The sequence below is a fragment of the Acinetobacter sp. AR_0276 genome (genome assembly GCF_003000705.1).
Classification (GTDB): domain Bacteria; phylum Pseudomonadota; class Gammaproteobacteria; order Pseudomonadales; family Moraxellaceae; genus Acinetobacter; species Acinetobacter nosocomialis.
Window position 1 is genome coordinate 1499108 of the sequence record NZ_PSQO01000004.1, and the last position, 57671, is coordinate 1556778.

Here is a 57671-nt window from a genome sequence, read left to right on the forward strand (position 1 = left end):
TCATGGATGTATTGGCTAACATGGACAGCAACGTTAGGGACCGAGTTTACCGCCGCTGCCCTACTCATGCAGGAATGGTTTCCGCAAATTTCAATGTGGATCTGGACACTTATTTTTGCAGTGACGATTTTTGGACTAAATATTAGTTCAACTCGAGTATTTGCTGAATCTGAGTTCTGGTTAGCGCTTGTTAAGGTTGTTACCGTTATTGCCTTTATTGTGCTTGGGTTATTAGCCATTTTTGGTTTAATTCCTTTTCATGGTGCTCAAACTGCTCCTCTGTTTAGTAATTTAACAGCCCAAGGCTGGTTCCCACACGGTTTCCTCCCTATCTTTACTACCATGCTGATTGTGAATTTTGCGTTCTCTGGGACAGAACTAATTGGTGTGGCTGCTGGTGAAACTAAAGATCCTGCACAAAACGTCCCTAAAGCGATTAATGCTGCAATCTGGCGCCTTCTTATTTTCTTTGTCGGCACCATTATTGTGATCAGTGCATTACTCCCTTTCCAGCTTGCAGGCTTAAGCAGTGAAAGTGTAAGTAGCAGTCCTTTCGTTACTGTATTTAATTACATTGGTATTCCATATGCAGATGATATCATTCGTTTTGTAATTATTACTGCACTGCTCTCAGCCGCCAATTCAGGTTTATATGCCGCTTCACGCATGATGTGGTCTTTATCAGAACAAAAGCTTCTTCCAAGTGTATTTGCCAAGCTTTCAAAAAGTGGGACACCTATTGTTGCTTTAGTAGTCACCATGTTTGGCGCAATCCCAGGTTTGTTATCGGAACAGTTTGCACCTGAAACCATCTTTAAAAACTTACTCGGCGTTGCAGCTTTCACCATGGTTATTGTCTGGATGAGTATCTGTTTAAGTCAGTTCAATTTCCGTAGACACTGGTACCGAGCTGGACATACGGTTAAAGATTTAAAATATGCTGCACCATTATTTCCTATTGTCCCAATTTTAGGTTTTCTATTCTGCTTTATTACCTGTTTAAGTATGGCAGCGGACCCTCAAATGCGAGCAGGTTTTGTAGGTTGCTTAATTTTTACGGCTTTATGCTATATCAGTTATTTTATTTTTTATCGCCATAAGACCTAAGTACTTGTAATTAAAAAGTGTAGCAAAAAGCTACACTTTTTTTTGTTTAGATACTGGCTTTATAGAATCTACCGTTGTAGATTAAAATTTATATTAAAAACAATTCCTTGTATACAATGAAAATTATATTTATCCATGGGATGAATCAACAAAATTACACAGCACATCGTTTAAAAGAGCACTGGCTAAGAGTCTTTAAACTGGGCTTAAAACAATTGCACTGTAGAGTTAATTTAAGAGATTTACATATACACATGCCTTTTTATGGCGATTTAATGACGAAATATCAACTCTCTAATCAATTAGATTTAAACACCTTACTTCCAAAATCCTTTAACTTTCATTTGCCTATCCATTTACACTCACAAGCCAACACACCTAAGGAACATACTCCTTTTGTGCCACATCTTCCTCTTTCCCCCGATCAACCCGCAGAAAGCTTATCAGAACGTTTATATCTGACTTCACAGTTAGTAAAAGATCGCGTTCTTAAAGAAATGGTGGTTCTTTTAAATAATTTTCCTAAATTACATGAGAGCTTAATTCAACAATTCTTGATTGAAACTTACATGTACTTATCTAATCCTGATTTTATGTACGAAGTTCATCAAAGAATTTTAAAACAAATGCATGATGATGAAGATTGTATTGTAGTCGCCCACTCTTTAGGTTCCGTAATCGCATTTCACTTGTTATCAGACCCGGCTTATCACTTTTCAGTACAACGCTTTGTTACCTTAGCTTCACCACTTTCTTTTCGGGTGATCCAAAGTAAACTCCCTATTCCAATTGAACGACCAAAATGCCTCAATGGCGATTGGTATAATTTCTACTCAAAAGATGATTTTTTAACAGCTTTCCCATTAAGTGAAGCACCTTTTAATTTCACTCCACCAATTATCAATCAAGAAATTTTTACTTTTGCGAACCAACCCCATGAAATTGTAGGGTACTTACAACACCATGCAGTCATCAAAGCAATTATTGAACCTTTTCAATAAAAATTAGCCATAAATGCCTATATTTTCTATAATTTGAGTTATTTTTAAGCGCTTGAATGTTTTTTTTAATATTTCTTTAGAAAACTATTTGACACTTTTATTAAATCGACCTAATATACGCCCACCTCTGAAACGTCCCTATCGTCTAGAGGCCTAGGACATCGCCCTTTCACGGCGGTAACCGGGGTTCGAATCCCCGTAGGGACGCCAATATTTTTCAGATGTATGCCTCATATAAGTCCCTATCGTCTAGAGGCCTAGGACATCGCCCTTTCACGGCGGTAACCGGGGTTCGAATCCCCGTAGGGACGCCAAATTCTAAAAAGCCACTGCATGAAGACAGTGGCTTTTTTCTTATCTACGCAATAAAAAAGCTGATCATCAATCAGCTTCTCATTTATGTAATTTAATTCGCAATTCCAACTTGGACTTCAAGACGACCTGATTGAACCCGTAGTCCTTTTATTTCGAATTGATCTACCAGTTGCTGCACAAGCTCCCGGCTTTCCCTCAAAATATTGAGTCCCGGTAAAATACTAAAGTCTGTCAAGCTTAAAAGTTTTTCTACCATCCATGAACGGTTGTTAATGAAATCAATAAACCCTGCCTGTTCAAGGTCAATAAACCACATACGGTGACCATCACGTTGAATACCCGGAATATCACGAATCAAATGATTAATCAGTGATGGTATAGGCAACATGTTAATGACTTCGAAACCTACTCGGCCGATACGACGGACTGCCCAATTCGACAATGTTCCACCATGTCGAATTTGTACATCTAGGCTTTCATCCATTTGACGTAAACGTAAGAATTTTTCTTGCCCAATACGGCATTCCAATACCCGAAAATCTAAACTCAGCCGATATAGGAAACGGTGATAGTGCCCATCGATTTCAACCTGAAACCGATCATTGCCACATTGAACTTTAATATCATCAATTTCTGAACGATCTATACGTTTACGAATTTGACTGTTTAACAACATCTCAGGTAAATATAAATTCAGCGTACTTTTCCCCAGAAAAGTACGAGCCATAATTAAGGCAACCTGACGTGCAGTTTCACTCGTTTCAGACACCATATCTCTAACAGTTCCTGCTGCCAGATTGGTCATGCCAACGACCCCACGCTTTGTGTGAGTTGTTACATGATCTAAAGCATCTAAGGCTGCATCTGCAACCTCTGCAAGATTACGTGTCGTATCACTAGCAAATCCGACGGCATCATGAGCATGTTGCAAGGTCTTATGCAGCAAACGGCGTGAGAATGACAGTTTTATAGGGTCAGGGTTCCCTGAAACTGTTGATGTCGTTATAGGCTCCGACTTATTGTCATCTTCTTGACCCAAGTCCCTCTCCTTTTTATATTTCTTTCGCATCCCATTAATCAGCTTTTCAGCTCATTTCCAGTGTTGAACACACTTGGTTTTTATCTAGATTAGCATGCTCTACGGTACTATTTTAACTTTTATGTGTACGCATAAATCATCATTTTTTCATATATGCTTGTTTCAAAAAAGTATTTTTATATCTAACTTTTATATCACTTTTTAAAAGCCCTACAATTTTTTTCCTTTCTTTGCATTTCCGTTAGAATAGATTCAAATTTAATGTGGAGCTGTCATGCAATATCGTTGCCCTCAATGTCAAAGTGTTAAAATTATGCCAGTAAGCCAAGGTGTTAACAGTGCCAAACCTGTTGTGCCTAAGAGCTTAGTGATTTTAGTTCCTGCCATTTTTGTACTATTACTCTTGGTTGTAATTAGTATTTTTATGTGGATTTTTGGCAATGGTGCAGGCACTTCTCTACAAATTGCAACGGTCGTTGTTTTTGTTGTGACTCTAGGGGCGGGTTTTATGTTCTGGCGTGATTTGCCGGACTTTAAATTGTCTATGCAAGCATTTATGCAGTCACAAAAACATTGGAAATGTCGTGACTGCAATCACGAATGGGAAATTTAAAAAAAGTATTCACATCAGCTTAGTGCTGATGTGAATGTTCTTTATCAGTCTCATCATGTTCATGTGAAGCATGTTGAGCGATATGCTGACAATTGATCTCGGCATCATCTTCAATTTGCAATGTCACTTCGCCAATACCATGCTCATGAGAAAGCATTTCAACAGCATCTTGATAGAGCTTAGTACGGTCAGCTTCAGGCGCAAATAAGTGCACAGTTAAATGAATGTTTTTAGAAGTAATCGCCCATACCTTGAGTTGGTGAATACTTTCAACACCATTTAAAGACAATAAATCTGCACGTAACTTTTCGATATCGACTTCTTCAGGTACGCCTTCGAGCAAAATATTAATACTTTGTTTCAGTAAAACCCAAGTTCTTGGTAATACCCAAAAACCAATCAATACCGCAATAATCGTATCGACCCAGTACCAGTTGGTGAAGTAAATCACAACTGCACCAATAATAACGCCAACCGAGCCTAGTGCATCACTCAACACCTCTAAATAAGCACCTTTCACGTTTAAGCTGTTATTGGCACTCGACATGAGGATTTTCATTGAGATAAGGTTAATCACTAAACCAATGGTTGCCACAATGAGCATGCCCACACTTTGAATTTCAGGCGGCTTAGAGAAGCGAATATAAGCTTCATATAAAATATAAATTGCCACTACGAAAAGCATGAGCGCATTAAATAATGCAGCCAAAATTTCAAAGCGCTGATAACCAAAAGTACGTTTATTATCGGCTGGACGCTTCGCAATCTGAATTGCAATCAGAGCAATTGCCAGAGCAGCGGCATCGGTAAACATATGCGCAGCGTCTGAGAGTAATGCCAAACTTTGTGTAATTAATCCAGCAACGACCTCAACAATTAAAAATGTTGAAGTTAGTGCTAAAGCAATCATTAATTTCTTAGCATTACCTTCAGTCACTACAGCATGACTATGATCATGACCATGTTGTCCACCCATTTTGCGGACTCCTTATTATTTATCTTTATGGTGAGGTAAAGATAACGATGGAAACATCACTACCTTTACCTCTTTCAAACACTTTTTTGAATTGACGCTGTCATCAAAAAAGATATCTCAAAACGATGACATTATGAATGCTCAGCGCTTTTCGCTTTGCTTTCATTCATCCATCGATAAATGACCGGTAATAAAACCAAAGTTAATATCGTAGATGAAATAATGCCACCGATTACGACCGTTGCCAAAGGTCGTTGCACTTCGGCTCCAGTTCCTGTTGCCAAAGCCATCGGAATAAAACCAAGTGAAGCAACAAATGCTGTCATTAATACTGGACGTAATCGTAATACCGCTCCTTTCCAGGTTGCCGCATGAACATCTAAAGTTGTTCTCAGCTCTTTAATAAACGTGAGCATGACCAAACCATTTAATACTGCAACACCCGATAAAGCGATAAAACCGACTCCAGCAGACATCGAAAGTGGTATATCTCTCAGCCATAAAGCCACTAATCCGCCAGATAAAGCGAAAGGAACTCCACTAAATACCAGTAAGCTGTCTTTAAAATTGCTGAATACAGCCATGAGCAACACAAAGATCATGATGAGCGCCATCGGCACGACGATTTGCATTCTTGCTGTAGCAGAAGCAAGATTCTCAAACTGTCCTCCATAGCCTAACCAGTAACCGCTAGGTAGCTTTTGCTGTGCCAGTTTGCTTTGCATCTCTTGTACAAAAGACCCAAGATCACGGTCACGCACATTTGCTGTCACAATGACACGGCGCTTACCATTTTCACGACTTACTTGAGCAAGGCCTAGAATATTCTCAACCTTAGCGACGTCTTGTAACTGAATCAGACCGCCATTTGGTAAGCGAATCGGTAACTGAGCTAATTGCTGAGGCGTACGCATGTTTTCCTGCAAACGAATCACAAAATCGAAACGTCTATCTCCCTGTAAAATTTGCCCTACACTCTGCCCTCCAATACTGGCAGCCACGATATCTTGAATAGATTTGACTGATAGACCGTATTGGGCAGCCAATGCATGATCAACATCTACATTTAGTAATGGCAAACCGTCAGTCTGTTCAACTTTGACTTCACTGGCACCCGGAATGCTACGTAGCTGTTGAGCTATTTTTTCCGCTTCCTGATTGAGAACCTGCATATCGTCCCCAAAAATTTTCACCCCAATATCACTACGTACACCTGAAATAAGCTCATTAAAACGTAGTTCAATCGGTTGTGAAAATTCACTGTTATTACCAGGAATCTGGTTCACGAACTGCAGCATTCTGGCACGCAGTTCATCTATCGTTTCTTTAGGGTTTGTCCATTGATCGTGTGGTTTTAATAAAACAATACCATCGGAAATATTAGGAGGCATGACATCTGTAGCAACCTCGGCTGTTCCTGTTCTTGCAAAAATGGCTTTAATTTCGGGAAAAGCTTTCAATAACTGCTTTTCCACATTCTCCTGAATCTTAAGCGACTCTTCTATGCCAGTGCTCGGTGCACGCATGAGTTGCAGTGCAAAATCACCTTCACTTAACTGAGGTGCGAACTCACTACCCACTCGTGTTGCAATTGCACTTGTCAAAATCAAGATGCTGACCGCTGCTGTGACAACAACATATCGGAAGGCATAAGCCTTATCGAGTAAGCCTGCATAACCTTTTTTCAAGGTCATCATCCAGCGGCTTTCTTTTTCCTTCACCTCACCCGTAACAAACAAAGCAACAGCTGCCGGCACAAAGGTCACAGATAAAATAATTGCTCCCAATAACGCTAAAACGACGGTCATTGCCATAGGATGGAACATTTTTGCTTCTACGCCTGCTAAAGCAAAAATTGGTAAGTACACGACCATAATGATGATCTGACCAAATATTAATGGACGTCGTGCTTGTTTAGCGGCTAGAAAGACCTCTGTAAAGCGTTCTGAACGTGTTAGTAAGCGACCTTTTAAATGCTGCGCTTCAGCTAAACGCCGAATACAGTTTTCAACAATAACAACTGCTCCATCGACAATGATCCCGAAGTCTAAAGCTCCCAAACTCATCAGGTTGGCACTGATTTTTTGTTCTGCCATGCCCGTTAAGGTAAAAAGCATTGCCAATGGAATAATACAAGCAGTGATTAAAGCGGCACGAAAGTTTCCTAAAAAAATGAACAGGATAACGATGACTAGAATCGCTCCTTCAATCAAATTTTTAGCTACTGTTTTAATTGCTTTATCTACGAGGCTACTACGATCATAGACTGTTTCAATCACCACACCCTGAGGGAGTGATCTTTGGATTTCCTGAACTTTTTGATCAATCGCTTTGGCAATCGTTTTACTGTTTTCACCCATCATCATCATGGCGATACCTAAAACAGTTTCCTGTCCATTATAGGTAGCACCACCAGTACGCAAATCATGACCAATCGATACTGAGGCCACATCAGCAACCCGTATAGGCAAACCGTTTTTCGTGGCGACCGTAACGTTCTGGATATCTTGTATCGACATCAGCATACCCGGAACACGAACTGTGAGTTGCTGACCATTCTCTTCAATAAATCCGGCACCGCGGTTTTCATTGTTATTTTGAAGCGCATCCTGTAAGTCGGTGAGTGGAATCTGCAACTGCTGTAACCGCGTCAGATCTGGTGAAACCACATAGGTTTTGTTGTATCCACCAATGCTATTAACCTCGGCTACCCCTTGTACACGTTGTAACTGGGGCCGAATAATCCAGTCTTGAATTTCACGCAGATCCATTGCGCTATAGGCTGAACCATCTGCTTTTTTAGCATTAGGTTCCGCTTTTACCACCCATTGATAAATCTCACCAAGTCCAGTTGAAATTGGAGACATTTGTGGATCAATACTATCGGGTAAAGCACTCTTAGCTTCTTGTAAACGTTGATTAATTAACTGTCTTGCCCAGTAAATGTCAGTACCATCCTTAAAGATAATCGTGACCTGAGAAAGACCATATCTGGAAATTGAACGAGTCTGTTCCAGATTTGGAATGCCGGACATGGCATTTTCAATCGGATAAGTAATCCTTTGCTCAACTTCCGGTGCTGTAAAACCATTAGCCTGACTATTGATTTGTACCTGTACGTTGGTGATATCTGGCACGGCATCAATTGAAAGTTTCTGGTAGCTATAAATTCCGACACCAATCCAAGCAATGACAAACATCATGACCCAAATGGCGTTATTAATTGAAAACTGAATGATCCGATCAAACAAACCTTCAGCCGCTGGCAAATCAGGTTTATTAATGTCCATGCTCAGCCTCCCCTTTTTCAAGTTCGGACTTGAGCAAGAAACTACCTTGAGTCACATATTGCTGCTTTTCAGTAATTCCGGATTTAACCTCAACCCATTGCGCATCTGAAGAATAATTGCCTAACTCCACAGTAACTGGAGCGAAATGAATTTTGTCCTTCTCCGGTTTTGCAACAAAGACAACATTCTTTCCATCAATCTGTTGTATCGCCGTCTTATTAACCCGTAATACAGTCGCTGCATTATTTTGTTTGAGTAATACATTGACCATTAAATTAGGGCGTAATTCTTTTGAAGGTGTCAGCACTTTGGCACGAACCTGTAAACGACCAGTTTGACTATCCGCTTCTGACGTTAAACTTTGTACCTGTGCTTTAAAAATATTGTTCGTTTGTAGCGATTTAAATTCAATTTCCTGATTAGGCTGAATATTGGTATTTGTACTTGGCAATACAAACTCAACCCATAGCTGATCTAGGCGATCAATAACAAATAACTGTTTTTCAGGGCCAATTTGCTCACCAATAACAATATCTTTACTGCTGATTACACCGCTTAAAGGTGCAGTTAAAACATATCGACCTTTACTTGAGCGAGTCGCTCCTAAGGCACTTAAACGGCTATTTGCAGCTTGTACCTGAATTTGCGCTTGACGATAAGCATTGTAAGCACGCTGATAATCTTGACGTGCTGAAACACCTTGCTCCCACAATTGTTTTTCACGCTGATAATCTTGCTGAGCTAATGTTAGCGCTTCTTGCGCCATGCTTAAGTTAGCTTGTTGATCGACCAAATCTGGTACAAATAAAGTCGCAAGCGCCTGTCCCTTTTCAACTTGTTGTCCCAGCGCAACATTTACACTATCCACTCGGGCAGAAAATGTTGAAGAGACATGTGCTTGCTGGTCTGTATTTACAACAAGTTTGGCAGGGTATGAGAGATTCTGCTCAACTTCTCCGCTCCCTACTTGCTCTAACTTCACACCATATTCAACCAGTTGCTTGGAAGTGAGATTTAAACTTCCTTCCTCTTTTTCAGTCTCTCCATGACCCGCTTCACCTTCTGCATGCCCTTCTTCACTTTTTTCAGTAGTGGACTGCTTTTTCCCTGAGAAAAATAACCAAGCACTTAAAGCAAGACAAGCAATCAGCAGCGAAAGAGCAATAATCCATTGGTTTTTCATTTTTTTAACTGACATTACTCTGCCCCTCCAACTGTTGGCAACTTATAGGTGTCTTGCCATAAATTTTGATTAATTTGATTTAATGCATCTCCGGACATCACCATATTTGGATCAATCCCGAGAGCTAAACTTTCAGCCTCAATAGCTTTTTGCCAAGCAGATTTAAGGAGTTGAACTTTCTTCAATCGTTGTTCTTGTAATTGCAGGGTAGATTGCTGAACATCAGTAATTGCAAATTTACCGACTTTGAAGCCAAGCAACATTTTCTCCTGTACCGTCTCTGATAAAGGAATCTGTTGCTCATTCATCAAGTTGTATTGCTGCTTTAAACCAGCCAACTCGTACTGTAGAGTACGAATAGAATCTAGGCTTTGCTTTTTATAAAAACTTTGCTGTTGGGCAATTAAATCAAGTTTGCTTTGGGCAATTTTCAGGGCATATTGCTGGCGATTAAAAATGTTTAAGGGAACCGCAATACCTACTCGAATCTGATTTTCGGTACTGCTCGTTTCTGCGGTTTTGCTACGAACCACGCCCATATTTACGGTAGGTGTTGGACGATTTTTTGCTTTTAAATAATTAATTTCAGAATTTTGTTGGATGGCTTGAAGTCGCATGGACTGTTCTAACAAATTCTGTTTTAAGTATTGATCGATGTCACCTTCATTTTTTAAAGGCCACGCACTTTTTATATCTGGACGTAAGGTGAAGTTATTTTCAGTTTCACCCCATAAGTTCGCCAATTTTCTTTTGGCACTACTTAGTGATAATTCAACTTCCTGATATAAACGTTGGTTTTCAACATGCGTCATTAAAGTCCGGTCTAAATCAACCTGAGCAATACTACCGGCCTGAAAGCGTAAACGAGTAGCATCTAAAAGGTTCTTACTCGTTTTTAATTGTGCTTTGGCAACTTCATGTTCAAGCTCCAAAATCGAAACTTGTGACCATAAATATTTGACAGCAAGCTTTAGCTGAGCATCATATAAAACCTGATTTAACTCAACTTGATTTTGCTGGACACTTGCCAGTTTTTTTGCTGCGGAACGTACACCAAAAACATCTAGTTTTTGCGATATACCAAGTTCTAGTTCCTGATCTTTTCCAGATTTAAAACCCGTTTGCTGTACAGAAACCGTCGGATTTTCCCATAACTGGCTCTGTCTGATATTGCTCTCTGCGATATCTTGTTGAGCTTGCCAAATTCCTGTTTGTGTCTGAAATTGCTTAACCTGCTCTAGTACTTGCTCAAACGTTAAAACATTCTGTACACGTTGCGGTTGAGTATTTTCAGCAAGGTTTTGATTTGAATTAGCCGCAGTTGTTACAACACTAGTTGAAAGCGCAACTGCAACAACTAATGATTTAAGTATCCAAGATGAGCTCAGACTAACGAAACGTTTTTCGTATATAAAAATAGACATAAAGTAACCCTATGAAATAAACAATATTTCTGGTGGGTTATTTTTCGGCTACCCCACCTATAGCAGGGTTAAAACAGGAGGCGGGTCTTGTTTAGAGATATGAGGAGACTTATAAGAATTAGACCAATAATATTGTTGTTTTGGCTCAGATGACTGTATTAACGGTGAAACAATTTTTTCTTGTGCTTCTACAATCACAACATGAAAACATGAAGGTAAATGATCATGATGATCAGACAAGTTCAAAGGAGCTTTGTGACTAGTCCCTTCAACCCCAGTCTTTTCAGTATGGCTATGTTGTGAAGATTCATAACTCAAAGCAGCATGATGTCCAAAATGATGTAATGCTTTTTCCTGATTTTCATGGGCGCAAAATGCCGCTGCCACATTCCATAAACTTTGGAATATAAGCAAACAGAATAAGACGGACATGAAAAGTGCAGAACGTGGCAACAGCACACCATTAAACTAAAAAGTTGAACAAAGCCACTATAGCAGGCTCCCGCCATGTAATAAAATTACAAAACATTGAATTATAGGTTCACTTTTTTACTCAGAAATTTTCCAAATTTTTCTGCATAAAAAAATTTTTTTAGAGCAATATGTATGTATAAAACTTTAACTACTTTCATATTAGTAACTTGCCTCGGTTTATGCGGTTGTGCAACTACAATGTTGTCCAATACCCTTCCTAGCGAAACCACCGAAGTTAAGACAAATATTTTAAAAACTGATCAGATTATTGCACTCGGGCAAGCCGTTAAAGATGACCAAAAACAAGGTATTGTCTTTGTTGGTCAAGACTATAATTACTTAATGACTGATGGTAGTTCTGAATTTTTAAAGATTATTAAAACTATACCTGCTAATGACAGAACACTTAATATCCCTTCCCCTCTTATACTCACTATGGAAGATGCAAATCATTTCAATGGTGTAATCCAAGTTCGCTATAACACCCAATTAGGAAATCTCAACGAAAAACAAAAAGATATGTTAAAAAAATTGGGGTTTAGAGAAAATTTTAATGCAGTACTTGAGCAACAAAAAAATCAGTACCCATATATTAATATTTTTTTCAAAGGCCAACTGTATGAAGCTAAAAACCTAAAAGATATACAGCAAAAATTAGAAAAACCATATGCCGTTGAACTACAAGAAAAAATTGAAACGACAACTAAGCACCCGTTTAAAAGCGCTACTCGCAAAGTACTCTATCCATTAGCGATGACTTTTGATGTAGTAACTATTTATCCGTTATTAATTTGGTCTGATTTAAGAGGCGATTTTAATAAATAAAAACTTTTTACTTAAATACAAAACCAGCTTTAAAGCTGGTTTTGTTTAAAAAAATTTCTTTTGTTTGATATTGATAACTCTTATTGAATTCTTCGCATTTCAAAAAAATTATGTTCTAGTTTTAAATTTACTCAAGAGAGTCTTTGTTTACCTATAAATTTCGCTAAGCGTAAAAACATCTGTAACTTTTATGTAAGCTAAAACCTCATCATTTTTCATCCAAATGCGCTATATCACATTTACAAAATAAAACATAAGATTTCAATATAAGGGACTAGCTTAAAAGTGTGAGTCAATTCAATCAGATTGAGGAACAAGGGGAGACTATCATGGATATGAAAACAATCAAGCATGGGCTTAATCACTTGTTTGCCTTTGAAAACTTACCAGCCGATATGCATTCACAAGCTGAGGATGAAATTGAACAAGGCTTACGCTTTGAAGAGTTAGCCGTACAAGATCATGAACGTATGCAAAATTGGCTAGATATTACCCCAAACGACCGCAATGCGATGTGGTGTTACCTCCGTGCAGCTTTAAGAGGTAATGCTGACGCTTCTTTTAAACTTGGTATTGGCTATTTAAATGGTCAATTTGGTTTAGATAAAAACTACACTGAAGCTGAAAAGTGGTTAAACAAAGCAGCAAGTCAAGGTCATCCCGACGCTGAACGTTGCTTACAAGAAGCTTTCAGTAAACTTGCCTTCTAATAAAAAAAACCAGCCCTTAGGCTGGTTTTTCAATTAGGTGTAATTAGCCACCAATTTTTTTGTATTTCTTACGATGTGGTTGAGCATCATCACCAAGCTTAGCACGGCGATATGCTTCAAACTCGGTATAGTTACCTGTATAGAACTCTGGTTGCTCATCTTCAAATGACAAGATGTGAGTTGCAATACGGTCAAGGAACCAACGGTCATGCGATACAACCATTACCGTACCAGGGAATACCAAAATTGCATCTTCCAGTGCACGTAAAGTTTCTACGTCCAAGTCGTTTGATGGCTCATCCAGTAAGATAACGTTTGCACCTTGCTGTAAGATTTTTGCAAGTTGTAAACGGTTACGCTCACCACCTGACAATTCACCTACGCGTTTTTGCTGATCTTGGCCTTTAAAGTTAAAGCGACCAATATAAGCACGTGATGCAATTTCATAATCGCCCACTTTCAAGATATCTAAACCGCCAGAAACTTCTTCCCAAACTGTTTTGTTATCATCTAAAGTGTCACGAATCTGACCAACATAAGCAACTTTAACCGAATCACCCAGTGTTACAGTACCGGTGTCAGGTTTTTGCTCGCCTGTCATCATGCGGAATAAAGTCGTTTTACCCGCACCGTTAGGACCTACAATACCGACAATCGCTGCTGGTGGTACCGTAAATGACAAGTTTTCGTAAAGTAAACGGTCACCAAATGATTTGCTGATGTTCTCTACTTCAACAACCTTGTTACCTAAACGTGGACCAGGTGGAATATAGATTTCAGAGGTCTCGTTACGCTGTTGGAATTCGCGTGAGTTAAGTTCTTCAAAACGCTCCATACGCGCTTTGTTTTTCTTTTGCTGACCTTTCGCATTTTGACGAACCCATTCAAGTTCTTTTTTCAATGCTTTAGCAAAAGATTCTTCTTGTTTCTGCTCTTGTTCTAAACGAGCATTTTTTTGCTCCAACCAAGAAGTATAGTTACCTTGGTAAGGAATACCATGCCCACGGTCAAGCTCTAAGATCCACTCTGCAACGTTATCAAGGAAATAACGGTCATGCGTAATCGCAACAATTGTACCAGGGAAGTCTTTTAAGAAACGCTCTAACCACGATACAGACTCTGCATCCAAATGGTTCGTCGGTTCGTCAAGAAGTAACATATCTGGTTTAGAGAGCAATAAACGGCAAAGTGCTACACGGCGGCGTTCACCACCTGAAAGCTTACTTACGTCTGCATCCCATGCTGGAAGATTCAAGGCATCTGCCGCGATTTCAAGCTGGTTATTTAAGTTGTGTGCATCCCAAGCATGGATAATTGATTCTAATTTTTCCTGCTCTTTTGCAAGCGCATCAAAATCTGCATCTGGGTCTGCATATTCTGCAAATACCTGATCAAGACGTTCTAAAGCATCTAGAGCTTCACGTACGCCATCTTCAACGTTACCACGAACGTCTTTAGTTGGATCAAGCGGCGGTTCTTGCTCTAAATAGCCGATTTTAATTCCAGGTTGTGCACGAGCTTCACCAGAGAAATCTTTATCTACGCCAGCCATAATACGAAGCAAGGTAGATTTACCCGCACCGTTCAAACCGAGCACACCAATTTTGGCACCCGGGAAAAATGATAAAGAGATGTCTTTTAAGATTTCGCGCTTTGGCGGAACCATCTTAGACACTCGGTTCATCGTATAAATATATTGGGCCACGCAGGACTCCTCAATTGAAAAACCAACAGATCGCAATGAGCGAAAAATAGTAGCTATTATATGCTGAACGCAGCAAAAAAATAAGGCGTGATTAAGTTTAATCGTTTTTTATAACTGATAAATGACGTCAAAATTGTTTCCTGATATAAAAAATGCATGACCTTGAATCATGCATTTTTCGCTTATTACACTGCTTGAAGATGAGTTCTTCTACATAGATTTATTTAATAAAATTATTGACTAACAAATTTTTAACATCATCTACCCGACCCGACATTAACGCTTTAATCGCATAGAGAGAGGTTGAAGAAACCTGATTCAGGTTAGGATCTGGCGGCATTACCAGCTCCATCGGATTGGTATGCACATCGAGTAAAGCAGGACCATCGTGTTTTAAAAAACTTTCCACTGCCTGTTCTAACCCGTTACCATGCGTTATCGTTTGTCCATGCAAACCAATTACGCGAGCAAGCTGACCGAAATCAGGATTGAGCAGGTCAGTATAATGGTCGAGCAAACCTTCCACTTTTTGTTCAAGCTCTACAAAATTGAGCGAACTATTATTAAATACCACAATCTTGATTGGCAGTTTTTCTTGAATTGTGGTGAGCAGATCTCCCAGTAACATGGCTAAGCCACCATCTCCACATAATGCAATGATCTGGCGGTTCGGGAATGCTTTTTGGGCTCCAAGTGCCTGCGGCATGGCATTAGCCATAGTGCCATGTAACAAACTGGTAAAGGTTCGACGTTTTCCATTTACATCAATATGCCTTAATACCCATACCATCGGTGAGCCACCATCTCCGAAGAAAATTGCATCTTGATCTGCATAACGGTTGAGTAAAGACACCAGATATTGTGGATGAATCAGCCCATCTTTACCTACCCGCTCTTCTTTACGTCGTATTTCATCGCTCTCATGTTTCAACGCAAGACAATGATCTAGAAAATCACGCTCATGACGTGTTTCAAGCAGTGGCAATAATGCATCGAGTGTAGATGAAATTTTACCCACGGCACCTAATGTAATCGGATGGCGACGCCCCAAATGGGTCGGATCAATATCAATTTGCAAGATTTTGGCATGGCTTGGATAATACTGTGCCCATGCGAAATCGGTACCTAGCAAGATCAGCAAATCGCAATCCATGAGGGTGTGATAACCCGCTTTATTACCAAAAATACCCGTCATGCCCATATTGTATGGATTGTCGTATTCGACAAAATCCTTAGCACGTGAAGTATGTGCTACAGGAGCTTTTAACTTCTCTGCAAAAGCTACTAGTTGGTCATGCGCATCCTCACACCCAGCACCTGCATAAATTCCAATTCTTTGATGCTGTGAAATCAGGTGAACAATCTGGTTGAGTTCGGACTTATTCGGCAAAATATCGGGATTTGTTTGGCGCGGTACAAAGGGTAGACCCGCCTCAGCCGACGCTGCACTGATATTGGCCGGAACAATAACCACCGCGACACCACGTTTGGTCAGCGCAGCCTGACACGCCATGCTCATAATATGTCTGGCTTGTGAAGGTTGGGTAATCTCTTCACAAAAAACCGAATTTTTTGCATAAACTGATTTAAAATCGACATATTGTGGAAAGTCGACAAATCCTGCCATCTCGGTAGAAATCTGGCTTGCAATCAAAATGACTGGCGCACGATTACGATGCGATTCATACAAACCATTAATGAAGTGTAGGCTTCCTGGCCCACACGATCCTGCACATGCCGTCAAGTGACCACTGAGTAAAGCATCTGTACCGGCTGCAAAACCACCAACCTCTTCGTGGCGCACATGAATCCATTCAATTTTACTCTTAGACATGGAGTCAGTGATATGGTTTAAGGTGTCACCCACAATACCGTAGCAACGTTGAACACCTGCTTGTTCCAGCACCTCAATGATAATATCAGATACTTTTTGAGTACTCATTAGTTCACTTCTCCAACTTTTTTATCATGAATTGAATTACTTGTGCTTTTATAGTGTTCTTGCGGACGGCAGACCGCCAGTAAGTTTTTGTGGCGTTCTCTCAACTTCATGTAAATTTAATTGAGTGATTCGAAAAAAATAAAACAAGCTCTTTTATACTTAAAAATGCTGAACTTTACATAAAAATATCTAAATCATGAATAAAGAGTATGCTAAAAAATCTGGATTATTCTTTAACCACTTCGATGATAACAATGTCAAATACATACCGAGACGAAACCTTAGCCATTCACGCAGGCTATACACCTGAAGCAACAACAAAAGCAGTAGCTGTTCCAATTTATCAAACAACTTCATATGCATTTGATAATACCCAACACGGTGCAGACCTTTTCGACTTAAAAGTTCAAGGCAATATTTATACCCGTATTATGAACCCGACCACTGCTGTGCTTGAGCAACGCCTTGCTGCTCTCGAAGGTGGCATTGGTGCTCTAGCTTTAGCATCCGGAATGGCAGCAATTACCTATGCCATTCAAACCATTACTGAGGCGGGAGACAATATTGCTTCAGTCTCAACTTTATATGGCGGTACATACAACTTATTTGCCCATACGCTGCCAAAACAGGGAATCGAAGTTCGCTTTTTCGATTATCAAAAACCCGAAAGCTTACGTAACTTAATAGACGATAAAACTAAGCTTGTTTTTGTCGAGTCAATTGGTAACCCGCTCGGCAATATCATCGATTTAGAAGCAATTTCAAAAATCGCCCATGAATATGGTGTACCTGTCGTTGTCGATAACACGGTTGCCACCCCTGCTTTATTAAAACCATTTCAATATGGGGCTGATATCGTTATCCATTCGCTTACTAAATATATTGGTGGTCATGGTAATAGTATTGGCGGTGCAATCGTCGATAGCGGTAAATTTCCTTGGGGTAAATATCCAGAACGTTTTAAAGTTTTGAATACACCTGACCCAAGCTATCATGGTGTGAACTATGTCGAAGCATTAGGTGAAGCTGCCTATATAGCTCGAGCTCGCGTTGTGCCATTACGCAATACAGGCGCAGCTATTAGCCCGCTCAGTGTTTTTTTAATTTTACAGGGTCTCGAAACTCTAAACTTACGCATTGAACGTCATACTGAAAATGCTCAGAAAATTGCGGAATATTTGCAAAACCATCCGAAAGTAAAATGGGTCAATTACGCAGGTCTAAAAGATCATCCACAACATCAACTTGCACAAAAATATGTAAAAGGCAAACCTTCTGCAATTTTATCTTTTGGCGTTCAGGATGGTCGTGAAGGTGGTACTCGTTTTATTGATGCACTAAAGTTATTTACCCGTCTTGTGAACATTGGCGATGCGAAAAGTTTAGCTTGCCACCCTGCAACCACAACTCACCGCCAGCTCAATGAACAAGAACTAAAAGCTGCCGGCGTAAGTGAAGATATGGTTCGCCTATCTATTGGTATTGAGCATGTAGATGACCTAATTGCCGATTTAGAACAAGCACTTTCATCTGTATAAATTTTAAACTCATCAATCAAGCCTCTGGAATATAGAGGCTTTTTTATTTTTAAGTCATTTAACCATTGAAAATAATTAATGGATTAGGGTAATAATTTAGAGTTTTTACTCTAAATAAATTGTTAAATTTCATATATTTACATACTAGACAATTTTTAAACATCTATTAAGATAGGGCAATATTTAGGAGTTCATCAGGATGAACCAACGGTTGTAAAAATAAAAATTACATACCGGAATAAATAGCCCCTGCCCCTACTTAGGTAAAATGCTGTGAATAAAAAATTAGAAGCTCTGTTCCAGGAAAAGGTACAAGGTAAAGTCATTTTAGTGACAGGCGCCTCAAGTGGAATCGGTTTAACGATTTCCAATAAACTTGCTGACGCTGGTGCGCATGTTTTACTGGTTGCCCGTACTCAAGAAACATTAGAAGAAGTCAAAGCAGATATTGAAAGCCGTGGCGGTCAGGCATCAATTTTCCCATGTGATCTGAACGACATGGAAATGATTGATCAGGTTTCTAAAGAGATTCTAGCTTCTGTTGATCATATTGATATTTTAATTAATAACGCTGGTCGTTCTATCCGTCGTGCTGTTCATGAGTCTTATGACCGTTTCCACGACTTTGAGCGTACCATGCAATTAAATTACTTTGGCGCTGTGCGTTTGGTTCTTAATATTTTACCGCACATGATTCAACGTAAAGACGGACAAATTATTAATATTAGTTCAATCGGCGTATTAGCCAATGCAACACGCTTCTCGGCTTATGTTGCCTCTAAAGCTGCGCTTGATGCATTTAGCCGTTGTCTATCTGCCGAAGTTCATGCACATAAAATTGCAATCACCTCAATTTATATGCCTTTAGTGCGTACTCCAATGATTGCGCCAACTAAAATTTACAAATATGTACCGACTCTTTCCCCTGAACAAGCAGCGGACTTAATTGCTTATGCGATTGTGAAACGTCCGAAACGTATTGCCACAAACTTAGGCCGTTTAGCTTCTATGACGTATTCGGTAGCACCTGGCATCAACAACATGTTTATGTCGATTGGTTTCCGTCTATTCCCAAGTTCAGATGCAGCAAAAGGTAAAAAGACTGAGAAACTAAATTGGGCACAAAAAGCTTATGCACGTCTTTTCCCTGGTGAGCATTGGTAATCCGCCATATTAAGGTTATTTAAAAATAAAAAAGCGCCTCTCATTAGGCGCTTTTTTATTAATCCTATTTAAGTATCTAAAAATTCAACATGCCCTGTTTTAACATCATAAATCGCACCAATAATTGCAATCTCACCACGATCTAGCAGGTCTTTCAGTACTGTGCTGTTATTAATAATATATTGAATATTGTAGTGAACATTCATTGCTGTCACCTGATTAATAAAAGCTTTGTTTAACTCACGTGGCTGCATAATGTCATATACACTTTCTACCGAACGCATGAGTGGGCCAAGCACATATTGAATATGCGGCATTTCTTTGACATCAGAAACTTGCTTTTGCTGTAAACGTAGCTGACATGCACTGGTCACTGCACCACAGTCAGTATGGCCTAAAACTAAAATGACTTTTGAGCCTTTGGCCTGACAAGCAAACTCAAGTGAGCCTAATACCTTTTGACCTGCAATATTACCGGCAATCCTTAAACTAAATAGATCACCAATACCTACATCAAAAATCATTTCAGTTGGAGCCCGAGAGTCCATACATCCCAACACGGCAGCAATTGGGTGCTGACCTTCATCTGCGGTGACACGAATTTGACGATAAATATCACGTTGTAAACGTTCATTTTTTACAAAGCGTTCATTACCTTCTTTAAGTAGAGTAACGACCTGCTGCGGACTTAATTTGCGCTGTAGATCTCTCGTACTAATGTAAATATCCAAAACTGCATCATCCACCTCTTCATAGTGCTGCTTAAATCCAATAAGCTTAAGATCGACTTGGCGTTTAACTGCCGTCTCATTTTGATAGTCTTGAATGACCTGATAGATATCGGGATCAATCGAATCACATTGAGTGGCATCAATAATCAACTGCTGATCTTTATGAACATGTTCCAATGCAGAAATGAGCGCTGAACGATTCAGAAAAGTGACCTGTGATGGAAGCTCAATACGCGTCACAATTCCATGTAAATGCTTTTCTTTATATACGCGAACACCTTTATTAAAGTTGCCATACAAAATAAACGCGCTACTGGTAAATAGACCTACCAAAATTCCGGTTAACAAGTCTGTCAGTAAAATTGCAACGAGAGTGATAATGAAAGGTAAAAACTGTTTCCAGCCTTTTTGATAAAGCTGTTTAAATAACTTTGGATGAGTCAGTTTAAAACCAGTCACAATTAAAATCGCTGCGAGTGCAGACAATGGAATCATGTTCATGAGTTGAACAAAGAATAAAACAGCTAGCAGCAATAATATGCCGTGAATAATCGTTGAATATTTACTCCGCGCACCTGTATTGGCATTTACAGAACTACGGACAATGACTGATGTGACTGGCATGCCGCCAATTAAACCTGAAACAATATTCCCCGCACCTTGTGCCCACAGTTCACGGTTAGGTGGAGATGAACGCTTTTGAGGATCAAGTTTATCGGCCGCTTCTAAGTTTAGTAATGTCTCTAAAGACGCCACGATCGCGAGTGTAATTGCTCCGGTATAAATCAATGGTTCAGCCAGATAGCTAAAGTCTGGAAAAACCAATACCTCTTCTGGTGCTTGTAATATATTTGGTAGTTGAATCAAATTATTGGTTTGGACTGCCCAAGATGAGCCAATATTCATTAAGACAAAATTTAAAACTGCAGCAATGACTACAGCAATTAAAGCTGAAGGTAGTGCTAATTTTTTAAGTGGGCTGCTGTCCCAAGCTAAAATTAAAAATAAGCTCAGCAGTCCAATCAACGCCGCGCCAGTGTCAAACTTTTGGATAAGCGTATCTGGTGTAGCAGTCCAAACGTCTTTCCATGAAAAATCAGTCAACCCAAATAAATACGGTAGCTGCGTCACAATAAGAATGGCACCAATGGCAGCCAGTAATCCTAAAATGACATTGTTTGGAATAAAGTTGGCAAAGAAACCCAACTTAAATACACCAAACAGAATTTGTAAAATTCCTGCAAATACAATACACAATAAAAAGGCGGCATAATTGCCGCCTAATTGGTCGAGTTGTACAAGGATGACCGCAGTCAACCCTGCTGCTGGGCCAGAGACACTGATGTGAGAACCACTCAGCAGGCCAACAATAATTCCACCAACAATTCCGGCAATAATACCAGAAATGATTGGAGCACCTGAGGCTAAGGCAATACCCAAACATAAGGGTAAGGCCACGAGAAATACGACCACTCCCGAAAGGAGATCGTTTAAATGAAATCTATTTTTCAGTTCTAAAGCCGGCATAAAAACAACCATTTATAATATAAAAAAACAATCAATTTTTAATATAACTGCCTGAAAGTGATGAACTTACCTCAAGGCTTTATCGATATTGTCTGACATCGGAAAAGGGTTAAAGTTGAGTTATGCTATAACGTTGTATAGTTGATTGTAGATTTCACACCGTTTTTGTTGATCTTAAGATTCACCTCATCTTTACCACTGCGATTTCTGAAAAACCGAATTTCACAATTTCTAAAGCAAACTTTAAAAATAATAAAAAACCTCCCGTTTGGGAGGTTTTTTTTAGATGTTCTAAAGGCTCTTATTTAGAACCTTTAATTCCAGCTTGCAGTAACAATGCACCAAACCCACCAATTTTTTGCTCTTGAGGTTTCTCTTGCTTGCTACGTTGTGGACGTTCAACCTGATCTTTACGTGGTTGTTGAGGACGCTTACCTTGCGGCTTACGCTCAGAACGCTGTTCGTTATTTTGCTCACGACGCGGTGGACGCTGTGCCTTAACAGGCGCGGCACCTTCTGCACGCATACTCAAGTTCACACGATTACGCTCAGCATCAACTTGCATCACACGCACTTGTACGATTTGCCCTGGTTTTACCACTTTATGCGGGTCAGAAACGAACTCATTGGCTAATTCAGAAATATGAACTAAACCATCTTGGTGTACGCCAATATCAACAAAAGCACCAAAATTCGTCACATTCGTTACAACGCCTTCAAGTTGCATGCCTTCAGTCAACTGTGCAACTTCAGTAATATCTTCACGGAATTTAGCTGTGCGGAATTCTGGACGTGGGTCACGACCCGGTTTTTCAAGTTCTGCTAAAACATCCTGAATAGTCGGCAAACCGAATTTGTCATCAACAAACTCTTCAGCTTTCACCTGACGAATAATTTCAGTATTACCAATGATGTCTTTTACCGTTGTCGCTTTTGCTGCAACAATTTTCTCGACAAGACCATAACTTTCAGGGTGAACAGCAGAAGCATCTAAAGGCTCTGAACCATTTTGAATACGTAAGAAACCAGCTGCTTGTTCAAAAGTACGCTCGCCTAAACGTGGTACGCTTTTCAATGCTTGACGGTTATCAAAACGGCCATGTTCTTTACGGTATTCAACGATTTGCTGAGCAATCGCTTTATTTAAACCTGCAATGTAAGCCAAGATTGCTGGTGAAGCAGTATTTACATCAACACCAACAGCGTTCACACAGTCTTCTACCACTGCATCAAGCGTTTTTGCTAAACCAGTTTGATTTACGTCGTGTTGATACTGACCTACACCAATCGATTTCGGGTCAATCTTCACAAGTTCAGCAAGTGGATCTTGTAAACGGCGCGCAATAGACACTGCGCCACGAATTGAAACATCAAGCTCTGGAAGTTCTGCTGCAGCAAGTTCACTTGCAGAGTAAACAGATGCACCTGCTTCGCTTACAGTCACACGTGTTAATTTAAGGTCTGTATTTGCAGCCATCATTTCTGCAACTACAGCTTCTGTTTCACGGCTCGCAGTACCGTTACCAATCGCAATAAGCTCGACATTATATTCACGGCATAGACGTGCAAGCTCAGCAATAGAGCCTTCTTTGTCTTCTTTAGGCGCAAATGGGTAAATCGTGCTGTGAGCAAGTACATCACCAGCATCGCTTACAACAGCCAATTTCACACCAGTACGAATACCAGGGTCAACACCCAAAGTCGTACGGCTACCCGCTGGTGCAGATAACAATAAATGACGAAGGTTTTCAGCAAATACCTGCATTGCTTCTGCTTCGGCAGCAAGACGTTTTTCTGTCAGTAATGAATGCTCGATTTGAGGACGAACTTTACCTAACCAGAATAATTTTGCAGTTTGCTTCAAGAAGTCTTGGCGAGCTTGTGGCTGAATTTGATCTAGGTTGTATTCAGTTTCAATACGTGCCAATGGTGCATCATCTTCACCATCTACTTTTAAACCAAGTACGTTTTCTTGACGGCCACGTAACATTGCCAATAAACGATGAGAAGGTAATTTGTTGAGGCCTTCAGAGAATTCAAAGTAATCGCGGAACTTTTTGCCCACTTCTTTCTTTTCTTCAGAAGCAACAGTACTTTTTAGCACTGCTGTTTTTGCAAAAGTCGCTTTTAATTCTGTAGTCAGCGCAATGTTTTGTGCCCAATCATCAATCAAAATATGCTGGATTGCATCTAACTGACTTTCAATGTCCGGATAGTCTTCATGACTAAAACCAGCTAATGCTTCTGTCGGATCAATTTGTTCTGAAATAATTTTTTCGGCAATTGGCCCCAGACCCGCTTCTTTCGCCTTGAAAGACTTGCTCGTACGTTTAGGACGATACGGCGCATAAATTTCTTCTAAAGCATTTTTTGTTTCGGCTGCATTCACCCGCGCCAACAAGTCATCATTCAATTTATTCTGTTCTTGCAATGACTGAATGACCTTTTCACGGCGCTCATATAAATCACGTAAATACGCTAAACGAGTATCTAATTGGCGTAACTGCGTATCATCTAAACCTTGTGTTACTTCTTTACGGTAACGGGCAATGAATGGAACACTGGCACCTTCATCAATTAAGCGGATGGCAGCTTCTACTTGGTTTGGACGTACGGCAAGCTCACTTGCCAACTGCTGAACTAAGTCAGTCATCGTGTTTGATCCCACAAGGATAAAGTTTAAAAGCACTGATTATAAAGACCAAGACTATAAAATCCACACTTGTTTGCGTATTCAAAACGTTTTTTTGTATTGACTGTGAATTTTTCACATTCTTTACTTCATAAAAAACGTTTTAGCTATTCATTTTGGTCTTCAAACCCATATTTTACTTTTTAAAAAATCTGAAATTTATAGGATATCCGTTAAGTAAAATGAAATTTTTAATATAAATTACGAGAAAATGAACATATTGATACAGTATCAGAATGAACAAAATTATAGTTTTTCTTATCTGTCTAAATAGATTATTAAGCTTTAATATTTGAATGAGTTCTCAACCTCTTAGAAAATAAGCTTTAAAAAGCAGCGTTGATTTTTAAAATAATCTATTTGAAACAATTATTTATTAAAATTTAATCGAATAGAATTTAACGAGTGACCGAATGCTTGGTTTTTTCTTTAAGGCTTTGCTAAATTATGGGCATAAGATGTTGTTTTTTGGTTTCAAGCCCCTACGAAAATTGTAATTTTGAGCAAATTGATACATAGTCTTAACAAGAACATCGGCATTATACTGAGGGCTTGTTGGCAATAAGCCTAACCGATCCAATAATATATAAATTATGACTTTAAAAGGGAGTACATCATGAGTTTAGTTGTACCTGCTGAACATCCTGAAACCGTACATAACGAAACGGATCGTGTCGAACGCATTTTAGTGGTCGATGACGATGTGCGTTTACGTACCCTCTTGCAACGTTTTTTGGAAGATAAAGGCTTTGTTGTAAAAACTGCCCACGATGCCTCACAAATGGATCGTTTATTACAACGTGAGTTATTTTCACTTATCGTACTCGACTTTATGTTGCCCGTTGAAGATGGTTTAAGTATCTGTCGTCGTTTACGTCAGTCAAACATTGATACACCTATTATTATGCTAACTGCACGTGGTAGCGACTCTGACCGTATTGCTGGTCTTGAAGCTGGTGCAGATGACTATTTACCGAAACCATTCAACCCAAATGAGCTTTTAGCACGTATTCGCGCAGTATTACGTCGTCAGGTTCGTGAAGTTCCGGGTGCTCCAAGCCAACAAGTTGAAGTGGTTAGCTTTGGTCCATGGTCTTTAGATTTATCTACACGTACGCTTACTCGTGAAGGACAAATCGTTACTTTGACCACGGGTGAATTTGCCGTATTGAAAGCATTGGTACAGCATCCACGTGAACCGTTAACGCGCGACAAACTTATGAACTTGGCTCGTGGCCGTGAATGGGGTGCAATGGAGCGCTCAATTGACGTTCAAGTGTCTCGTCTACGTCGTTTAATTGAAGATAACCCAGCACGCGCACGTTATATTCAAACGGTATGGGGTGTAGGTTATGTATTTGTTCCAGATGGTGCTGAATAAGCTTGAGATAAATTAGAGTGAGTTTAGAGCCAATACCACCGCAAAACTTTACCGACTACGTTGCGTATTCAGAGCGTAAACGGACGAGATGGGAACGTTTTCTCGACAAAATTAAGCCACGTTCTGCTGCCATGCGTACCACAATTTTGGTACTGCTGGTGGTGTTCTTTAGCCTCTTTATGTCATTGTGGTTTTTTTGGCGAACCCTCTATTTACCCGAAATTCAACAGCATGCCCGTTATTTGGCTGTTGAACTCGAGCTAGTGAACAACCCTAATATTCGTATTTTTCATCGCGATACCGAAGTTGATGTTGATACTTGGCTGCGTAATCGGGTTGGCATTGAATATATAACCGACCCTAAAGAGTATCCAAGCGTTCGCGATAAAGTCATTGCGGAGTTTTTTACCAACCAAGTTGAACAAAAACTTGCAAATGAAATCGGCGCAAAAGACGTTACAGTTTACTTCCAGTTTAAACCTAGCCCACGCATCTGGATTCAAACACCAGAAATGCATGGCAATTGGGTTCGTGAGCCTTTAAAAACCTATGCAAACTATAGTCCTGAGCTATTAATTGGTTGGGTTGTGGGTGTGCCATTAGTTTCGGCCATCATTATTTTAATTTTGATTCGTCAAATGAACCGCCCATTACGTCGTTTGCAAAATGCCGCCAACGAATATAGTAAGTCTGGAACAGCACCATATTTAGATACTAACCATGGCCCTTTAGAAATTCGCCAGGTAAACCAAGCATTTAACCGCATGGTGTATACACTTGAGCAGACCGAGCGTGAAAGACGGATTATGCTAGCGGGTATTTCACACGATTTAAGAACCCCGCTTACACGTATTCGTTTAACTGCAGAGATGCTACCTGATGAGTTTCTACGTGAAGGTCTGGTTTATGACGTAGATGATATGGATGCAATTTTGAATCAGTTCATCTCGTATATGCGGGATGGTTCAGATGAAGAATTAAAAGACACCAATATCAACATATTATTGCAAGAATTAATTGTTCAATTTAAACCGCTTGATATTCGTTTTGAGGTGCAAGATGTTCCGATTATTCCTGCACGTAGCCTTTCTTTAAAACGTCTGATTGCCAACCTCATTAATAACGCAAAACGTTATGGTGCGGAGCCAATCGAACTCAGTGCAAAAGTTGAAAATGAACATATTTTAATTACGGTTGCCGACCATGGTGAAGGCATTCCAGAAGATCAGATTGAAGAATTAATGCAACCATTTGTAAGAGGTAACTCTGCTAGGACCATTCAAGGCAGTGGTTTAGGCCTTGCAATTGTTAAACGTATTGTCGACATTCATCAAGGTGAAATTCAAATTCATAACCGTGAACAAGGCGGTTTAGAAGTAATTATTTCATTACCTATTCCAAAACCAGCGGCCGAAGAAAACACAACGCCAAATCCTTTGGAAAAAATTAAACAAACTTTAAGTGAGCGCTTCTAATTTGATCAATTGATCATTTAAAGCGCTATTTTAAAATTTATTAAATACTAAATAAATCAATACATTAAAATTCATAAAATAAATTTATACCGCCATTTATTTAAAAAATTAGACCTTAGCCTAACACCTATGCACTTTTCATTTTTTCATAGCTAAAATCCGGTATGTTTTGACAATATTGAGGATGTCCAATGTCTTTAAGTCGTATTCGCCTAGCTTCTCTTCATGACAAGGTCATCAGTGCTGAACAAGCTGCGCAATTCATCGAAAATGGAATGACTGTTGGTATGAGTGGTTTTACTCGTGCTGGCGAAGCTAAAGCTGTTCCTCAAGCACTTGTAGAGCTTGCAAAAAAGAATCCGTTAAAAATCACGTTAATTACGGGTGCTAGCTTAGGTAATGACTTAGACAAACAACTCACGGAAGCAGGCGTTTTATCTCGTCGTATGCCATTTCAGGTAGACAATACTTTACGTCGTGCGATTAACAACGGCGAAGTTATGTTTATTGATCAACATTTATCAGAAACTGTTGAGCAAATGCGTAACCAGCAACTTAAACGTCCAGATGTTGCGGTGATTGAAGCAATTGCAATTACTGAAGATGGCGGCATTATTCCAACAACTTCTGTGGGTAACTCTGCAAGTTTCGCAATTTTTGCTGAAAAAGTTATTGTTGAAATCAACACATCTTTAAGCGAAAGCTTTGAAGGTTTGCACGACATCTATATTCCAACTTACCGTCCAACACGTACGCCAATTCCATTAACAAAAGTGGATGAGCGTATTGGTACAACAGCCATCCAGATCGATCCTGCAAAAATTGTAGGTATTGTCTTTAACGATACACATGACTCACCATCAACAGTCACTCCTCCAGATGAGGAGACTCAAGGCATCGCAAATCACCTGATCGCTTTCTTTGAAAAAGAAGTTGCTGAAGGCCGTTTACCTAAGAACCTTGGTCCATTACAAGCAGGGATCGGTTCAATTGCCAATGCAGTATTAACAGGTTTAAAAGATTCTAATTTTGAAGACCTCATCATGTACTCAGAAGTACTACAAGACTGTACTTTTGAACTCATTGATGCAGGTAAAATGAAGTTTGCTTCTGGTAGCTCAATTACCCTTTCAGCTAAATGTGGTGAGAAAGTTTTTGGCAATATCGAAGCTTACAAAGACAAATTAGTACTTCGTCCACAAGAAATTTCGAATCACCCTGAGCTTGTACGTCGTTTAGGTATTATCGGCATTAACACTGCACTTGAGTTTGATATTTACGGCAACGTGAACTCAACTCACGTATGTGGTACTAAAATGATGAATGGTATCGGTGGTTCAGGCGACTTCGCTCGTAATGCTCACTTGGCAATTTTTGTGACCAAATCAATTGCTAAGGGTGGCGATATCTCTTCTATCGTGCCAATGGTAAGCCACGTTGACCACAGTGAACACGACGTTGATATTTTAGTAACAGAGCAAGGTTTAGCAGACTTACGTGGTTTAGCACCTCGTGAACGTGCTCGCGCAATTATTGATAACTGTGTACATCCGCTTTACCGTGATGCACTGAACGACTACTTTGATCGTGCATGTGCCAAAGGTGGTCATACTCCTCATTTACTTCGTGAAGCATTGTCTTGGCATGCAAACTTCGAAGAAACAGGTCAAATGCTTCAAGCGGCACCTGTTGCAAAATCAGCGTAAGCAATATTTTTAATTTAAGCACTCCTACGGGGGTGCTTTTTTATTTGTTTAAATTATTCACAAACTACTGCGCAATTGCGTATTTTTATTTTATCTTTTCAATACATCAAAACAAAAAGTAGAAATCCATATGTTTATTATTCGTCAATTTACAAATGCAGATCTGGATGATGTGGTCAATTTATGGGAAAGCTGCGACCTAACCCGTCCATGGAATAATCCTGAAACCGATATATTTAGAAAAGTCTCACAACAGGATGATTTATTTTTGGTTGCTATTAAAGATGAGCAATTGATTGGCACGCTCATGGGCGGCTATGACGGTCATAGAGGCTGGATTAACTATTTGGCTGTTCATCCCCACCAACAACGCTTAGGAATCGCTACAGCGCTTGTTCAGCAGCTTGAAAAGCGCCTTATCGCTCGCGGCTGCCCAAAACTTCAATTATTGGTGCGTAAAGACAATCTAAATGTGCTGAACTTTTACGAACAGCTCGGTTATGACGAAGTAGAAGCCGTATGTTTAGGAAAACGACTCATTAATGATAGTCCTCACGACTAAAGACAAATTTCAGTTGAGCCATTTCTAGAAAGTTCAAACATTGTTGGGGATAACTGAGTTTGCTTGTGGATAAAATGAGATTTATACACAAGTAAAGTCTTAATATTTTTTATTAAATAAATAGGCATGAAAAAAGCCCCATACTTTAAAGTATGGGGCTTTTTTGAATATGGTGGCGAGACCCAGGATCGAACTGGGGACACACGGATTTTCAATCCGTTGCTCTACCTACTGAGCTATCACGCCGATGGCCTGTATTAAGCCGCATCTCAGAACAATAGTCAACAATTATCCTGAGTTTCTGATTTAAATGAGTATTTTTTATACTTAAAAAAAATCCCTGATGGGATCAGGGATTGAAAACACAAATAATGGTGGCGAGACCCAGGATCGAACTGGGGACACACGGATTTTCAATCCGTTGCTCTACCTACTGAGCTATCACGCCGAAGTGGGCGTATTAAACAATGTTTATAAGAAGACGTCAAGCAACTTCCGTATTTTTTGTAACAAGTGTTTAATTTTAAATCACAAGTACAGTAAAAATAGGATTTTAGCTATGTAATTTACCAATATGCGCTAAGCAGCGATGAATGGCACCACAGCCTGGCTCAAAAATTTTAACGCCTTTTGATTCTTCTATACGACAAGCTTCTTCTACCAAGCGCTCAGCTACCCCACGACCACGGTTAGCAGGATGCACCACAATATATTCAAGTACCTTGCTTTCACCTTGTCCTGAACACCAGATTGCACCTATAATTTTGGTGTTAAATTCGGCAGTGTATAGCGTGGTATACTGCTGTAAATCTTGTTCAAGTTGTTCAATCGCATCGTGCCCATCACCAAACTCCGGACTTGTGTCATACAGTCGCTCAAGCTGATCGCGGATCTCTGAATTATCTAGAGAACTATAAGCATGTACGGTAATAGGCATTGATTAACCCTCCTGAGCAAACTATGATGCTGTCACGAATTCGTCACAGCGAAATTGTCGTTAACATCCAATCATTTTTGACGTTTTTTGAGGAACGTGTCCATGACGCAACGTATCAGTGAAGTGGTTAGAAATACCAATGAAACCAAAATTCGAGTTCGTTTAAATCTCGATGGTACTGGTCAAGGCACACTAAACACCGGAGTTCCATTTTTAGACCATATGATTGATCAAATCAAGCGACATGGCTTATTTGATATCGATATTCATTGTGATGGAGACTTAGAGATTGACGATCATCATACCGTAGAAGACTGCGGTATCACGCTTGGACAGGCTTTTGCACAAGCTTTAGGCGATAAAAAAGGGTTACGCCGTTATGGTCATTTTTATGCACCATTAGATGAAGCTTTATCTCGTGTCGTTGTAGATTTATCTGGTCGTCCGGGTTTATTTATGGATATTCCATTTACTCGCGCACGTATCGGTACATTTGATGTGGATTTATTTTCCGAGTTTTTCCAAGGTTTCGTAAACCACGCCCTTATGACCTTACATATTGATAACTTGAAAGGTAAAAATAGCCACCATCAAATCGAGAGTGTATTTAAAGCACTAGCGCGTGCTTTGCGTATGGCATGTGAAATTGATTCACGTGCTGAAAACACGATTGCATCGACAAAAGGTAGCCTCTAATGACACGTATCGCGTTACTTGATTATGGCATGGGCAATCTACACTCAGCTGCTAAAGCACTTGAGCATGTAGGTGCTACAGTCGATGTAACTAACGACCCAAAATTAATTGCACAAGCCGACAAAATTGTTTTCCCGGGTGTTGGGGCAATGCGTGATTGTATGCAAGGCATGCGTGAAGCAGGTATTGATGAAGTCGTACGCAACGCTGCTTTTAATAAGCCAGTTCTTGCAATCTGTGTAGGCATGCAAGCGCTTCTACAAAGCTCTGAAGAAAATGGCGGTGTAGATGCCTTAGGTATTTTTGAAGGTGTTGTTAAACACTTTCCTCAAATGGAAGGCTTAAAAGTCCCACACATGGGCTGGAACCAAGTTCACCAAATGGACCCAAGCCATCCAATGTGGAACAACATTGATCAAGATGCTCGCTTCTACTTTGTACACAGCTATTATGTTGAACCTAAAGATGAAAATCTTGTAGCTGCAACATGTGAATACGGCGTGAACTTCTGTACGGCAATTCACAAAGATAATTTATTTGCGACTCAATTCCACCCAGAGAAAAGTCACACTGCAGGTTTACAGTTACTTAAAAACTTTGTGGAATGGAATATTTAATTTCACAAAAGTTTTAAACAGATCAGGTCTAGATGGCCTGATCTTTTTTTTTATTTATAATAACAAGCAATCATTTATAGAATGATATTTTATTCAACAAAATATTGAATATTCATACTTTTAAATAAAATCAAATGAACAGGATAAACACAATGAATTCACCTTTTGAAAATCAGCCACTTCAGCAAGATTCGCCCTTTAAGGCAAATGGACGTTTTGGACGGCTCTCTTATGCTGCTTGGACCTTCCTATTTACGTTAACCCTCGCTGCTGCTGTTCTACTTATTATTTTTACTTTCGGTCTTACACAAAATGAGGGCACCCCAGGTTTTACTGCGCCGGGCATCATCGCTATTGCCATTCTCTATATCGTTGGTATTTATATTAGCTTCGTATTTACTATTCGCCGTTTGCATGACCGTAATAATACAGGTTGGTTATCTTTACTCATGCTCGTACCTGTCGTGAACATTGGCCTTGCCGTTTATTTATTTTATGCAAAAGGAACTGAAGGCCCTAATGATTATGGACCGAAGCGTCCAACACCAACTTGGGAACGTGTTTTAGGCTGGATTTATATTGCACTTATTCCGCTTGCAGTCATTTTTGCTATTGTTGCCACAATCATGGCTCCTACCTATGAAGGCTATGTTGAAAAAAGCGAAAGCGTTATCATTGGGTCCCCATCTCAGTCTCAATAATTTTTTAAAGTTTCGTAAAGCCTAGTTCTCTAGGCTTTATTCATATATAAAGGGAATAGCTCAATTTATTTGTACGCTGTTAAATATGTCCGAAGCCCCGTCCCTCCTTGATAAAGCCTCTATTCAGCAGCTTCCATCTTTTAAAAATCTTAACCACCAAAATATTGTGGTGATTGAAAATATTGAGCAATGCAAAACGATTGAAGAAGAATTAAAAGCAGCGATCTTTTTAGGATTTGATTCCGAATCTAAACCGACATTTCGAGTGGGCGAAGTCTCGACAGGTCCACACTTAATTCAACTTGCCACTGAACATAAAGCCTATTTATTTCATGTAAATTCATCGACTTTAAAATTTTTACAACCTATTTTATCGAACCAAAAACAACTTAAAGTCGGCTTTGGTCTTAAAAATGATAAACACATTTTTCATAAAAAAGGCATAGAGCTGGAAAGTTGTGTCGACCTTGCTAAAGGCTTTAATCACTTTGGTTTTAAACACCAAATGGGTGTACAAAAAGCTGTAGCACTACTATTTGGACAATATCTTGCAAAGTCAAAAAAAATCGGAACATCAAATTGGGCACAGAAGCCACTTACATCACAACAAATCAGTTATGCCGCTGCCGATGCGTATGCTGCCTTACTAGTATTTTTAGAGCTGCGTAAACAAAACCTATTACCGGCTCACATTTCACAAACGATTCAAACCGCACTTCATGCGTAAAGTTATAAAAGTCTTTTCTAAGGCTTAGCGATTGATCAATACTTTGCTAAGATGTGCACAATTTCATAAACATGATGAAGCAAGGAGCGAAAGCATGCTAATCATTCCAGCAATTGACCTGAAAGATGGTAAATGTGTGCGTTTAAAACAAGGGCGTATGGAAGACGATACCGTTTTCTCTGACGATCCGGTTGCAACTGCCCAGCATTGGGTAAATGAAGGCGCACGTCGTTTGCATTTGGTCGATTTGAATGGTGCTTTCGCAGGTACGCCTATCCATAAACCTGTTGTTGAAGCAATTGCTAAAGCTCAGCCAGAGTTACCAATTCAAATTGGTGGTGGTATTCGCTCATTAGAAACAATTGAACACTACTTAGAAGCTGGCGTGACTTTTGTCATTATCGGGACTAAAGCAGTTCAAGAGCCAGAATTTGTAGAAGAAGCTTGTAAACGCTTTGCAGGTCACATCATTGTTGGTATTGATGCCATGAATGGTATGGTTGCAACTGACGGTTGGGCAAATGTTACCGACGTAAAAGCAACTGATTTAGCAAAACGTTTTGCAGATGCTGGCGTATCTAGCATTGTTTATACCGATATTGCGCGCGACGGCATGATGCAAGGTGTAAACGTTGAGCAAACTGTCAACTTGGCTCAATACTCAGGTTTACCAGTGATTGCTTCAGGTGGGGTAACGAACCTTGATGATGTTCGTAACTTAAAAGGCAAGCCAGGCATTTTAGGTGCGATTACAGGCCGCGCAATTTATGAAGGTACTTTAAACCTTCGTGAAGCTCAGCTTTTATTAGATGAAAATCGTCTTTAATTTTTAAGATGTAAAAAAGAGCCGCTTTAGGCTCTTTTTTATTTATTGATATGAAAATATATTCCGAATCAATACACCACATTACGAATAAATTTAAGCACTTGATTACCACTATTAATATAAGTGTAAGTTACTGAACTGGCATATATAATTGAAGAACCGGCAGCTATGGTTTTTGTGCTATCTGCAAATTGTATGGTTAGCTCACCTTCTAATACATAAATAAGCTCTTGCCACCCTTCTGGGTCTGCTTCAGCAATATAAGACTCCCCTACTGCCAATGACCACGTCCAAAGCTCAACTTGGCTGTGGGATGGAACTGAAGCCAGTAAAGTTGCTTTGCTTTCTTCTTTTTCGCCTTGCCAAGCAAGTACATTAACCAAGGCATGTTCTTTATGCTCTGGTGCACTTACAATCGTTCTAAAGTTTACGCCCAACACTATCGCAATCGCATCGAGCTTAGCTAGGCTGATATTGACTTGTCCTGTCTCTAAAGCAGCAATAGTACGTCTACTTACACCCGCCTGATCTGCCAATTCCTGTTGGCTTAAACCACGCTCATCTCTTAATGAACGAATATTTGTGCCTACGTGCTGTAAAACGGTACTCGACTGGCTCATAGAATAGGTAGTAAAGAAAATTTGAGCAATATATTGCACAAAACAGAAGAATAGCGCAATATGTGCAGTATATTGCACAATTCATTCTAATTTTGAGTATGTCACCAATTTCTTTGAGTTCAAGCAAAGCCCCACAGTTAGCACTCGTTTTGATTACTATGATTTGGGGCGGAACATTTCTTACAGTGCAATATGCACTGAATTTTACATCGCCTATGTTTTTTGTAGGCTGCCGCTTTGCTGTAGCAGCACTAACGTTATTGCTTATTTCATTCAAAAGCATGAAAGGCGTTACGTTAAAAGACTTAGGTGCTGGTAGTATGATTGGTCTAGTGATTGTAGGCGGCTATGGAACTCAAACAATTGGCCTGCAAACCATTCCGAGTAGTGAATCGGCTTTTTTAACGGCGCTTTATGTTCCGCTTGTTCCTATTTTAATGTGGCTCATCTTTAGAAAGACACCACATGCCATGACTTGGGTGGGAGCAGCTCTAGCTTTTACTGGTCTTGTTTTATTGACAGGGAATGGTTTTGAGCAAATTTCATTAAGTTTTGGGCAGCTTTTAACAGTACTTGGCTCAGTTGCGATTGCTTTAGAAATTATTTTTATTAGTTATTTTGCTGGAAAGGTAAATTTGCGCCGTGTGACCATTATTCAGCTCGCTGTCGCGTCTCTACTTTCTTTTGCCATTATGCCTATGGTGGGTGAACATACAATTCCAGCATTTTCATGGCCGCTTGTACTCCTTGCTGTTACATTAGGTTTAGCAAGTGCACTGATTCAATTTGTGATGAACTGGGCTCAGCGTATGGTTGACCCTTCACGTGCCGCGATTATTTATGCAGGAGAACCTGTTTGGGCTGGGGTTATTGGCCGAATCGCAGGTGAGCGTTTACCACTGATTGCCCTTTTTGGCGGTGCTTTAGTGGTGTTAGGTGTTTTAGTCAGTGAGTTAAAACTTAAGTTACCCATTAAAAAAACTAAAAGAATTCGAGAATAAAAAAGAGAGCTTAACGCTCTCTTTTTTATTTATTAAGGTTGGTACATCGGGCGGTTATCATTTAACGCAATCAAGCCGCGAATGGCACGATATACAATCCAGATCCATGCCGCGGCAATGACACCTACACAGAATACGGTTGAAGAGATCGCAACGCCTGCAAATAGATCGGTATTTTCGCCTGTAAAGAACAAGAAAATAAACGGCAAAAAGGCAATAATATTCCAAGCCAAATACCACCAGAATGTTCTGATTTGCCATGTAAAGTGGCTCGCAAAAATTGAACCTTGTACATCGGAACGTTTTACGTAGTTAATAATTAAAGCAATAATCGCAAGTAAGCCGCCCGTAAAAATGGCAACAATATAAAGTACATACAAAATAAGTGTTAAAGTACGATTTGGATCTTGGTCGATAGAACTATTCATTTTTATACCTCTCAAGTGTAATAAAACAATTTACTTTTATGATCCCCGCAAAACGTTTAAAGGAGAAATTAGCCACAAAATCAAAAGTAAATGAAAGAATATGGTACAAAAATAAATCTTACGAAATGGTTGTTTTTGTGTTTTATGTCTCAGTTTTTGTTGTGCCCACCACGCAGCTGGCCAGCCTCCTAAAAAACTTACAATGTGCAAAGTCTGTTCAGGAACACGGCGATTGCCTAGTTGTGCAGCCTCTTTATCTTGTGAATATAGCCAATAACTTAAGACATTCATCATTAAGATAAACAATAAAGTATAAGCTGGCAGAACATGGATAAAGCTCATAATGCCCATTAAAACAAAATAAAATACGATCCCCATTTGCATAGCAGACCATGGTTTTGCTTGAAATGAAGATTCTGTTTTTGTTGACTTAGAAGCTTTACGAGTTTGAGATGCTTTTAAATAGGTGACTTGCTGGGCACGAAAACGGCCTCGTTCATCCAAAATGACCAGATATTCCAGTGCACAGCCAATAATTGGCCGAGGACCGGGGCGTGCAAAATCTTTGATATGCAAAAAGACTCGCTCTTTTTCAGCATCATCTGGCTGAATAAAGCCATAACCTTTTTCGTCGAACCATTCGACTAATCGCCCCTGATCTCGCATCTTTATTCCTTTTATGCTTTTACATGACTTAAACGGTCTTGCATCATTGCTCGCATTTCTTGCGGATCTTTTTGCAAAATGTCGTCGCCAGTACGTCCTTCTTCTTTATTTTTTTGAGCAACTTGCAAGCGCATTGACCAGAAACGGCATGCTGCCATTGCTAAGAATACATCTAAACACTCAATTTCATCTGAAGTAAGCACACGAATCTTTTGGTATGCCGCTAAGTAAGCTGCCACTTTGTCTGAGTTTAAATGCGCTGCTGGATATTCGGTACAAAAATCATTGATGGTAATCGCAATATCAAACAGCAATTCATCTTGATTTAACTCGTAAAAGTCTAAAATACCTTGTAATTGATCACCTTCAAACAATGTATTGTCGCGGAACAAATCTGAATGGATAAAACCTGTAGGTCGATTTGAGTACTGTGCTGTTTTCGCATTGAAAGCTTGATAAACCTGCTCAAGTAAAGCTTGGTCATCTTGAGACATATTTGGCTTAAGCTGCTCTGCAACGCCTGTCCAGTATTGATGATCGCGTCGATATTCACGCTCAAGCGGAAAATCTTGTAAAGCTACATGTAGCTTCGCCTGTGCATCTGCAATTGCCGCAACTTGGGCTACTGTAGTTTGCATGGGATGGTGACCCATTAAACGTGGTGCAATTTGTGCAGGTTTACCCGCAATAAAGTGAACCGCTTGGCCGCTATGCTTTAATGGCACGGCAACGGGTACATCATGAGTACCTAATTGCTCAAGTACAGGAATAAGTTCGCCTGCACCTTGTGCATCTAACTCTTCAAATACGGTGAGTACATATTGTTTGCGGTTTACATCAACCAGAAAATAATTGGTGTTTTGAATACCTCCCTGAATTGGGTTCAGCTCCAACACCTCTAATCCATAAGGTGCAGCAAAGGTGCGAACTTCATCTAAACTCAACGGGGTATAAACCGACATGGAAAACCTGCAAAAAACATCTGTGAAGTTTGATAGAATACCCGTTCCCTCCATGAAGGTGTAGCGCCTGTGTAGGAACTTTCACCAACGGCGATTATTTTTGGAAAAAGCTATGCTTGCTAAACGTATTATTCCTTGCCTAGACGTTGATAACGGACGCGTAGTTAAAGGCGTTCAATTCCTCGATATTCGTGATGCAGGCGACCCTGTTGAAGTGGCACGTCGCTATAACGAACAAGGTGCAGACGAAATTACTTTCTTAGACATTACCGCTACACATCATGGCCGCGATACCACTTACCGTACTGTTGAACGTATGGCCGAGACTGTATTTGTGCCCTTAACTGTCGGTGGTGGAGTACGTAAGGTTGAAGATATTCGTGCGTTATTAAATGCAGGTGCAGACAAAGTGAGTATTAACTCGGCTGCCGTATTTAATCCGGAATTTGTTCAAGAAGCTTCTCAGCATTTTGGCGCGCAATGTATTGTGGTTGCGATCGATGCCAAAAAAACTGGCGACAACAAATGGGAAATCTTTACTCACGGTGGCCGTAAACCAGCGGGTATTGATGCGATTGAATGGGCTGTAAAAATGGCTGACTACGGTGCGGGTGAGTTACTCATTACCAGTATGGACGCCGACGGCACTAAAGCAGGTTACGATATTGCTTTAATGCGTGCCATTAATGACCGCGTGACTATTCCAACGATTGCCTCAGGCGGTGTGGGTAACTTACAACACCTTGCAGACGGTATTTTACAAGGTGGTGCCGATGCAGTATTGGCAGCAAGTATTTTCCACTTTGGCCAATATACGATTCCAGAAGCTAAACAATATTTAGCTGAACAAGGCATCGAAATGCGCTTGTAAGCTTATTTATATTTAAAGGGGCAATATGCCCCTTTATTTTTTTATGCAGCGCCATCGACCATATTGATATCACTAACGAGTTGAGGCTTTTCTTTTTTCTCGACCCATTTTGCAGGGAAAATTTTTTCTACAGCTTGAGAGAGTGGTCTAGCAAGCATAGTAGGTAACCTTATCCCCAAAGGGTTTTGTTCTTTTAGGTCTGCCGAAGATACCACGCGTGTACCCATCACATAATCAAACCAAGGTTTGGTCACGCACCAGTTGGCGTCTTGGTTCGAGTTCATGTGGTGGTCGTAATGCCACGGAATTTTACGCTTTGCCCACTCGGGTTCTAAATGTGCACGGCGATGAATATAGTAATAATTTCCTGCACTATACCAAGCTGCAAGCGCCATTCCTTTTGAAAATGGGTAAAACATTGCACTTGAAACGGTTGCCACCACAGCAAGTGAAATTAACTCATTTTTAGTACGCCAGTTACTAACACCTTCAACATAGCAATCATCATGAAATTGTTGTTTACGGACTTCACGATGGTGTGCCCAATGGGACTCCATGCTTCTTGGTACTGGGCTATACCGCGGTTGTCCAGCACGGTGTACACCATGCAAAATATATTTATGCGCCACCCATTCAAATGCATTCGCAACTGCAATTCCTGCAATAAACCCTTTTAGCATCGCCTTACTCCTTTTTCTTTTTATTTAGAATATAAAATTCGCTATGCTAGGTATTGACCAGAATTTATGGTTTCATTGACAAATCACGACAAGAAAGAGGTGGTCAAGGATGCCACAACTAAAAAATTATACAGGCTCGGTATATGGAGGACTGGGACATCTATTAAAAGCTTATTGCGAAGCTAATGGCTTAGCTATTCCGGAACAATTAGAACAAATACAAAATCTGGAACGCTTTGACTATGTGGTTTGGCGTGATCTATTAGAAGTCATTTATAAACTCAACCCGAAGCCGGGTTTAGGGCTAGAAATTGCTAAATACGTGCAACCCAAACACTTAGGAATTATTGCCTACCTTGCTCTCTCTTGCGATAACTTAGGTGAAGCTTTAATTCGCTATCATGACTTTCACCGCCTAATTTATGACGGAAGTCCTTTAGTAGTCGAGTTACTAGGTCAATATGGCTCTATTCGCTGGGAAGCGACTGAGCTACACCCGACTCAACTTACCGATGAAATCGCGATTGCACTGGTGATTCAATTCTTACGTCTTTTTATGTCTCATGAAGATGTACATTTACATGAAGTACGTTTCTTAAATGCTGCCCCTAAAAATATCAGGGTTTACGAGCAGTACTTTCAATGCCCTGTTCGTTTTAGTCAGCCCCGTACAGAGTTACTTATTCCAATTACTGAAATTCATAAACCGCTTAGCAGCGCTGACCACACTCTACAGCAGCTATTGGTTCAGCAAGCACAAGCACTTTTAGAACAGTTACCCAATTCAACTCAACTTGATCAACGTTTACAGCATTCAATTTTGACTGGCTTACAAAAAAATCAGTACCAAATTGAATATATTGCCAAGCAATTAGGCTTGTCTGTTCGGCAACTTCAACGGCATTTACAACAGCAGAACACCACCTTTCAGGAACGTGTTCAGCAAGTACGCTTTATGCTCGCAACCGAGTATTTAAAAGATCCGCATTTAAGCCTACAAGAGATTGCACTTTTGCTGTGTTATTCAGAACAAAGCGCATTTCAAAGAGCATTTAAGCATTGGACCAATCAAACACCGCAACAATGGAGAGATCAATTTTTAGACAAAGAATAACCTACCAAAACTTACAAATCTTTTCTTGATTAAAACAACACTGAAAACAAAAATTTCATATAGTCACATGCTTAATTTTTTGTGACATATTTCACATTAATTAAAAAATAGATCAATAGATGAGTAATCACAATGAATAAATATTTTGCTGAATTCCTAGGTACGTTTTGGCTAGTCTTTGGTGGTTGTGGTAGCGCAGTGTTAGCCGCAGCTTTCCCTGAACTTGGTATTGGCTTTGCAGGTGTAGCCCTTGCCTTTGGTTTAACCGTACTCACTGGTGCTTATGCTCTAGGGCATATCTCTGGTGGACATTTTAACCCCGCGGTCAGTGTCGGTCTTTGGGTCGGTGGCCGTTTCGATGTTAAAGATTTAATTCCATATATTGTTGCGCAAGTGGTTGGTGCGACTGCTGCTGCATTTGTTCTTTATATTATCGCTCAAGGTCAAGCTGGCTTTACTGGTGTGGGCGGGTTTGCAACCAATGGTTTTGGTGATTTATCGCCAAATAAATTTGGTTTAGGTTCTGCTTTTATTATTGAAGTGGTACTTACTGCGTTCTTCTTGATTGTTATTTTAGGATCAACACATGGTCGTGCGCCTGCTGGTTTTGCACCTATTGCGATTGGTCTTGCATTAACGCTTATTCACTTAATCAGTATTCCGGTTACAAACACTTCTGTGAACCCTGCACGTAGTACAGGTGTTGCATTCTTTGCTCAAACTGGTGCTTTAAGTCAGCTGTGGTTGTTCTGGGTAGCGCCGATTTTAGGTGCTGTGATTGGTGCAATTATTTATAAGGTAGTTGCTGGAGACAAGGATTAATTCTTCATATCTATAGCCTTAATATGCTATCGCGGTGGGGTGACATGGATGTCACCTGTTGAGCAGGGGTACACGGAAGTACCCTCTGATCAACAAAGACTTTTGCTTACTTTTGGTTTTTCAAAAGTAAGAAATGTCTATACAAACTCAATAAGACCTAACGTGGTACTAAAGACTGTATGGCAACATGACTATGCTAAACATCACACATAAAATGTATAAATTATAAAAACGGATTATTCACTTCTTGTTCAGCTGGACGTTCAATTTTCTCAGGCAATTCTTCTTTCTCCAAAGCTGCAACCACATCATTTAAAAAGCTCTGTAGTGCCTTTGCCTGCTCTAACCCAACTTTGTCTTTAGTAATTTGCAAATTGCCATAAATGCTCACGCAATCGACATCATTTTCTAATGTTAAATCTTCAATTGAAGAAGACTCTGTACCCTTTTCAAATGGCTTAAACATAAGTGTTGTCTCGTTGTTATATGTTGATAGTGTAATACGACCAATCTATAAAAAATCAATCAAAATTAAAAGTGCCGATAAAATTAAAAAAGCACCCATCAAGATATTAAAATATTTCAAACGGTTGCCGTGATTGAGTAGCACTGAAAATTTATCACCACAGAATCCCCAAAAGAACAAGCATGCATAGCAGGTGAAGAAATAAATAATAATAAAGATCGGCAACGACTGCGGGTTTTCAATGCTAGTAAACATGGTAATGCCCGACACACAAGCCAACCACGCTTTTGGGTTAAACCATTGTAGTAAGAACCCATCTTTAAAATTGGGAATAAGCATGTGCTCTACAGGTACATTTGAAATCGAAATATTGGCAGCAGAAAGAATAATTTTAATCCCGATATAACAAACAAATAGCGTTCCACAAATGGCAAGAATTTTTAAGACAACAGGAAATTGGGTTAATACACTTTGCAGCCCAAACGCCATAAATATTAAAAGCAAGGTAAAACCAATCGTGGCACCTGAAATATAGGGAAGTGATCTTTTTAAACCATGATTTAAGCTGGTTGATAAAATAACAGTATTGACGGGACCCGGGGTAATCGACATCGCAAAAGAAAAAAGAAACATCGAGGCAAACATTGTTATTGTCCTTATTTGAATAAATAGATGAGTAGACAGATCTGTATATTCATCTTATTGTATTGAATAAGAACTGTACAACAATGCCTGCAAACGATTTATTTGATGATTTGCAAGAAATAGTTCACCAAAGCTTCTACTAGCTGTTTCACAATGGCTTTTCTGGTTTCTTCATCAATACTTGGAACTTTAGATTCCATAGGCTCAGAAGACGTGCTTTTCTGCTTTTTAAACTGGTCTTGTAATGCGTGGATCTGATCTGCACTTAAGTCTTGTTCACACTGGCTTTCTCCATCCCAGTGTAAATAGTCTAACTTCTGGTTTGGCTTAACTTGACTCGATATTAACGGCAGACGATAAACATTACGTTTTTGTTGTTCAGTTAACTGAGGAAACAGGTTAATTCCTAACTTTTCCTCTAAATAACAAACACTCACAACCTTAACCTGTTGCGAGTTGTTATTTGGTGCATAGTAAGCGCCAATTGCACCTGTTTTAGGATAATACACAGCCTTATACACTGCGCTTGGAACAATAACACCACGTCCAATCGTTTTGAGTCGTTGACCTTCAAAGATTGGTCCTGTCACAACATATGCATCTTGCTTTTGCTTAGTAACCACTGCACGAGTGGCATCTTCAAGCTTACGCCAAACTTCCTGATTATTTTTGGGTGCCTGTGGAACCATGTTACTCAGCGAAAAACTATCGAACTGCGAGTCCTTAGTCGGCATATCGCCATTTGGTGACATATGTCCACGGTCATAGCCTGAGCCACGATAATCGCTTAAAAGTGAACGGTGGCGCTCAGGAACACGTGTTTCTTCGTGGAAATTATCTTCACGTTTAATTTTAGTGCTTAAACGTTCAGGACTAAGATATTCAGCTGACCATAACGGCGTTTTAGACATCCCCGAGTACAAAACATTGAAGCCATTAAAGCACAGCGGATAACTGTCTTTTTTTAAACTTTCTTTATTTAAAGCAGGAGGAATTTCGCGATAAAACTGATTGAGACAAGTCGAGTTGGTACTTAAGGGCGAAAACCACTGTGAAATCTTTTCACTTCCAAAAGCAATTGCAAAACTTCCAGCAGCAACACAAGCAAGAATAATCTTGCCAAAATGCTGACTTAGAGAGAATGAATTTGTACCTGTACTACGTTTTTTACTTGCCATGTTTCTATCAATACCACTGTCCATATGCAGCTTAACAATCCTGCTTTTTTAAGTATATCGCTTAACTTTCAAATGGTTAAAACATGGTCATCTTTTTTGTAACTCTATTTCTTGTTCGGTAACAGTTTGTTGGCCTTGTGAGGAACTTTCACTATTGAATTGGGTTAATTGCGTATCTTTCATTGAAAACGACCAATCGCTTATGACATGGTTAGCTCCACAAATTTGGATAAAAATATAAACGGAGTCCATTTAATGATCCATTCAAAGATTATTGGTATTGGCGTAATTGCTGGACTGTGCAGTATGGCAGCCTTAGCTGAACCTGCGGTCCAACCCGGTGAGACTTTAGAAAGTTTATCTAAAGTAAAAGTGACTACAACCGTCAATGGCCAACCTGGCTCTATTAGTGATTTAGTTAAAAGTGGTCAAGTACAACCTGTTTCTGCTGCCCCAACAGGTGCTGCTCCTACAGGTGCTCCTATTCCAGCCGATGTACCGCCGGCTCCTCCTGCAGATGTACCACCAGCACCTCCTGCGGGCGGTGAAATGGCTGCTCCAGCACCACAAGACCCAAATACACCGCCACCACCGGCTAACCCTAACCAGTCAGCAGACCCAATGGCAAAAGATGGTGCATTGCCAGCAGATGCACCTATGCCACAAGCTCAATAATCAGAGCCATAAAAAAACCAAGACTTACGTCTTGGTTTTTTATTACATCAAATTTCTATATTTCGATTTGACTACCTAACTCCACCACACGGTTGGTTGGAATTTGATAGAAGTCACTCACCGGACTGGTATTACGTTGCATCGAAATAAACAGTTTTTCTCTCCACGGCGACATACCATCACCCACCGAGTGAACAATACGATCGCGCGAAATAAAGAAGCTGATATGCATTAAGTCATATTCAAGACCTAACTGCTCATAAGCTTGCATAAGTGCTTTCGGTACATTCATTTCATCTTTAAAGCCGTAGAAAATTTTAATACGGTAGAAATGTTCAGCTAAAGCTTCTGTTGTAATACGCTCTTCTGGTGCAACAAAAGGTACATCTTCAATCACCACAGTGACCAAGATATTACGCTGATGCAGTACTTTGTTGTGCTTAATGTTATGTAGCATGGCATGCGGTACAACGTTTGGCGTACCTGTCATAAACACGGCATCACCCGGTACCCAGTGCACGCTATTACCAATACTTTTTACAAACAAATCGAGCGACAAAGTATCGTGTTCAAGCTTAGCAAAAGTAAGCTCACGGCCACGTTTCCATGTCATCAAGATAGTGACTGCAATACCACCAATGAGTAATGGCACCCAACCGCCTGACAACACTTTAAGTGAAGTTGCTGCGACTAAAACCGACTCTAAAATAAAGAATGGAATAATCAGTAACACCACTTTTGGCCAGCTCCATTTCCACGCTGAGTAGATAAAGATGGAAACCAAAATCGTGTCACACAACATGGTTAAGGTCACTGCTAAACCATAAGCACTTGCCAAGTTTGAGCTGGTTTTGAAAATCAGAATTAAGATAATAATTGCGATTAAAAGTAACCAGTTTAAGAACGGCACATAGATCTGACCTTCTTCAGACTCAGAAGTATGTTTAATACTTAAACGCGGTAAATAACCCAATTGAATCGCTTGGCGAGCAAGAGAGAACACCCCAGAAATTACAGCTTGAGAGGCAATCACTGTTGCCATGGTCGCCATAATAATCATTGGGTAAAGTGCCCACTGTGGCACCAGTAAATAGAACGGGTTTTCAATTGCCGCAGGGTCACGAAGTAACAATGCGCCTTGTCCTGCATAGTTTAAAACCAAGCATGGCAACACCACAAAGAACCACGCAAGACGAATCGGAACAGGTCCAAAATGCCCCATGTCGGCATAGAGTGCTTCACCACCTGTCACTGTTAATACCACAGCACCCATCACAAAAAACGTCATGACTGGATGATGGTAGATAAACTGAATTGCCCAATGTGGACTAAACATGCCGAGTACAATCGGTGTTTGAATGACGCTATGAAGGCCTAATGCACCTAAAGAGATAAACCACACAAGCGTAATTGGACCAAAAAACTTACCTACAAAGGCCGTACCATGTTTTTGAACTAAAAACAGCGTCACAATAATGGCAATCGCAATAGGCATAATGAACGGGTCAAAAACGTTGGTTGCAATAGACAACCCTTCGACCGCAGACAATACCGAAATGGCTGGGGTAATAATACCGTCACCAAAGAACAGTGATGCCCCAATAAAACCAATCGCAATCATGTAGATTTTTTTGTTGTCGGCAATTTTTGCTTTACGCAAATTCAATGCGAGTAAGGCCATAATACCGCCTTCCCCATTGTTATCTGCACGCATGACAATGGCGACATACTTGATGCTGATAATCAGCATTAAGCACCAAAAAATAATGGATAAAATTCCTAATACGTTTTCAGGCTGAATTCCCAAACCATGGGCAGCATGGAAGGACTCTTTCAAGGCATAGAGCGGACTTGTTCCGATGTCTCCAAAGACCACCCCAAGAGCTGCCAAAGCCGTGGCAGGCAAGGTCGCTTTTTTGGCCGTATTTTGCATTGTGTAATTAAACCAATATGATTTTTAGCGCAATCTTATCACCTCTATTATTTTTTTTCTGTAATGCTCGTCTTAAATCTTGGCAGAACCTAATTTTTTAGTTACTATCGCACGCCTTGGTGAGGTGTCCGAGTGGCTGAAGGAGCACGCCTGGAAAGTGTGTATACGTTTGCGCGTATCGAGGGTTCGAATCCCTCTCTCACCGCCAGAATTCAAAAAGACCTAAATCGTTTTGATTTAGGTCTTTTTTTATTTTTAATAAAAATTAAAAGTTTAGTTATTAGCTAAATGTTTAGAAACATCCTTAGCGACTTGTACAGCAATATCATCCCATGCTTTATCTAACAAACCTGTTTGAGATGAGCCGCCCATTTTTGGATCTTTTAGCTTAGAGTTAAATGTATTTGTCCATTTCTGCCCCTTATATTCAAAGGTAGCAACTAGAGTTACATCAGCTACGTCTATGGCTGGTGCCCTATTTAAAATACCAGCAGTGTATTCAAAGCCAGATCTGGCTTTTTCGACCGTAATTGTTAATGGACTTCCATTTGATGATAGTTTTGCTATCTGAGCAATCGCTTCTTCTATACGACTCGATAGAGCTACGCCTGTAGGAATACGTGTTCTAGTACCGCCTCCTACAAAACCATCCGAACCTTGAATATCAATACGTTGAGGGAAAGTATCAGGATTCCATTTGATATACACCGTATCTTGCACTTTCGGAAGAGCAGATAATTCTGAAATAGACGTATAGTTTAGACGATTGTTATAAGGTAAATTAACTGCACACCCTGTTAATGTAGTTACTAATACTAATGCACTTAAACTGAGTAGTTTTTTCATACTTTAATCTCATCAAGTTTTAAAAAATAAATATTGGTTATCTCGAATTAACTTAATCCAAATCGAATACTTCTAATGACTCTACATAAGGCAAAATAAGATAATCATGATCAGATAAATGCTGTTCTAACTGGTGATGCGTTGTTTGATTGAATTGATAAAAGCTACTCAACTCATTAAGTAATTGAGGCGTTTTATTTGCATCAAATTTTGGTGTTTTCATAAAGAATAATAAGCTTGCCCCTAAACCCACATACTCTAAGCCATAGTTTTGATTTAAATGCTCAATCAAGCTAAAAGATTCAAAAGGGTTCAAATCACAACTAAAATATCCATTGAGGCATGCTGCAAATTTTTGAGTTTCAGTTTGACTATTGACTAACTTTACTTGAATAACGGCATCTAAAATTTTGTCGGGTTCAGCATTAATCTGTAGCAGAGTTACTTGATCTTCATCGCTATACTTAAGTTTTTTAGGCAAGTTATTAAAGTTTATATAATTTTCTGGCTTTAATAATTGTTCTATATGATATTGAAGCTCTAAAGGTCGAGTATTTTCCCAACTTACTTCACTGTCATCTTCAACGAGTTCTGAAGTATCAAAGTAAAGCCCATCTCCCATTGAAGCATGCATGGACGTGTATTGGCACTGTCCTATATCTTCTAAAAGTAATAATACTTTTTTAGGTAAATGCTTCTGCTTAAGTTCTGAATATAAGTTAGTAAAGAGGTGGTCCCACATGTTTGAACAACTAAAAGCTTATTTATAAGTGATACTCTGCTCTAGTTAAGCTACCTTATTTTGTTGTGGTAGCTGGTCATAGTAAAACTCATCTGGAGTCATTTTGTCCAGACTCGAATGAGGTCGTTTCAAATTATAAAATTCAAAATATGCGTTTAATTGCTTCTTCGCATCCAAAACATTGCTGTAGGCTTTGAGATACACCTCTTCATATTTAACGCTCCGCCATAATCGTTCAACCATCACATTATCAACCCATCGACCTTTACCATCCATACTGATTTGAATGCCATTTGATTTCAATACATCAATAAATGCATCACTGGTAAACTGACTGCCTTGGTCTGTATTAAATATTTCAGGTCGACCATATTTTTCAATAGCTTCATTTAATGTTTCTATGCAAAATGTAACCTCCATACTAATCGATACTCTATGCGCAAGTACCTTGCGGCTATGCCAATCAATCACAGCACATAAATAAACAAAGCCTTTTGCCATAGGGATATACGTTATATCCGTAGACCACACTTGATTACTGCGCTGAATAGCCAATCCTTTGAGCAGATATGGATATTTGCGGTGAGCTTGATTAGCCTGGCTTAAATTTGGTTTGCAATATAACGCATTAATGCCCATTTTCTTCATTAAAGTACGTGTATGACGTCGTCCTATATGATGTCCTTGACGATTCAACAAATCACGCATCATACGGCTACCTGCAAAAGGGTATTGCATATGTAACTCATCCATACAGCGCATCAGCTTCAGATCTGATGCACTCACAGGTTTTGGGCGATAGTAATAACAACCACGGGAGACTTTCAGCAGCTGAGCTTGCTTAGATACTGAAATCTGAAGTGAGTCATCGATTAACTTTTGTGGTTGAAGCGGCCCAGTTTCTTCAACACACCTTCTAAAAAATCAATTTCTAATGCCTGCTCACCGATTTTTGCATGTAGTTTTTTTAGATCGATGGGTGGTTCTGTTGGAGCTTTTGATTGATCGAAAGCTTGCGAGGAAGCTGAAATCAGTTGATTTTTCCAGTCGATAATTTGGTTTTGATGAACATCAAATTCAGCACTCAATTCAGCAAGTGTTTTTTCTGCTTTAATCGCAGCAAGTGCTACCTTAGCTTTAAAATCATTTGAATGATTTCTTCTTGGTCTACGTGCCATAAAATACTCCATATATTGATGTTTATAACATCATTTGGGGAGCAAAATATCACTTATAAGTGTTGTTCAAATTTCCTGATCCACCTCTTAACATCCTTCCATGAGCTTATTTCACTGATTGTTGCGTAGCATATTAATTCATGAGCATCGTCAGTTATAAGGGAATTTTCTTTTTCTTTAATATCAAGAATAGTCATAAATTTTTAAATTTAATCTATATTTAGCGGACATTTATATCATAAATAAACTGTATATTTAACTTAAAACCTTAATATAACTTTTTAAAAATCTTCTATATAAGAAGCCCAAACTCTCACGCTTAGGCCTTCTCCTTTAAAAATTACTAAGACAACGCTAATAACTTCTGAACGTACTCAATCGCATTATTTGCTACGTCTTGATGAGTCGGAACATCGTCATCTTCTGAAGGATTAGTGTCTAAACCATAAAATGCATGAAGTGGTTGATAGTCCGCCCCAACATATAAAGCAGTGAGCTGAAAAGAACTAAAAACTTGGTCCAACGTAAGTTTATATTCACCCTGCTCTGAATAAATATGTTCTTGGCCACCCGCAGATACAGCCAGCATAAACTTCTTATTTTTAACTTTGTCACCTGTTGAACCGTAAGCCCATCCATATGTTAAAACTTCATCAAGCCATTGCTTCAAAAGTGGTGGGCAGTTAAACCAATACACTGGAAATTGAAAAACTAAATTTTCGTGTTCTTCTACAAGTGCTTGTTCTTTGGCAACGTCAATTACGCCATCTGGGTAGGCTTGATAAATTTGGTGGACTGTAAATTGGTCTGGGTATTTTTCTAATTCCTCTACCCATCTTTTATTTACGACTGATTGTTCTATGTGAGGGTGGGTAACAATGACTAATGACTTTTTCATTATAAAAACACTTTTATCGAAAAGTTGATAAATCGATTATAGAAGTGTGCTTTCCTAAATATAAGTACGGTAATTTATGTTATATACTATACTAAAAGATAGTGTAGATTTTTAAAATGACCGAGTGTGTTCCATCAAACACGCCATTAGAAGAAACGGGATTTGGATATACCCTTTCTTTGATTAATGGCAAATATAAAATGATTATTATGTATTGGCTGTATGAAAAAAAAATCATGCGTTTTAATGAGATGCAACGCTGCATCGGCAATATTTCGTTTAGAACGCTGAGCAATACACTTAAAGAGTTAGAGAGAGACGAGCTGATTATTCGTAAGGAATATCCTCAAATTCCGCCAAAAGTTGAGTATCGTCTTTCTGAAAGAGGACAGTCTTTAATTCCTTTGTTAGATATGATGTGCCAATGGGGCGAGCAGAATAAGCCATCTTAGTTTTATAACTTGAAGCGATACGCAATATGAGAAATGAATTAAGAGAAATATTTATTAAGGGATGCGATGATAAAATTGAAAAGAAGGGAGACAATGTCGGTCTATCTTTTTATGCGTTTTTTAAAAATAAAAATGACAACCCTGAGCTACTAATGGAAGCAGCGCATTGGTGGATTATGGAGCATAAGCTAGATCACTTCGAGAAGGCAGTTAAGATTAAACAGTTGGTTTTAAGTGGGCAGTAAAAGTTAGAGTGAAAGACTATTCTGAAAGAGGATAGTCTTTAATTTTTATACTAGAGATAAAGTGAGAAAGGTTAAAAATGTTTATAAATGCTTTATCTAATTTTCTTGGAAAATTAGCCTCAAAAGAAGAATTGGATGAATGGTATTTATCTACTTTCATTGATGAGAATATTTATTCGCTATTACCAGCAGAAGCTTTTGAATTTTCTTCACATGTTATAAAGCTTATTAAAAATGACGCTCAGCCAGAATATACCTATGAATTACTAACAATTTTATTAGCACTCCAACATCAGTCTGGCACAACTCAGGTGCCTGAAATTCTAAAAAATAGTCCTAATTTTTTTGATGAAATTATTAAAAAGAATCCTGAAAAATATATTCTAAATTTAGCTCATGAATTGGCTCAAAATTATCGAATCATGAACTTTCAGAGTAATTAAATAATAATCTAATTCATATATAAAATAGGATTAAAAAATTTCTACTCATTTTTGTATAAAAGCCCAACTCCCGTCAGGCCTTCCCCCCCTCAAACCCGACTTAAAAAATAATCAATCAGATATTCCCTTTCATCAGTTTGATTTGAGCCTAAAAGCTGCACCATTGCGCCATCGATCACAAATAAAAACATATGCGCATCTTCAACTGTAGCGGCAGGTTTTACAGTTAAAAGTAGTTTATGAATTTCCTGAATAAGCCAGTTTCGATAATCAACCACCACTTTATAAGCCGACGGATAATGCTTTTCTATTTCAAAAATTGCTTTAAAGGGCAAACGATAAAACCCTTCTGAATCAGCATGTAAAAAGAAAATTTTCTTGAGTTTATCGAATACCATCAGTTCGCTATACGAATAAATCGTGGAAAATACCTCTTCTTTTAAAGCGTCTGTTTGAAAAGTTAAACTCATCTGAATGAGTCGTTCTTTGGAGCGAAAGTAGTTGTAAAAGGTGCCTTTGTTGATTTGGGAGTCGGCAATAATTCGGTCTACCCCGACTTTGTGAAACCCATATTGGTTAAATAAATCTTTTGCCGTGTGGAGCACTCGCAATGCTCTAAATGAAGCTTCTAAATTTTTCATGTATATCGCTTAAAATAATTTTTTGTTGTAAATAAAAGAGATAGAAATGCCGTCACTCTTAAATTGAGCGCTAAAAAACAGGCATGCAGAAGCCACACAAAAATGGTGTGCTTGCCTATCTCGCGTTTTATTGTTGCTATGATTTTTTAGTCGTAATGACTTATGGCTTAAAACCTAGAGTCGATTAAACCGTTTTAAAGACCAGTGGGATGTAGATGTAAAGATTTTGGCGAAGGTTGCCAATGAGAGAGATGAAATAGTACGCATGAGCGAACTCCTATATGCATAAAATTTCTGCCAATCTCTGCTAAAAGATGGTGGCAGAACGAAAAGGGGTTAGCAGACTGGGCATATAGAACCAGCACACCCGAAGGTGTCCCCCTTCCGCCCTGCCATAACGTCAGGGGAACGGTGGTTTTAACACACAGATCTTTCCCTCAGAAGGAATAAATCTGATGTGCTATATGCATCGGTCTGCTAAAACCGACTGGCAATGTGGCCAGCAGGCAAAGGATAATCCGCGTGTTTTTAAGTGTCAATGTAAGGTTGAATAGAAATTGGTTAAATAATTATTGTTGTTTATTCAATTAGATATTTAAGCTAAAAAGACCTTCAATTTAAATTTAACGATGTCATGATAATAATAAAAAATGATGACAGAGCGAAAAGGGATTAGCAGACTGGAACAAAGAAACCAGCACACCTGAAGGTGTTCCCTTATCGTTCTATCGTAGAGTGGTGAAAGAACGATAAAAGGTTAGCAGACTGGACACACAGAACCAGCACACCCGAAGGTGTCCTCTTATCGCTCTATCATAGAATGGTGGCAGATCGATAAGGGGTTAGCAGACTGGGTACAGCACCAGCACACTCGAAAGTGTCCCCTTTTCGTTCTACCGCAAAATCATTTGCAAACAAAGAATAGTTATCAAGTTTTTAAGTGTCAATGCTCATATATTATTAATTTATAAAATATTTTTATTTCTATTGGTTCATTCTTTCATTATTAATTTATCATTCATTTTCAAACCCATTTAAATGAACAGATTGATCACGCTATAAATAAAAGCTACAGTAAATAAAGTTTGAATTTTATAACTTTAAATAAATTAATAACGCACGCAGGCAAAAACATGGAAACCATACATGATTTTTATCGCCGCTTTTCTTTAACCAAAGATAGCGGCTACTCGGTTCCATCAACTTCGTTTGGACATTTTAATGTGTTCCAGCGCGATGCCTGCTCGTTTCTCACGCCTTATAGCCGCCGCGATTATTATAAAATTTCACTGGTTTTAGGCACAGGCGAACTACACTACGCCAACCGCTGGATACGAGTCGACCGCCCTGCTTTACTGTTTTCAAACCCAATGGTGCCCTATGCATGGGAAATTAATTCACCTGAACAGGCAGGCTGGTTTTGTCTATTTACCGAAGAGTTTGTAAACCAAGAATCGCGACAAAGCTTTTTAAAAGACTCACCACTGTTTAAAGTCGACGGCGACCCGTTGTATTTTTTAAATGACCAGCAGGTTGAAGAAATTTCATTTATTTTCAAAAAGATGATGAATGAAATAAATTCGGACTATATTCATAAATACAACGTTTTAAGAAATTATTTGCACCTGATTGTGCATGAAGCCATGAAAATGCAACCGACCCAACAGTTTGAAAAACATAGCAATGCTGCGGTTCGTATTTGCCATTTGTTCTTTGAGCTATTAGAACGCCAGTTCCCCATCGACTCGCCCCATTTTCAGCTTAAACTCAAAACTGCAAATGACTTTGCCTATGGCTTGTCTGTGCATGTGAACCATTTAAACCGCGCTGTAAAAGAAGCTACAGGTAAAACCACCTCTGAGCATATTAGTTCGCGCATTACGCAAGAAGCCAAAGCGCTGCTACAACATACCAGTTGGAATATTTCCGAAATTGCCTATAGCTTAGGTTTTGAATATTCAGCGTATTTCACCAACTTTTTTAAGAAAAATACCGGCTTTTCGCCTAAAAAGTTCCGCGAAGACTGTGTAGCCTAAAAACAGATTGTTTGAATTTTATAATTATTGGTTTGAATGTTATACGTCAGTTTGAGCCAAAGCATTTTATAGTTTTTCTACTCAAGTGATTTTGCAAAAAGAGTGTGAAAAATGAAATATAGAACTTTAGGACAAACAGGCGAAAAAGTATCAGCACTTGGTTTAGGTTGCATGGGAATGAGCTTTGCCTATGGTGCCTCAGACGACACACAAAGCATTGCCACTCTAGAAAAAGCATTAGACCTCGGCATTAACTTTTGGGATACCGCCGACATGTACGGCAACGGCGCAAACGAAGTTTTGCTCTCAAAAGTTTTAGAAAAAAACCGCGACAAAGTGTTCTTGGCGACCAAATTTGGCTTTCGTTATAAAGAAGACAACCTTAACCCACAAAACTCTTTAGAGTCTTATATCGACGGCTCTCCTGAGTGGATTAAAGTTGCGGTCGAAAACAGCTTAAGACGCTTAAATACAGACGTAATTGATTTGTATTATGCGCACCGCATAGACCCAAATGTTCCGGTTGAAGACACCATTGGCGCAATGGCTGACTTGGTCAAACAAGGTAAAGTTCGTTATTTAGGACTTAGTGAAGCTTCGGCTGAAACCATTCGTAAAGCACATGCAATTCATCCGATTGCAGCGGTTCAACATGAATACTCGCTACTTACTCGTGAGTTTGAGCAAACCCATTTACAGACCATTCGCGAGTTAGGTATTAGCCTTGTGCCGTATTCACCACTTTCGCGTGGTTTAATCACCAATACACTTGATGTGGGCAGCCTAGACGAAAACGATTTCCGTCGCCAGTTACCACGCTACCAAGGCGATAACTGGAAAAACAACCAGAGCTTGGCGCAAGCATTTAGCGAGTTTGCCCAAAGCAAAAATGCAACAGCAGCTCAACTGGCTTTGGCTTGGATTTTGGCGCAAGGTGACGACATTATTCCAATTCCGGGTACGCGTAAAATCGAGCGACTTGTAGAAAATGCTGGCGCTGTAGACCTTCATTTAACAGCAGCAGATTTGGCAGAAATTGAAGCGATTATTGCGAGATATCCAAATATGGGCGCACGCTATAACGCTCAGCAACTTGCTGCGGTGAATCACTAAAGTATAAGTCATAAAAAAAGTCCGACTCAGTGTCGGACTTTTTTAGTTTAGTCTTTGCTATATGTGCCTTGTTGGCGTCCACCCTGCCAGACTGCATCTAAGGATTTATCCGAAATAGTTAGGCTTTCAGGAAAAATACTTAAATCCTTTTTAAATTTGGCTTCTGGTTTTAAACCAATACACTCACCGTTTTTCCACCATGTGCCTTCGGCATATTGGTCTAACGCGCCCACTGCAAGCATCCATTTAAACTTGCCATCTGGTTGAAGTAAAAGTTCCGAACCGACTTCCATCACGCCATGTAAATAATAGTGCCCACTCCACGCCTGATCGGCTTTTTGGAATTTCACTTCTTTACATAATGTATTTGCTACATCTGCATACACCTGAGCAGACAAAATAACCGTCGAAAGAAGTAGTAAACGTGCAAATATATTTTTCATTATTTAGTTCCTAGAGTTTTTAAGATTATTTTCCAGACTCAACTTTTAAATACGTTCCATCCGCATAAACGTTATGTCCAAAGCCGCAGCCTGAGTTGCCCTCGTTTTGTTTAACTTGAATGTAATTGCCTAATTTCGCATTGGTTTTAAAATCAAGCTGAATACGGCAGTCTTCGTCTTTATAAATAGTTTGTTTGGCATTGGTCTGCATTTTGGTGTCAAACTCACCCATATTTGGGCCATAAATTAAGCTTCTTATGCCCATATAAACACCCGAATAGCCAATGGCATACTGGCCCTGCTTACGACTTACCGTAATGTGATCCCACTCACCAAAACCAGAGTAACGCACATACTCACCCGACAGGTCATTTGAGGTTTTAGGTGCTGGCAATTGCTGAAGGTTAAACAGGCTTGATTTTGATTTTTCATCGAGCATAAACCATGCTCTTGCCCAAAGTGGCTGACCCAATTTGGCATAGGCCAAGCCTACGTTATTGTTAGCAACTTCAATATCACGGTCGGTAAATTTTACTGTAGTTTCATCTTCATTGGCTTTACAAAAAGCAGTCCAAGAGGCTTGGTTATGAAAGTTTTCGAGCGCTTTTTTATATTGTTTTTGGTCGTAGTTTTTCTTACCTAAACTTGCGTATTGCTTCACTTTATTACAGCCTTGTTGTAATTCTTGTTCATAAGAAAACTCAGCATGAGTCACTGCTAAAGCTGAAAGTGTAAGAACCGCGCAACCTGTAATAATCGATTTAATCATTTTTAAAATTCTTTAATAATTAACTAATTATATAATATGAGTTAGCGCTATAAATCACAATTATTTGAAACAAAAGTCTATGAGAAGTGTTTAGTTTTTTATAAAACTGGTTAAATTCACACAGAATAAACTACTGTAAATATTCAACCTTAACTGGTTATTTTAATTGAATATTCATCCAAAAAATCATGTAGACTGCATGCGTAAAATTTAGGAAGAATTATAAGAGTGAATAATTTAATTATTGGAACCCTATTTGCACTGTGTGCAGCGGCTTTAAATGCGTCGATTGGTGTAATTAGTAAATTACTCATGCACAGTGGTTTAAACCCACAAGACATTGCCTTTTTAAAAACCATTATCGCCTTTTTCTTTTTAAGTGTTTTTTTATTTAAAGTACCTGTCAGCCAAAAGATTGCGTACATTAGCAGCACACCAAGTAAACTCAGTGTTTTTACTCAAATTGCCATATGTGCTTTTTTAGGGATTTTCTCTTTATTCTTTTTTGAAACCATTGCCTATAACCACGGTGCTGCCGCCAATGTCGTGGTGGTACTCATGGCTTCGGCTGCCATCTCTGCCCTATTTTTTGGTCGGTTCATTTTAAAAGAAAGCATCTATATTCACTCTCTTGTTGGAACATTATTGGCGGTTGCGGGTATTAGCATCATTTCGTGGAAAGGTGAAAATAGCCTTTTAATGCTGATTAATGCTTCTATTGCCGGTACGGGTTATGGCCTATTTTCAGTTTTAGTTAAAAAGTTCAAATTAAACGGCGGGCTGTTTCTGACTAAATACTTACTGCTGTTTGGCAGCATTTATTTTGCCGTTCCGTTTTTAATCAACTTGCATAGTATTCATTTTAATACTGACATTGTTTTAGGTTTGATTAGTTTAGCGGTTCTGCCAACCATACTCGGCTTTTTCTGCACCACCAAAGCGTTGTCTTATATGAGTGCAGCAAAGGTACAAGTGACCGAACTTTCCGAACCTATTTTTGCAGCGCTCATGGCTTGGGTTTTCATTCATGAGCAGCCGACCTTATCGTTTTTATATGGTGCGATTTTTATTATTTCAGGCATCTTTTTAATGAATAAAGCACCGAAATCAAACTAGCCAATTTCATCAATTTCGTTGGCGTGGTGGCAAGCCACTTGCACCACACTGGCAAAGTTAATCGCCATTTGTGAAGGGGCATGTTTCTTATAGGCAAGCCCTAAACCTACCGTAGGTATGGGTGCTTTCAAAGAGCGATAAGCCACACCCTGTATTTGCAATTGTTTGGTCGACTCTGGCACCAAAGACACGCCTAAGTTTGCAGACACCAACGATAAAATTGACACAATTTGCGGAGCGTTTTGTCCAATTTTTGGTTCAAAGCCGCGCTCATGGCAGGCCTGTTTAATCGCATCAAAAAGACCTGCACTCACTGAAGGTGGCGAGACAATAAAATCAAGCTCTCGCAGCGCGGTTAAATCAATTTCTTGTGTTGAATCATCGAGACTCAAAGACTCGGAAGGTAAAGCAGCAATAAGTGGCTCTGCTAATAATTCTTGAAGAATGAGGCTATCTGGAATGTTGCGGGGTGAGCGAATAATTGCCACATCTAAACGGTCTTCAAGCAATAGGTCGATGAGCAGTAAGGTATTGGCTTCTTCAAGCTTTAAATCTACTTTCGGATATTGCTGCTGAAAATAGCGAACACATTTAGGAATGAGAGGGTTCAGCATTGAAGTACCTGTAAAACCTAATCGCAATTGGCCGACTTCGCCATTTGCCACTTGTTTAACAAGGTTTGCTGCATCTTCTACACGCTGCTGTACTGGCTGAATTGCATTTAAAAAGGCAAGCCCCGCTTCGGTCAGCTCCACCCCATGAGGCGAACGAATAAATAAATCTGCGCCTAATTCTTCTTCTAAG

Annotated in this window: 55 protein-coding genes, 5 tRNA genes and 1 pseudogene (2 of these 61 running past the window's edge); 31 read left to right on the top strand and 30 right to left on the bottom strand. The window is 39.5% G+C overall.

The window, feature by feature from the left end; translation table 11 throughout:
* The 4 genes from CSB87_RS07995 to CSB87_RS08010 form a co-directional block, all read left to right on the top strand.
* Positions 1 to 1107: the 3' portion of an amino acid permease gene (locus tag CSB87_RS07995; RefSeq protein WP_031953440.1), read on the top strand. 312 nt of this gene lie to the left of the window's left edge; the window shows 1107 of its 1419 coding nt (coding positions 313-1419); its start codon lies off the left edge, out of view; it ends in the stop codon at positions 1105 to 1107.
* A gap of 116 nt (positions 1108 to 1223) precedes the next feature.
* Positions 1224 to 2108: a hypothetical protein gene (locus CSB87_RS08000; RefSeq protein WP_004711635.1), complete on the top strand. Its 885-nt coding sequence runs from the start codon at positions 1224 to 1226 to the stop codon at positions 2106 to 2108.
* 134 nt (positions 2109 to 2242) lie between these two features.
* Positions 2243 to 2318 (top strand) — tRNA-Glu (locus CSB87_RS08005).
* Between the two features lie 28 nt (positions 2319 to 2346).
* A tRNA-Glu gene (locus CSB87_RS08010) sits at positions 2347 to 2422 on the top strand.
* A 92-nt stretch (positions 2423 to 2514) separates the two neighbouring features.
* Here the strand turns inward: CSB87_RS08010 and CSB87_RS08015 are convergent.
* Complete coding sequence (locus tag CSB87_RS08015) at positions 2515 to 3462, bottom strand: hypothetical protein (protein ID WP_002051758.1); 948 nt, start codon at positions 3460 to 3462, stop codon at positions 2515 to 2517.
* Positions 3463 to 3736: 274 nt separating this feature from the next.
* On the opposite strand from CSB87_RS08015, the gene CSB87_RS08020 reads away from it, so the two are divergent.
* Complete coding sequence (locus CSB87_RS08020) at positions 3737 to 4075, top strand: membrane protein (protein WP_002051673.1); 339 nt, start codon at positions 3737 to 3739, stop codon at positions 4073 to 4075.
* 19 nt (positions 4076 to 4094) lie between these two features.
* On the opposite strand, the gene CSB87_RS08025 is transcribed toward CSB87_RS08020, so the two are convergent.
* From CSB87_RS08025 to CSB87_RS08045, 5 genes are all read right to left on the bottom strand, one after another.
* Entirely contained in the window at positions 4095 to 5051 is a 957-nt protein-coding gene (locus tag CSB87_RS08025) for a cation diffusion facilitator family transporter (RefSeq protein ID WP_002051646.1), read from the bottom strand.
* Between the two features lie 131 nt (positions 5052 to 5182).
* A complete protein-coding gene (locus CSB87_RS08030) occupies positions 5183 to 8341 on the bottom strand; it encodes an efflux RND transporter permease subunit (protein ID WP_031953441.1) in 3159 nt (1052 codons plus the stop codon).
* Positions 8331 to 9539, bottom strand: a complete 1209-nt coding sequence (locus tag CSB87_RS08035) for an efflux RND transporter periplasmic adaptor subunit (RefSeq protein ID WP_031953442.1) — start codon at positions 9537 to 9539, stop codon at positions 8331 to 8333. Before CSB87_RS08035 ends, CSB87_RS08030 begins: the two co-directional genes overlap by 11 nt.
* Entirely contained in the window at positions 9539 to 10948 is a 1410-nt protein-coding gene (locus CSB87_RS08040; RefSeq protein WP_004711625.1) for a TolC family protein, read from the bottom strand. The genes CSB87_RS08035 and CSB87_RS08040 overlap by 1 nt, the downstream gene beginning before the upstream one ends.
* A 57-nt stretch (positions 10949 to 11005) precedes the next feature.
* Entirely contained in the window at positions 11006 to 11401 is a 396-nt protein-coding gene (locus CSB87_RS08045) for a cation efflux protein, CzcI-like (RefSeq protein WP_025466881.1), read from the bottom strand.
* A 153-nt stretch (positions 11402 to 11554) separates the two neighbouring features.
* Between CSB87_RS08045 and CSB87_RS08050 the strand changes: the two genes are divergently transcribed.
* Positions 11555 to 12247, top strand: coding sequence for a hypothetical protein (locus CSB87_RS08050; protein ID WP_031953443.1), 693 nt, complete (start codon positions 11555 to 11557; stop codon positions 12245 to 12247).
* A 329-nt stretch (positions 12248 to 12576) separates the two neighbouring features.
* Positions 12577 to 12957 (top strand): tetratricopeptide repeat protein, encoded by a 381-nt coding sequence (locus tag CSB87_RS08055; RefSeq protein WP_004711619.1) that lies wholly within the window; start codon positions 12577 to 12579, stop codon positions 12955 to 12957.
* 43 nt (positions 12958 to 13000) lie between these two features.
* Here the strand turns inward: CSB87_RS08055 and ettA are convergent, their stop codons facing one another.
* Positions 13001 to 14662 (bottom strand): energy-dependent translational throttle protein EttA, encoded by a 1662-nt coding sequence (gene ettA / locus CSB87_RS08060; RefSeq protein WP_002052196.1) that lies wholly within the window; start codon positions 14660 to 14662, stop codon positions 13001 to 13003.
* A gap of 220 nt (positions 14663 to 14882) precedes the next feature.
* A complete protein-coding gene (locus tag CSB87_RS08065) occupies positions 14883 to 16604 on the bottom strand; it encodes a thiamine pyrophosphate-dependent enzyme (RefSeq protein WP_006581046.1) in 1722 nt (573 codons plus the stop codon).
* Positions 16605 to 16858: 254 nt separating this feature from the next.
* Here CSB87_RS08065 and CSB87_RS08070 point away from each other — a divergent pair, with 254 nt between their 5' ends.
* Both CSB87_RS08070 and CSB87_RS08075 read left to right on the top strand, forming a co-directional pair.
* Positions 16859 to 18142, top strand: coding sequence for an O-acetylhomoserine aminocarboxypropyltransferase/cysteine synthase family protein (locus CSB87_RS08070; RefSeq protein ID WP_009499606.1), 1284 nt, complete (start codon positions 16859 to 16861; stop codon positions 18140 to 18142).
* Between the two features lie 273 nt (positions 18143 to 18415).
* Positions 18416 to 19306: an SDR family NAD(P)-dependent oxidoreductase gene (locus CSB87_RS08075; protein ID WP_004711613.1), complete on the top strand. Its 891-nt coding sequence runs from the start codon at positions 18416 to 18418 to the stop codon at positions 19304 to 19306.
* A gap of 68 nt (positions 19307 to 19374) precedes the next feature.
* Here CSB87_RS08075 and CSB87_RS08080 read toward each other — a convergent pair whose 3' ends face one another.
* Positions 19375 to 21564: a bifunctional SulP family inorganic anion transporter/carbonic anhydrase gene (locus tag CSB87_RS08080; RefSeq protein WP_031953444.1), complete on the bottom strand. Its 2190-nt coding sequence runs from the start codon at positions 21562 to 21564 to the stop codon at positions 19375 to 19377.
* A 301-nt stretch (positions 21565 to 21865) separates the two neighbouring features.
* Positions 21866 to 24217, bottom strand: coding sequence for a Tex family protein (locus CSB87_RS08085; protein ID WP_031953446.1), 2352 nt, complete (start codon positions 24215 to 24217; stop codon positions 21866 to 21868).
* A 655-nt stretch (positions 24218 to 24872) separates the two neighbouring features.
* Between CSB87_RS08085 and ompR the strand changes: the two genes are divergently transcribed.
* The 5 genes from ompR (at position 24873) to CSB87_RS08110 (ending at position 29380) form a co-directional block, all read left to right on the top strand.
* A complete protein-coding gene (ompR, locus tag CSB87_RS08090; RefSeq protein WP_000060753.1) occupies positions 24873 to 25637 on the top strand; it encodes a two-component system response regulator OmpR in 765 nt (254 codons plus the stop codon).
* A gap of 17 nt (positions 25638 to 25654) precedes the next feature.
* On the top strand, positions 25655 to 27112 hold the full coding sequence (locus tag CSB87_RS08095; protein ID WP_002052250.1) for an ATP-binding protein: 1458 nt from the start codon (positions 25655 to 25657) through the stop codon (positions 27110 to 27112).
* Positions 27113 to 27163: 51 nt separating this feature from the next.
* A complete protein-coding gene (locus CSB87_RS08100; RefSeq protein WP_079377866.1) occupies positions 27164 to 27268 on the top strand; it encodes a hypothetical protein in 105 nt (34 codons plus the stop codon).
* 35 nt (positions 27269 to 27303) lie between these two features.
* Positions 27304 to 28818, top strand: a complete 1515-nt coding sequence (locus tag CSB87_RS08105; protein WP_004884763.1) for an acetyl-CoA hydrolase/transferase family protein — start codon at positions 27304 to 27306, stop codon at positions 28816 to 28818.
* A gap of 130 nt (positions 28819 to 28948) precedes the next feature.
* Positions 28949 to 29380, top strand: coding sequence for a GNAT family acetyltransferase (locus CSB87_RS08110; protein WP_002052234.1), 432 nt, complete (start codon positions 28949 to 28951; stop codon positions 29378 to 29380).
* Between the two features lie 170 nt (positions 29381 to 29550).
* Here CSB87_RS08110 and CSB87_RS08115 read toward each other — a convergent pair.
* The 3 genes from CSB87_RS08115 to CSB87_RS08125 all read right to left on the bottom strand — a co-directional run bounded on the left by CSB87_RS08115 (position 29551) and on the right by CSB87_RS08125 (position 30317).
* Positions 29551 to 29626: transfer RNA gene (locus CSB87_RS08115), tRNA-Phe, on the bottom strand.
* 126 nt (positions 29627 to 29752) lie between these two features.
* Positions 29753 to 29828: transfer RNA gene (locus CSB87_RS08120), tRNA-Phe, on the bottom strand.
* 105 nt (positions 29829 to 29933) lie between these two features.
* Positions 29934 to 30317: a GNAT family N-acetyltransferase gene (locus CSB87_RS08125; RefSeq protein ID WP_002052206.1), complete on the bottom strand. Its 384-nt coding sequence runs from the start codon at positions 30315 to 30317 to the stop codon at positions 29934 to 29936.
* A 102-nt stretch (positions 30318 to 30419) separates the two neighbouring features.
* On the opposite strand from CSB87_RS08125, the gene hisB reads away from it, so the two are divergent.
* From hisB to hisA, 5 genes are all read left to right on the top strand, one after another.
* Positions 30420 to 31013, top strand: a complete 594-nt coding sequence (gene hisB, locus CSB87_RS08130; RefSeq protein ID WP_006582523.1) for an imidazoleglycerol-phosphate dehydratase HisB — start codon at positions 30420 to 30422, stop codon at positions 31011 to 31013.
* Positions 31013 to 31630, top strand: coding sequence for an imidazole glycerol phosphate synthase subunit HisH (gene hisH / locus CSB87_RS08135; protein WP_002052198.1), 618 nt, complete (start codon positions 31013 to 31015; stop codon positions 31628 to 31630). Before hisB ends, hisH begins: the two co-directional genes overlap by 1 nt.
* Before the next feature lie 152 nt (positions 31631 to 31782).
* Positions 31783 to 32331 carry a DUF805 domain-containing protein gene (locus CSB87_RS08140; RefSeq protein ID WP_106105059.1) on the top strand — a complete coding sequence of 183 codons (549 nt, stop codon included), beginning with the start codon at positions 31783 to 31785 and terminating at the stop codon, positions 32329 to 32331.
* A gap of 85 nt (positions 32332 to 32416) precedes the next feature.
* Positions 32417 to 33058, top strand: coding sequence for a 3'-5' exonuclease (locus tag CSB87_RS08145; RefSeq protein WP_006582521.1), 642 nt, complete (start codon positions 32417 to 32419; stop codon positions 33056 to 33058).
* 94 nt (positions 33059 to 33152) lie between these two features.
* Positions 33153 to 33884, top strand: coding sequence for a 1-(5-phosphoribosyl)-5-[(5-phosphoribosylamino)methylideneamino]imidazole-4-carboxamide isomerase (gene hisA, locus CSB87_RS08150; RefSeq protein ID WP_002052186.1), 732 nt, complete (start codon positions 33153 to 33155; stop codon positions 33882 to 33884).
* A 68-nt stretch (positions 33885 to 33952) separates the two neighbouring features.
* Here the strand turns inward: hisA and CSB87_RS08155 are convergent, their stop codons facing one another.
* Positions 33953 to 34504, bottom strand: a complete 552-nt coding sequence (locus CSB87_RS08155; protein WP_022576018.1) for a helix-turn-helix domain-containing protein — start codon at positions 34502 to 34504, stop codon at positions 33953 to 33955.
* 98 nt (positions 34505 to 34602) lie between these two features.
* Between CSB87_RS08155 and CSB87_RS08160 the strand changes: the two genes are divergently transcribed.
* Entirely contained in the window at positions 34603 to 35505 is a 903-nt protein-coding gene (locus tag CSB87_RS08160) for a DMT family transporter (RefSeq protein ID WP_031953447.1), read from the top strand.
* Between the two features lie 32 nt (positions 35506 to 35537).
* Here the strand turns inward: CSB87_RS08160 and CSB87_RS08165 are convergent, their stop codons facing one another.
* The 3 genes from CSB87_RS08165 to CSB87_RS08175 are packed head-to-tail and all read right to left on the bottom strand — an operon-like array spanning position 35538 to position 37561.
* A complete protein-coding gene (locus CSB87_RS08165; RefSeq protein WP_001088855.1) occupies positions 35538 to 35933 on the bottom strand; it encodes a DUF4870 family protein in 396 nt (131 codons plus the stop codon).
* A 36-nt stretch (positions 35934 to 35969) separates the two neighbouring features.
* Complete coding sequence (locus CSB87_RS08170) at positions 35970 to 36599, bottom strand: DUF1294 domain-containing protein (RefSeq protein ID WP_002052224.1); 630 nt, start codon at positions 36597 to 36599, stop codon at positions 35970 to 35972.
* 11 nt (positions 36600 to 36610) lie between these two features.
* The gene (locus CSB87_RS08175) at positions 36611 to 37561 is read right to left on the bottom strand and encodes a homoserine kinase (protein ID WP_031953449.1); all 951 of its coding nucleotides are present in this window, start codon (positions 37559 to 37561) and stop codon (positions 36611 to 36613) included.
* A 112-nt stretch (positions 37562 to 37673) separates the two neighbouring features.
* Between CSB87_RS08175 and hisF the strand changes: the two genes are divergently transcribed.
* Positions 37674 to 38432, top strand: a complete 759-nt coding sequence (hisF, locus tag CSB87_RS08180) for an imidazole glycerol phosphate synthase subunit HisF (protein ID WP_106105060.1) — start codon at positions 37674 to 37676, stop codon at positions 38430 to 38432.
* A gap of 41 nt (positions 38433 to 38473) precedes the next feature.
* On the opposite strand, the gene CSB87_RS08185 is transcribed toward hisF, so the two are convergent.
* Positions 38474 to 39112, bottom strand: coding sequence for a hypothetical protein (locus CSB87_RS08185; RefSeq protein WP_031953450.1), 639 nt, complete (start codon positions 39110 to 39112; stop codon positions 38474 to 38476).
* 109 nt (positions 39113 to 39221) lie between these two features.
* Here CSB87_RS08185 and CSB87_RS08190 point away from each other — a divergent pair, with 109 nt between their 5' ends.
* Together CSB87_RS08190 and aqpZ are read left to right on the top strand one after the other, a co-directional pair.
* Positions 39222 to 40226, top strand: a complete 1005-nt coding sequence (locus CSB87_RS08190) for an AraC family transcriptional regulator (RefSeq protein WP_031953451.1) — start codon at positions 39222 to 39224, stop codon at positions 40224 to 40226.
* 132 nt (positions 40227 to 40358) lie between these two features.
* Positions 40359 to 41048, top strand: coding sequence for an aquaporin Z (gene aqpZ / locus CSB87_RS08195; protein WP_002052229.1), 690 nt, complete (start codon positions 40359 to 40361; stop codon positions 41046 to 41048).
* A gap of 223 nt (positions 41049 to 41271) precedes the next feature.
* On the opposite strand, the gene CSB87_RS08200 is transcribed toward aqpZ, so the two are convergent.
* The 3 genes from CSB87_RS08200 to CSB87_RS08210 form a co-directional block, all read right to left on the bottom strand.
* Positions 41272 to 41514, bottom strand: coding sequence for a hypothetical protein (locus CSB87_RS08200; RefSeq protein WP_000476056.1), 243 nt, complete (start codon positions 41512 to 41514; stop codon positions 41272 to 41274).
* Positions 41515 to 41559: 45 nt separating this feature from the next.
* Complete coding sequence (locus tag CSB87_RS08205) at positions 41560 to 42159, bottom strand: LysE family translocator (protein WP_031953452.1); 600 nt, start codon at positions 42157 to 42159, stop codon at positions 41560 to 41562.
* Positions 42160 to 42257: 98 nt separating this feature from the next.
* Positions 42258 to 43337 (bottom strand): DNA/RNA non-specific endonuclease, encoded by a 1080-nt coding sequence (locus tag CSB87_RS08210; protein ID WP_031953453.1) that lies wholly within the window; start codon positions 43335 to 43337, stop codon positions 42258 to 42260.
* A gap of 255 nt (positions 43338 to 43592) precedes the next feature.
* On the opposite strand from CSB87_RS08210, the gene CSB87_RS08215 reads away from it, so the two are divergent.
* Positions 43593 to 44012: a hypothetical protein gene (locus tag CSB87_RS08215; protein ID WP_006582510.1), complete on the top strand. Its 420-nt coding sequence runs from the start codon at positions 43593 to 43595 to the stop codon at positions 44010 to 44012.
* Positions 44013 to 44067: 55 nt separating this feature from the next.
* Here the strand turns inward: CSB87_RS08215 and CSB87_RS08220 are convergent, their stop codons facing one another.
* Complete coding sequence (locus CSB87_RS08220; RefSeq protein WP_006581027.1) at positions 44068 to 45945, bottom strand: potassium transporter Kup; 1878 nt, start codon at positions 45943 to 45945, stop codon at positions 44068 to 44070.
* A gap of 118 nt (positions 45946 to 46063) precedes the next feature.
* Between CSB87_RS08220 and CSB87_RS08225 the strand changes: the two genes are divergently transcribed.
* Positions 46064 to 46153 (top strand) — tRNA-Ser (locus CSB87_RS08225).
* A 65-nt stretch (positions 46154 to 46218) separates the two neighbouring features.
* Here the strand turns inward: CSB87_RS08225 and CSB87_RS08230 are convergent.
* From CSB87_RS08230 to CSB87_RS08245, 4 genes and pseudogenes are all read right to left on the bottom strand, one after another.
* Positions 46219 to 46791: a hypothetical protein gene (locus CSB87_RS08230; protein ID WP_031953484.1), complete on the bottom strand. Its 573-nt coding sequence runs from the start codon at positions 46789 to 46791 to the stop codon at positions 46219 to 46221.
* A 52-nt stretch (positions 46792 to 46843) separates the two neighbouring features.
* Positions 46844 to 47515: pseudogene (locus CSB87_RS08235) on the bottom strand (hypothetical protein); the annotation flags it as partial.
* Between the two features lie 63 nt (positions 47516 to 47578).
* Positions 47579 to 48711, bottom strand: a protein-coding gene (locus CSB87_RS08240; RefSeq protein WP_223235881.1) for an IS3 family transposase whose coding sequence is annotated in 2 segments (ribosomal slippage) — positions 47579 to 48459 and positions 48459 to 48711 — 1134 coding nt in all. Because the reading frame shifts where the segments join, the coding sequence is not laid out codon by codon here.
* A gap of 343 nt (positions 48712 to 49054) precedes the next feature.
* Positions 49055 to 49609 carry an NAD(P)H-dependent oxidoreductase gene (locus CSB87_RS08245; protein WP_031953487.1) on the bottom strand — a complete coding sequence of 185 codons (555 nt, stop codon included), beginning with the start codon at positions 49607 to 49609 and terminating at the stop codon, positions 49055 to 49057.
* Positions 49610 to 49725: 116 nt separating this feature from the next.
* Between CSB87_RS08245 and CSB87_RS08250 the strand changes: the two genes are divergently transcribed.
* The 3 genes from CSB87_RS08250 to CSB87_RS08260 all read left to right on the top strand — a co-directional run bounded on the left by CSB87_RS08250 (position 49726) and on the right by CSB87_RS08260 (position 50749).
* Positions 49726 to 50061 carry a winged helix-turn-helix transcriptional regulator gene (locus CSB87_RS08250; RefSeq protein ID WP_031953488.1) on the top strand — a complete coding sequence of 112 codons (336 nt, stop codon included), beginning with the start codon at positions 49726 to 49728 and terminating at the stop codon, positions 50059 to 50061.
* 26 nt (positions 50062 to 50087) lie between these two features.
* On the top strand, positions 50088 to 50306 hold the full coding sequence (locus CSB87_RS08255) for a DUF6500 family protein (RefSeq protein ID WP_031953489.1): 219 nt from the start codon (positions 50088 to 50090) through the stop codon (positions 50304 to 50306).
* Between the two features lie 77 nt (positions 50307 to 50383).
* Complete coding sequence (locus CSB87_RS08260) at positions 50384 to 50749, top strand: hypothetical protein (protein ID WP_004711565.1); 366 nt, start codon at positions 50384 to 50386, stop codon at positions 50747 to 50749.
* A gap of 89 nt (positions 50750 to 50838) precedes the next feature.
* Here CSB87_RS08260 and CSB87_RS08265 read toward each other — a convergent pair whose 3' ends face one another.
* Complete coding sequence (locus CSB87_RS08265) at positions 50839 to 51390, bottom strand: TetR/AcrR family transcriptional regulator (protein ID WP_031953491.1); 552 nt, start codon at positions 51388 to 51390, stop codon at positions 50839 to 50841.
* 1133 nt (positions 51391 to 52523) lie between these two features.
* Between CSB87_RS08265 and CSB87_RS08275 the strand changes: the two genes are divergently transcribed.
* Together CSB87_RS08275 and CSB87_RS08280 are read left to right on the top strand one after the other, a co-directional pair.
* Positions 52524 to 53426, top strand: a complete 903-nt coding sequence (locus CSB87_RS08275; protein WP_017393037.1) for a helix-turn-helix domain-containing protein — start codon at positions 52524 to 52526, stop codon at positions 53424 to 53426.
* A 111-nt stretch (positions 53427 to 53537) separates the two neighbouring features.
* Positions 53538 to 54539, top strand: a complete 1002-nt coding sequence (locus CSB87_RS08280; protein WP_004711559.1) for an aldo/keto reductase — start codon at positions 53538 to 53540, stop codon at positions 54537 to 54539.
* Positions 54540 to 54586: 47 nt separating this feature from the next.
* On the opposite strand, the gene CSB87_RS08285 is transcribed toward CSB87_RS08280, so the two are convergent.
* Both CSB87_RS08285 and CSB87_RS08290 read right to left on the bottom strand, forming a co-directional pair.
* Positions 54587 to 54982, bottom strand: coding sequence for a hypothetical protein (locus CSB87_RS08285; protein WP_031953492.1), 396 nt, complete (start codon positions 54980 to 54982; stop codon positions 54587 to 54589).
* 25 nt (positions 54983 to 55007) lie between these two features.
* The gene (locus CSB87_RS08290) at positions 55008 to 55751 is read right to left on the bottom strand and encodes a hypothetical protein (protein WP_031953493.1); all 744 of its coding nucleotides are present in this window, start codon (positions 55749 to 55751) and stop codon (positions 55008 to 55010) included.
* 228 nt (positions 55752 to 55979) lie between these two features.
* On the opposite strand from CSB87_RS08290, the gene CSB87_RS08295 reads away from it, so the two are divergent.
* Positions 55980 to 56867, top strand: coding sequence for a DMT family transporter (locus CSB87_RS08295; protein WP_106105061.1), 888 nt, complete (start codon positions 55980 to 55982; stop codon positions 56865 to 56867).
* On the opposite strand, the gene sxtR is transcribed toward CSB87_RS08295, so the two are convergent.
* Positions 56864 to 57671 carry the 3' portion of a multidrug efflux pump transcriptional activator SxtR gene (gene sxtR, locus CSB87_RS08300; protein WP_031953496.1) on the bottom strand. Its footprint extends 113 nt past the window's final position, so only the last 808 of its 921 coding nucleotides appear in the window; its start codon lies beyond the right edge, outside the window; its stop codon occupies positions 56864 to 56866. The two genes, CSB87_RS08295 and sxtR, sit on opposite strands and share 4 nt — an antisense overlap.

What these genes read in the sequence shown, in the direction of transcription:
- CSB87_RS08285 (WP_031953492.1), bottom strand. Translation starts at nt 54,982, where the DNA reads ATGAAAAATATATTTGCACGTTTACTACTTCTTTCGACGGTTATTTTG.
- CSB87_RS08050 (WP_031953443.1), top strand. Translation starts at nt 11,555, where the DNA reads ATGTATAAAACTTTAACTACTTTCATATTAGTAACTTGCCTCGGTTTA.
- CSB87_RS08265 (WP_031953491.1), bottom strand. Translation starts at nt 51,390, where the DNA reads ATGAAAAATTTAGAAGCTTCATTTAGAGCATTGCGAGTGCTCCACACG.
- hisB (WP_006582523.1), top strand. Translation starts at nt 30,420, where the DNA reads ATGACGCAACGTATCAGTGAAGTGGTTAGAAATACCAATGAAACCAAA.
- CSB87_RS08145 (WP_006582521.1), top strand. Translation starts at nt 32,417, where the DNA reads ATGTCCGAAGCCCCGTCCCTCCTTGATAAAGCCTCTATTCAGCAGCTT.
- CSB87_RS08080 (WP_031953444.1), bottom strand. Translation starts at nt 21,564, where the DNA reads ATGCCGGCTTTAGAACTGAAAAATAGATTTCATTTAAACGATCTCCTT.
- CSB87_RS08175 (WP_031953449.1), bottom strand. Translation starts at nt 37,561, where the DNA reads ATGTCGGTTTATACCCCGTTGAGTTTAGATGAAGTTCGCACCTTTGCT.
- CSB87_RS08245 (WP_031953487.1), bottom strand. Translation starts at nt 49,609, where the DNA reads ATGAAAAAGTCATTAGTCATTGTTACCCACCCTCACATAGAACAATCA.
- hisF (WP_106105060.1), top strand. Translation starts at nt 37,674, where the DNA reads ATGCTTGCTAAACGTATTATTCCTTGCCTAGACGTTGATAACGGACGC.
- CSB87_RS08000 (WP_004711635.1), top strand. Translation starts at nt 1,224, where the DNA reads ATGAAAATTATATTTATCCATGGGATGAATCAACAAAATTACACAGCA.
- CSB87_RS08210 (WP_031953453.1), bottom strand. Translation starts at nt 43,337, where the DNA reads ATGGCAAGTAAAAAACGTAGTACAGGTACAAATTCATTCTCTCTAAGT.
- CSB87_RS08140 (WP_106105059.1), top strand. Translation starts at nt 31,783, where the DNA reads ATGAATTCACCTTTTGAAAATCAGCCACTTCAGCAAGATTCGCCCTTT.
- CSB87_RS08280 (WP_004711559.1), top strand. Translation starts at nt 53,538, where the DNA reads ATGAAATATAGAACTTTAGGACAAACAGGCGAAAAAGTATCAGCACTT.
- CSB87_RS08205 (WP_031953452.1), bottom strand. Translation starts at nt 42,159, where the DNA reads ATGTTTGCCTCGATGTTTCTTTTTTCTTTTGCGATGTCGATTACCCCG.
- CSB87_RS08165 (WP_001088855.1), bottom strand. Translation starts at nt 35,933, where the DNA reads ATGAATAGTTCTATCGACCAAGATCCAAATCGTACTTTAACACTTATT.
- CSB87_RS08155 (WP_022576018.1), bottom strand. Translation starts at nt 34,504, where the DNA reads ATGAGCCAGTCGAGTACCGTTTTACAGCACGTAGGCACAAATATTCGT.
- CSB87_RS08215 (WP_006582510.1), top strand. Translation starts at nt 43,593, where the DNA reads ATGATCCATTCAAAGATTATTGGTATTGGCGTAATTGCTGGACTGTGC.
- CSB87_RS08275 (WP_017393037.1), top strand. Translation starts at nt 52,524, where the DNA reads ATGGAAACCATACATGATTTTTATCGCCGCTTTTCTTTAACCAAAGAT.
- CSB87_RS08260 (WP_004711565.1), top strand. Translation starts at nt 50,384, where the DNA reads ATGTTTATAAATGCTTTATCTAATTTTCTTGGAAAATTAGCCTCAAAA.
- aqpZ (WP_002052229.1), top strand. Translation starts at nt 40,359, where the DNA reads ATGAATAAATATTTTGCTGAATTCCTAGGTACGTTTTGGCTAGTCTTT.
- CSB87_RS08255 (WP_031953489.1), top strand. Translation starts at nt 50,088, where the DNA reads ATGAGAAATGAATTAAGAGAAATATTTATTAAGGGATGCGATGATAAA.
- CSB87_RS08105 (WP_004884763.1), top strand. Translation starts at nt 27,304, where the DNA reads ATGTCTTTAAGTCGTATTCGCCTAGCTTCTCTTCATGACAAGGTCATC.
- hisH (WP_002052198.1), top strand. Translation starts at nt 31,013, where the DNA reads ATGACACGTATCGCGTTACTTGATTATGGCATGGGCAATCTACACTCA.
- hisA (WP_002052186.1), top strand. Translation starts at nt 33,153, where the DNA reads ATGCTAATCATTCCAGCAATTGACCTGAAAGATGGTAAATGTGTGCGT.
- CSB87_RS08070 (WP_009499606.1), top strand. Translation starts at nt 16,859, where the DNA reads ATGTCAAATACATACCGAGACGAAACCTTAGCCATTCACGCAGGCTAT.
- CSB87_RS08250 (WP_031953488.1), top strand. Translation starts at nt 49,726, where the DNA reads ATGACCGAGTGTGTTCCATCAAACACGCCATTAGAAGAAACGGGATTT.
- CSB87_RS08290 (WP_031953493.1), bottom strand. Translation starts at nt 55,751, where the DNA reads ATGATTAAATCGATTATTACAGGTTGCGCGGTTCTTACACTTTCAGCT.
- CSB87_RS08035 (WP_031953442.1), bottom strand. Translation starts at nt 9,539, where the DNA reads ATGTCAGTTAAAAAAATGAAAAACCAATGGATTATTGCTCTTTCGCTG.
- ompR (WP_000060753.1), top strand. Translation starts at nt 24,873, where the DNA reads ATGAGTTTAGTTGTACCTGCTGAACATCCTGAAACCGTACATAACGAA.
- CSB87_RS08065 (WP_006581046.1), bottom strand. Translation starts at nt 16,604, where the DNA reads ATGAGTACTCAAAAAGTATCTGATATTATCATTGAGGTGCTGGAACAA.
- CSB87_RS08020 (WP_002051673.1), top strand. Translation starts at nt 3,737, where the DNA reads ATGCAATATCGTTGCCCTCAATGTCAAAGTGTTAAAATTATGCCAGTA.
- CSB87_RS08085 (WP_031953446.1), bottom strand. Translation starts at nt 24,217, where the DNA reads ATGACTGACTTAGTTCAGCAGTTGGCAAGTGAGCTTGCCGTACGTCCA.
- CSB87_RS08220 (WP_006581027.1), bottom strand. Translation starts at nt 45,945, where the DNA reads ATGCAAAATACGGCCAAAAAAGCGACCTTGCCTGCCACGGCTTTGGCA.
- CSB87_RS08185 (WP_031953450.1), bottom strand. Translation starts at nt 39,112, where the DNA reads ATGCTAAAAGGGTTTATTGCAGGAATTGCAGTTGCGAATGCATTTGAA.
- CSB87_RS08170 (WP_002052224.1), bottom strand. Translation starts at nt 36,599, where the DNA reads ATGCGAGATCAGGGGCGATTAGTCGAATGGTTCGACGAAAAAGGTTAT.
- CSB87_RS08040 (WP_004711625.1), bottom strand. Translation starts at nt 10,948, where the DNA reads ATGTCTATTTTTATATACGAAAAACGTTTCGTTAGTCTGAGCTCATCT.
- CSB87_RS08055 (WP_004711619.1), top strand. Translation starts at nt 12,577, where the DNA reads ATGGATATGAAAACAATCAAGCATGGGCTTAATCACTTGTTTGCCTTT.
- CSB87_RS08190 (WP_031953451.1), top strand. Translation starts at nt 39,222, where the DNA reads ATGCCACAACTAAAAAATTATACAGGCTCGGTATATGGAGGACTGGGA.
- CSB87_RS08125 (WP_002052206.1), bottom strand. Translation starts at nt 30,317, where the DNA reads ATGCCTATTACCGTACATGCTTATAGTTCTCTAGATAATTCAGAGATC.
- CSB87_RS08025 (WP_002051646.1), bottom strand. Translation starts at nt 5,051, where the DNA reads ATGGGTGGACAACATGGTCATGATCATAGTCATGCTGTAGTGACTGAA.
- CSB87_RS08160 (WP_031953447.1), top strand. Translation starts at nt 34,603, where the DNA reads ATGTCACCAATTTCTTTGAGTTCAAGCAAAGCCCCACAGTTAGCACTC.
- CSB87_RS08110 (WP_002052234.1), top strand. Translation starts at nt 28,949, where the DNA reads ATGTTTATTATTCGTCAATTTACAAATGCAGATCTGGATGATGTGGTC.
- CSB87_RS08230 (WP_031953484.1), bottom strand. Translation starts at nt 46,791, where the DNA reads ATGAAAAAACTACTCAGTTTAAGTGCATTAGTATTAGTAACTACATTA.
- CSB87_RS08030 (WP_031953441.1), bottom strand. Translation starts at nt 8,341, where the DNA reads ATGGACATTAATAAACCTGATTTGCCAGCGGCTGAAGGTTTGTTTGAT.
- CSB87_RS08200 (WP_000476056.1), bottom strand. Translation starts at nt 41,514, where the DNA reads ATGTTTAAGCCATTTGAAAAGGGTACAGAGTCTTCTTCAATTGAAGAT.